Source organism: Pseudomonas sp. D8002, from assembly GCF_013385695.1.
Lineage (GTDB): Bacteria > Pseudomonadota > Gammaproteobacteria > Pseudomonadales > Pseudomonadaceae > Aquipseudomonas.
Genome location: NZ_JACAPM010000032.1, coordinates 1 through 55,411, shown reverse-complemented (window position 1 = coordinate 55,411; position 55,411 = coordinate 1). Strand labels below are relative to the sequence as shown.

At 60.6% G+C, this 55,411-nt stretch carries 54 protein-coding genes (1 of these 54 cut by a window edge); 22 read left to right on the top strand and 32 right to left on the bottom strand.

Annotated elements, in window-relative coordinates; genetic code table 11:
* The 5 genes in view from HX807_RS18305 to HX807_RS18285 are tightly spaced (at most 10 nt apart) and all read left to right on the top strand, a layout consistent with a single transcriptional unit that may run on beyond the window.
* Positions 1-405: the 3' portion of an SURF1 family protein gene (locus HX807_RS18305; protein WP_177050656.1), read on the top strand. Its footprint begins 339 nt before the window's first position; 405 of the gene's 744 nt are visible here — the last part of the coding sequence; its start codon lies off the left edge, out of view; it ends in the stop codon at positions 403-405.
* A complete protein-coding gene (locus tag HX807_RS18300) occupies positions 371-970 on the top strand; it encodes a hypothetical protein (RefSeq protein WP_023659276.1) in 600 nt (199 codons plus the stop codon). The genes HX807_RS18305 and HX807_RS18300 overlap by 35 nt, the downstream gene beginning before the upstream one ends.
* Positions 971-980: 10 nt before the next feature.
* Complete coding sequence (locus tag HX807_RS18295; RefSeq protein ID WP_087694554.1) at positions 981-2,060, top strand: heme A synthase; 1,080 nt, start codon at positions 981-983, stop codon at positions 2,058-2,060.
* On the top strand, positions 2,048-2,947 hold the full coding sequence (gene cyoE / locus HX807_RS18290) for a heme o synthase (protein WP_008439626.1): 900 nt from the start codon (positions 2,048-2,050) through the stop codon (positions 2,945-2,947). Before HX807_RS18295 ends, cyoE begins: the two co-directional genes overlap by 13 nt.
* Positions 2,944-3,579 carry an SCO family protein gene (locus HX807_RS18285; RefSeq protein ID WP_087694553.1) on the top strand — a complete coding sequence of 212 codons (636 nt, stop codon included), beginning with the start codon at positions 2,944-2,946 and terminating at the stop codon, positions 3,577-3,579. Before cyoE ends, HX807_RS18285 begins: the two co-directional genes overlap by 4 nt.
* Before the next feature lie 212 nt (positions 3,580-3,791).
* Here the strand turns inward: HX807_RS18285 and HX807_RS18280 are convergent, their stop codons facing one another.
* From HX807_RS18280 to HX807_RS18270, 3 genes are read right to left on the bottom strand one after another with little or no spacing between them, the layout of a single operon-like run.
* Positions 3,792-4,565 (bottom strand): MetQ/NlpA family ABC transporter substrate-binding protein, encoded by a 774-nt coding sequence (locus HX807_RS18280; RefSeq protein ID WP_003214835.1) that lies wholly within the window; start codon positions 4,563-4,565, stop codon positions 3,792-3,794.
* A gap of 51 nt (positions 4,566-4,616) precedes the next feature.
* Complete coding sequence (locus HX807_RS18275) at positions 4,617-5,291, bottom strand: methionine ABC transporter permease (RefSeq protein ID WP_003214831.1); 675 nt, start codon at positions 5,289-5,291, stop codon at positions 4,617-4,619.
* On the bottom strand, positions 5,291-6,298 hold the full coding sequence (locus HX807_RS18270) for a methionine ABC transporter ATP-binding protein (RefSeq protein ID WP_003214829.1): 1,008 nt from the start codon (positions 6,296-6,298) through the stop codon (positions 5,291-5,293). Before HX807_RS18270 ends, HX807_RS18275 begins: the two co-directional genes overlap by 1 nt.
* A 268-nt stretch (positions 6,299-6,566) precedes the next feature.
* On the opposite strand from HX807_RS18270, the gene katE reads away from it, so the two are divergent.
* Positions 6,567-8,708 (top strand): catalase HPII, encoded by a 2,142-nt coding sequence (katE, locus tag HX807_RS18265; RefSeq protein ID WP_177028121.1) that lies wholly within the window; start codon positions 6,567-6,569, stop codon positions 8,706-8,708.
* Positions 8,709-8,820: 112 nt separating this feature from the next.
* Here katE and HX807_RS18260 read toward each other — a convergent pair whose 3' ends face one another.
* The 4 genes from HX807_RS18260 to HX807_RS18245 are packed head-to-tail and all read right to left on the bottom strand — an operon-like array spanning position 8,821 to position 11,626.
* On the bottom strand, positions 8,821-9,540 hold the full coding sequence (locus HX807_RS18260; RefSeq protein WP_003214825.1) for a PA5502 family lipoprotein: 720 nt from the start codon (positions 9,538-9,540) through the stop codon (positions 8,821-8,823).
* A 37-nt stretch (positions 9,541-9,577) separates the two neighbouring features.
* A complete protein-coding gene (znuB, locus tag HX807_RS18255; protein ID WP_003214823.1) occupies positions 9,578-10,366 on the bottom strand; it encodes a zinc ABC transporter permease subunit ZnuB in 789 nt (262 codons plus the stop codon).
* Complete coding sequence (gene znuC / locus HX807_RS18250) at positions 10,359-11,144, bottom strand: zinc ABC transporter ATP-binding protein ZnuC (protein WP_008439630.1); 786 nt, start codon at positions 11,142-11,144, stop codon at positions 10,359-10,361. Before znuC ends, znuB begins: the two co-directional genes overlap by 8 nt.
* Positions 11,144-11,626, bottom strand: coding sequence for a Fur family transcriptional regulator (locus tag HX807_RS18245; protein WP_003214819.1), 483 nt, complete (start codon positions 11,624-11,626; stop codon positions 11,144-11,146). The genes znuC and HX807_RS18245 overlap by 1 nt, the downstream gene beginning before the upstream one ends.
* A gap of 58 nt (positions 11,627-11,684) precedes the next feature.
* On the opposite strand from HX807_RS18245, the gene HX807_RS18240 reads away from it, so the two are divergent.
* The gene (locus HX807_RS18240) at positions 11,685-12,614 is read left to right on the top strand and encodes a zinc ABC transporter substrate-binding protein (RefSeq protein ID WP_008439631.1); all 930 of its coding nucleotides are present in this window, start codon (positions 11,685-11,687) and stop codon (positions 12,612-12,614) included.
* Positions 12,615-12,741: 127 nt separating this feature from the next.
* Here HX807_RS18240 and HX807_RS18235 read toward each other — a convergent pair whose 3' ends face one another.
* Both HX807_RS18235 and HX807_RS18230 read right to left on the bottom strand, forming a co-directional pair.
* Positions 12,742-13,695: a homoserine kinase gene (locus HX807_RS18235; protein WP_102367835.1), complete on the bottom strand. Its 954-nt coding sequence runs from the start codon at positions 13,693-13,695 to the stop codon at positions 12,742-12,744.
* 56 nt (positions 13,696-13,751) lie between these two features.
* Positions 13,752-14,042, bottom strand: a complete 291-nt coding sequence (locus HX807_RS18230; RefSeq protein ID WP_003214814.1) for a DUF2782 domain-containing protein — start codon at positions 14,040-14,042, stop codon at positions 13,752-13,754.
* Positions 14,043-14,116: 74 nt separating this feature from the next.
* Between HX807_RS18230 and polA the strand changes: the two genes are divergently transcribed.
* Complete coding sequence (gene polA / locus HX807_RS18225; protein WP_177050654.1) at positions 14,117-16,909, top strand: DNA polymerase I; 2,793 nt, start codon at positions 14,117-14,119, stop codon at positions 16,907-16,909.
* Positions 16,910-17,175: 266 nt separating this feature from the next.
* Here polA and yihA read toward each other — a convergent pair whose 3' ends face one another.
* Entirely contained in the window at positions 17,176-17,817 is a 642-nt protein-coding gene (gene yihA, locus HX807_RS18220) for a ribosome biogenesis GTP-binding protein YihA/YsxC (RefSeq protein WP_003214811.1), read from the bottom strand.
* 192 nt (positions 17,818-18,009) lie between these two features.
* Here yihA and HX807_RS18215 point away from each other — a divergent pair, with 192 nt between their 5' ends.
* The 6 genes from HX807_RS18215 (at position 18,010) to HX807_RS18190 (ending at position 23,629) form a co-directional block, all read left to right on the top strand.
* Positions 18,010-18,312, top strand: coding sequence for a cytochrome c5 family protein (locus HX807_RS18215; RefSeq protein WP_003214809.1), 303 nt, complete (start codon positions 18,010-18,012; stop codon positions 18,310-18,312).
* A 33-nt stretch (positions 18,313-18,345) separates the two neighbouring features.
* Positions 18,346-18,951, top strand: a complete 606-nt coding sequence (locus HX807_RS18210) for a cytochrome c4 (protein ID WP_003214807.1) — start codon at positions 18,346-18,348, stop codon at positions 18,949-18,951.
* Between the two features lie 169 nt (positions 18,952-19,120).
* Positions 19,121-19,759, top strand: coding sequence for a thiol:disulfide interchange protein DsbA/DsbL (locus tag HX807_RS18205; RefSeq protein WP_087694548.1), 639 nt, complete (start codon positions 19,121-19,123; stop codon positions 19,757-19,759).
* Between the two features lie 10 nt (positions 19,760-19,769).
* Positions 19,770-20,648 (top strand): endonuclease/exonuclease/phosphatase family protein, encoded by an 879-nt coding sequence (locus tag HX807_RS18200; protein ID WP_003214803.1) that lies wholly within the window; start codon positions 19,770-19,772, stop codon positions 20,646-20,648.
* The gene (locus HX807_RS18195; RefSeq protein WP_177050651.1) at positions 20,645-22,750 is read left to right on the top strand and encodes a GGDEF domain-containing protein; all 2,106 of its coding nucleotides are present in this window, start codon (positions 20,645-20,647) and stop codon (positions 22,748-22,750) included. Before HX807_RS18200 ends, HX807_RS18195 begins: the two co-directional genes overlap by 4 nt.
* A 102-nt stretch (positions 22,751-22,852) precedes the next feature.
* Positions 22,853-23,629, top strand: a complete 777-nt coding sequence (locus tag HX807_RS18190; RefSeq protein WP_008439640.1) for an N-acetylmuramoyl-L-alanine amidase — start codon at positions 22,853-22,855, stop codon at positions 23,627-23,629.
* 17 nt (positions 23,630-23,646) lie between these two features.
* On the opposite strand, the gene HX807_RS18185 is transcribed toward HX807_RS18190, so the two are convergent.
* Entirely contained in the window at positions 23,647-25,434 is a 1,788-nt protein-coding gene (locus HX807_RS18185) for a KinB sensor domain-containing domain (protein WP_008439641.1), read from the bottom strand.
* A gap of 10 nt (positions 25,435-25,444) precedes the next feature.
* Positions 25,445-26,791: a sigma-54-dependent response regulator transcription factor AlgB gene (gene algB / locus HX807_RS18180; protein WP_003214793.1), complete on the bottom strand. Its 1,347-nt coding sequence runs from the start codon at positions 26,789-26,791 to the stop codon at positions 25,445-25,447.
* Positions 26,792-27,183: 392 nt separating this feature from the next.
* On the opposite strand from algB, the gene HX807_RS18175 reads away from it, so the two are divergent.
* The 5 genes from HX807_RS18175 (at position 27,184) to HX807_RS18155 (ending at position 31,570) form a co-directional block, all read left to right on the top strand.
* On the top strand, positions 27,184-27,468 hold the full coding sequence (locus HX807_RS18175) for a hypothetical protein (RefSeq protein WP_087694545.1): 285 nt from the start codon (positions 27,184-27,186) through the stop codon (positions 27,466-27,468).
* Positions 27,469-27,545: 77 nt separating this feature from the next.
* On the top strand, positions 27,546-27,710 hold the full coding sequence (locus HX807_RS18170; RefSeq protein ID WP_003170804.1) for a DUF1328 domain-containing protein: 165 nt from the start codon (positions 27,546-27,548) through the stop codon (positions 27,708-27,710).
* 2 nt (positions 27,711-27,712) lie between these two features.
* The gene (locus HX807_RS18165; RefSeq protein ID WP_177022440.1) at positions 27,713-28,180 is read left to right on the top strand and encodes an inhibitor of vertebrate lysozyme family protein; all 468 of its coding nucleotides are present in this window, start codon (positions 27,713-27,715) and stop codon (positions 28,178-28,180) included.
* A gap of 729 nt (positions 28,181-28,909) precedes the next feature.
* The gene (gltP, locus tag HX807_RS18160; protein WP_017477988.1) at positions 28,910-30,241 is read left to right on the top strand and encodes a glutamate/aspartate:proton symporter GltP; all 1,332 of its coding nucleotides are present in this window, start codon (positions 28,910-28,912) and stop codon (positions 30,239-30,241) included.
* A gap of 99 nt (positions 30,242-30,340) precedes the next feature.
* Positions 30,341-31,570 carry a nucleoside recognition domain-containing protein gene (locus HX807_RS18155; protein WP_003214785.1) on the top strand — a complete coding sequence of 410 codons (1,230 nt, stop codon included), beginning with the start codon at positions 30,341-30,343 and terminating at the stop codon, positions 31,568-31,570.
* An 86-nt stretch (positions 31,571-31,656) separates the two neighbouring features.
* Here the strand turns inward: HX807_RS18155 and HX807_RS18150 are convergent, their stop codons facing one another.
* The 9 genes from HX807_RS18150 to HX807_RS18110 all read right to left on the bottom strand — a co-directional run bounded on the left by HX807_RS18150 (position 31,657) and on the right by HX807_RS18110 (position 41,826).
* Positions 31,657-32,316 (bottom strand): ABC-type transport auxiliary lipoprotein family protein, encoded by a 660-nt coding sequence (locus HX807_RS18150; protein WP_003214782.1) that lies wholly within the window; start codon positions 32,314-32,316, stop codon positions 31,657-31,659.
* On the bottom strand, positions 32,313-33,251 hold the full coding sequence (locus HX807_RS18145; protein WP_177050643.1) for an MlaD family protein: 939 nt from the start codon (positions 33,249-33,251) through the stop codon (positions 32,313-32,315). The genes HX807_RS18150 and HX807_RS18145 overlap by 4 nt, the downstream gene beginning before the upstream one ends.
* 1 nt (position 33,252) lies before the next feature.
* Positions 33,253-34,056: an ABC transporter ATP-binding protein gene (locus tag HX807_RS18140; RefSeq protein WP_003214778.1), complete on the bottom strand. Its 804-nt coding sequence runs from the start codon at positions 34,054-34,056 to the stop codon at positions 33,253-33,255.
* Entirely contained in the window at positions 34,053-35,201 is a 1,149-nt protein-coding gene (locus tag HX807_RS18135) for an ABC transporter permease (protein WP_032899919.1), read from the bottom strand. Before HX807_RS18135 ends, HX807_RS18140 begins: the two co-directional genes overlap by 4 nt.
* A 55-nt stretch (positions 35,202-35,256) precedes the next feature.
* A complete protein-coding gene (locus HX807_RS18130; protein WP_003214774.1) occupies positions 35,257-36,300 on the bottom strand; it encodes a DUF5924 family protein in 1,044 nt (347 codons plus the stop codon).
* Between the two features lie 71 nt (positions 36,301-36,371).
* A complete protein-coding gene (locus HX807_RS18125) occupies positions 36,372-37,754 on the bottom strand; it encodes a pitrilysin family protein (protein WP_003214772.1) in 1,383 nt (460 codons plus the stop codon).
* A 58-nt stretch (positions 37,755-37,812) separates the two neighbouring features.
* The gene (locus HX807_RS18120) at positions 37,813-39,471 is read right to left on the bottom strand and encodes a Na/Pi cotransporter family protein (RefSeq protein ID WP_087694542.1); all 1,659 of its coding nucleotides are present in this window, start codon (positions 39,469-39,471) and stop codon (positions 37,813-37,815) included.
* 214 nt (positions 39,472-39,685) lie between these two features.
* A complete protein-coding gene (locus HX807_RS18115) occupies positions 39,686-40,453 on the bottom strand; it encodes a TerC family protein (RefSeq protein ID WP_003214768.1) in 768 nt (255 codons plus the stop codon).
* A gap of 65 nt (positions 40,454-40,518) precedes the next feature.
* Positions 40,519-41,826: a CitMHS family transporter gene (locus HX807_RS18110; RefSeq protein WP_003214766.1), complete on the bottom strand. Its 1,308-nt coding sequence runs from the start codon at positions 41,824-41,826 to the stop codon at positions 40,519-40,521.
* A gap of 272 nt (positions 41,827-42,098) precedes the next feature.
* Here HX807_RS18110 and HX807_RS18105 point away from each other — a divergent pair, with 272 nt between their 5' ends.
* A complete protein-coding gene (locus HX807_RS18105) occupies positions 42,099-42,500 on the top strand; it encodes a GFA family protein (protein WP_087694541.1) in 402 nt (133 codons plus the stop codon).
* Here HX807_RS18105 and HX807_RS18100 read toward each other — a convergent pair.
* The 11 genes from HX807_RS18100 to HX807_RS18050 form a co-directional block, all read right to left on the bottom strand.
* A complete protein-coding gene (locus HX807_RS18100; RefSeq protein WP_003214762.1) occupies positions 42,497-44,458 on the bottom strand; it encodes a DUF4105 domain-containing protein in 1,962 nt (653 codons plus the stop codon). The two genes, HX807_RS18105 and HX807_RS18100, sit on opposite strands and share 4 nt — an antisense overlap.
* Positions 44,455-44,775: a DUF2388 domain-containing protein gene (locus HX807_RS18095; protein ID WP_003214760.1), complete on the bottom strand. Its 321-nt coding sequence runs from the start codon at positions 44,773-44,775 to the stop codon at positions 44,455-44,457. The genes HX807_RS18100 and HX807_RS18095 overlap by 4 nt, the downstream gene beginning before the upstream one ends.
* Positions 44,776-44,801: 26 nt before the next feature.
* A complete protein-coding gene (locus HX807_RS18090; protein WP_008439654.1) occupies positions 44,802-45,110 on the bottom strand; it encodes a DUF2388 domain-containing protein in 309 nt (102 codons plus the stop codon).
* Between the two features lie 106 nt (positions 45,111-45,216).
* The gene (locus HX807_RS18085) at positions 45,217-45,537 is read right to left on the bottom strand and encodes a DUF2388 domain-containing protein (protein WP_008439660.1); all 321 of its coding nucleotides are present in this window, start codon (positions 45,535-45,537) and stop codon (positions 45,217-45,219) included.
* A gap of 151 nt (positions 45,538-45,688) precedes the next feature.
* Complete coding sequence (locus tag HX807_RS18080) at positions 45,689-45,883, bottom strand: DUF1127 domain-containing protein (protein WP_177050641.1); 195 nt, start codon at positions 45,881-45,883, stop codon at positions 45,689-45,691.
* Between the two features lie 262 nt (positions 45,884-46,145).
* Entirely contained in the window at positions 46,146-46,361 is a 216-nt protein-coding gene (locus HX807_RS18075; RefSeq protein ID WP_003214752.1) for a DUF1127 domain-containing protein, read from the bottom strand.
* A 318-nt stretch (positions 46,362-46,679) separates the two neighbouring features.
* Complete coding sequence (locus tag HX807_RS18070) at positions 46,680-48,173, bottom strand: acetyl-CoA hydrolase/transferase family protein (protein WP_177050639.1); 1,494 nt, start codon at positions 48,171-48,173, stop codon at positions 46,680-46,682.
* A 179-nt stretch (positions 48,174-48,352) separates the two neighbouring features.
* Positions 48,353-49,789, bottom strand: a complete 1,437-nt coding sequence (locus tag HX807_RS18065; protein ID WP_003214748.1) for an NAD(P)(+) transhydrogenase (Re/Si-specific) subunit beta — start codon at positions 49,787-49,789, stop codon at positions 48,353-48,355.
* A complete protein-coding gene (locus tag HX807_RS18060; protein WP_008439664.1) occupies positions 49,786-50,109 on the bottom strand; it encodes an NAD(P) transhydrogenase subunit alpha in 324 nt (107 codons plus the stop codon). The genes HX807_RS18065 and HX807_RS18060 overlap by 4 nt, the downstream gene beginning before the upstream one ends.
* Before the next feature lie 15 nt (positions 50,110-50,124).
* Positions 50,125-51,246, bottom strand: a complete 1,122-nt coding sequence (locus HX807_RS18055) for a Re/Si-specific NAD(P)(+) transhydrogenase subunit alpha (RefSeq protein ID WP_177050638.1) — start codon at positions 51,244-51,246, stop codon at positions 50,125-50,127.
* Positions 51,247-51,693: 447 nt separating this feature from the next.
* Positions 51,694-52,593 carry a LysR family transcriptional regulator gene (locus tag HX807_RS18050; RefSeq protein ID WP_003214745.1) on the bottom strand — a complete coding sequence of 300 codons (900 nt, stop codon included), beginning with the start codon at positions 52,591-52,593 and terminating at the stop codon, positions 51,694-51,696.
* Between the two features lie 157 nt (positions 52,594-52,750).
* On the opposite strand from HX807_RS18050, the gene HX807_RS18045 reads away from it, so the two are divergent.
* Entirely contained in the window at positions 52,751-53,932 is a 1,182-nt protein-coding gene (locus tag HX807_RS18045) for an acyl-CoA dehydrogenase (protein ID WP_010168706.1), read from the top strand.
* 13 nt (positions 53,933-53,945) lie between these two features.
* The gene (locus tag HX807_RS18040) at positions 53,946-55,166 is read left to right on the top strand and encodes a CaiB/BaiF CoA-transferase family protein (RefSeq protein ID WP_134325507.1); all 1,221 of its coding nucleotides are present in this window, start codon (positions 53,946-53,948) and stop codon (positions 55,164-55,166) included.
* Positions 55,167-55,411 lie beyond the last annotated feature (245 nt).

Sequence of the window (55,411 nt, the reverse complement as noted above, 5' to 3'; positions counted from 1 at the left end):
CTGCCCTGGCCGGACCGGCGCGCACCACCGGTTTTCACCACTCCCGAACAACTGCTGAATCTCGATGCCTGGGTCTATGTGGCGCCTGGCGAGACCTTCCAGTTGCATGCCGATCCTGCGGGCGCACAGTGGCCACGATTGCTGACCGCGCTGCATCCCGAGGCGTTGTGGGCTGAGTTGGGTCGCAGCGGATTCGCCCATGAAGTGCGGGCTGAAGCGGGCCCGGCCACCTACGAAACCAGCTGGCCCGTGGTCGCCATGGGCCCGGAAAAACACCTGGGCTATGCCGTGCAGTGGTTCGCCATGGCGGTGGCGCTGTTCGGCCTTTACCTCTACCTCGGATGGCACAACACAAAAAAGGAGAAGCGCCATGGGAGCGGCCATGAATCCACTCAACATGTCTGACACGCCGGCAGCGCCCAATCGGCGCAAGGGCCGCTGGCAACTGATCCTGATCCTGCTGATGGTGGTCGGCCCGATGGTGCTCGCCACCTTTATGTACAAATTGCAGTTCTGGGTGCCGGACAGCCGCAGCTACCACGGCGAGATGATCGGCAATGGCCAGACCCGTGCCGACATTGGCGTGCAGGCTGACGAAGACCGCTGGCAACTGCTGGTCACCGCGCCCACCGCCTGCGCCGCCGACTGCCAGCAACTGGTGTACCTCGCACGCCAACTCCAGATCGGCCTGGGCCGTGATGCCTCCCGCGCCAGCCACGCCCTGGCCAGTGCGCAGCCGGTCAGCACCGCGTATGACGCCAAACTCAAGGCCGAATACCCGCAACTGCAACGCTATTCCCTGGACCTGTCGACCTTCAACAAAGACGCCGCCGCCCAAGGCAGCGGCGATGCCCAGCTGTGGATCGTCGACCCCCACGGCAACCTGGTGCTGCGCTACGACGCCCGGGTCAAGGGCAAGGACCTGCTCAACGACCTGCGCCTGCTGCTGAAACTGTCGAACATCGGATAAGGACACCGTCATGGCCAAACCTGGATTTCGCCTCGCGCTGTTTGCCACCCTGCTGGCCCTGATCGTGGTGCTGCTGGGCGCCTATACCCGCCTCACCCACGCGGGTCTCGGTTGCCCGGACTGGCCGGGTTGCTATGGCTTTATCAGCGTGCCGAAAAGCGAAGCCCAGCTGGCCCATGCCGAACTGCATTACCCGGACACGCCGGTCGAGGCGGACAAGGGCTGGAACGAGATGACCCACCGTTACTTCGCCGGCACCCTCGGGCTGTTGATCGTGCTGCTGGCGGCGCGCGCGTGGACACATCGGCATCATCCGGGCCAGCCGTTGAAGCTGCCGTTGTTCCTGTTGGCGGTGGTGTTCGCCCAGGCAGCGTTTGGCATGTGGACGGTGACGCTGAAGCTCTGGCCGCAAGTGGTCACCGGGCATTTATTGGGCGGGTTTGCGACGTTGAGCCTGCTGTTCTTGCTGACGCTGCGATTGTCCGGCGTATTGCCGGCGCTGATCGTGCCCAGGCGTTTGCAGTATTGGGCCACGGCCGGGCTGGTGCTGGTGATCGGCCAGATCGCGCTGGGTGGATGGGTCAGCTCCAACTACGCAGCCGTGGCGTGTATCGACCTGCCGACCTGTCACGGGCAATGGTGGCCGGCGGCGGATTTCGCCAATGGCTTTCACCTGACCCAGCATATCGGCCCCAATTACCTCGGCGGGCAACTGGACAGTGATGCGCGCACGGCGATTCACCTCACCCACCGGATTGGCGCGCTGCTGGTCACTGTCGTGTTGCTGGGCCTGGCCTGGCAGCTCAAGGTGGTCGGCATGACCCGCCTGGCCGGCCTGTTGCTGATCGCCCTGGCGGCGCAACTCTGCCTGGGCCTGAGCAACGTGTACTTCCACCTGCCGCTGCCGGTTGCGGTCGCGCATAACGCCGGCGGCGCGGCGTTGCTGCTGACGCTGGTGCTGGTCAATTACCACGCCCGCACCAGCCTGGTTCGGGTGCGACATCAGTTGCCGTTCGGCTGGCGCTTCAGCCCGCGTAAACACGTGTCGGGCCTCATAACCATTAAAGGAGAGATGCCATGGCGACCTTGATCAGCGAGCGTCACAGCCAGGCGATCTGGCGTGACTATCTGGAGCTGACCAAGCCAAAAGTGGTGGTGCTGATGCTCATCACCTCGCTGGTGGGCATGTTCCTCGCCACCCGCGCCGGGGTACCGTGGCCGGTGCTGATTTTCGGCAACCTGGGGATCGCGCTGTGTGCCGGCGGCGCGGCGGCGGTCAACCATGTGGTGGACCGGCGCATCGATGCGCTGATGGCGCGTACCCATAAGCGCCCGCTGGCGGAAGGGCGCGTATCGCCTGTGGCGGCGCTTGTTTTTGCGATGGTGCTGGCGGTGGCCGGGCTGGCGCTGTTGCTGGCGTTTACCAATCCGCTGGCCGCCTGGCTGACCCTGGCTTCCCTGTTGGGCTACGCCGTGATCTACACCGGTTTTCTCAAGCGTGCGACGCCGCAGAACATCGTCATCGGTGGGCTGGCCGGCGCCGCGCCGCCGTTGCTGGGTTGGGTTGCCGTCACTGGCCACGTCAGCGCCGAGCCGTTGCTGCTGGTGCTGATCATCTTCGCCTGGACCCCGCCGCACTTCTGGGCCCTGGCGATTCACCGCAAGGAGGAATACGCCAAGGCCGACATCCCGATGCTGCCCGTGACCCACGGCGAGCACTACACCAAGGTGCATATCCTGCTCTACACCTTCGCCTTGCTGGCGGTCAGCCTGATGCCCTATGTCATCCACATGAGCGGCATGCTGTACCTGGTGTGCGCACTGGTTCTGGGCGGGCGCTTTCTGCAATGGGCCTGGGTGCTGTACCGTGGCAGTCGGCCGCACGCGGCGATCAACACCTTCAAGTACTCTATCTGGTACTTGTTCGCGCTGTTTATCGCCCTGCTCGTAGACCATTACCTATTGTTGAACCTATGACTCGAACTCAAAAAACTGTCTTCATTCTGGTGGCCATTGTCGCGTTGATCATGGGCCTGACCGTCAACAAAGTCCTGAGTGGCAAAGGCCAGGGCGACCCGACGGCCTTGATCGATGCCGGCATCATCCTGCTGCCGCAAAGCCGCCAGTTGCCACCGGTGACCATGACCAACCAGGACGGCCAGCCGGTGGTGGTCAACGAGCTGAAAGGCAAGTGGAGCGTGCTGTTCTTCGGCTACACCTTCTGCCCGGACATCTGTCCGACCACTCTCGCCCAACTGCGGCAGATCAAGAGCGAGCTGCCCAAAGACGTTGTGGATAAGTTGCAGGTGATTTTGGTCAGCGTTGACCCGAACCGCGATACACCGGCGCAGCTCAAGCAGTACCTGGGCTACTTCGATCCACAGTTCGAGGGCTTGACCGGTGCGAATGTGGACGATGTGCAGAAGGTTTCGAATGCGGTGAGCATTCCGTTTATTCCGGCAGACACCAGCAAGCCCAACTACACCGTCGACCACAGCGGCAACCTTGCGCTGATCGGGCCGGATGGAACGCAACGCGGGTTTATCCGGGCGCCGTTGAACAACCAGAAGCTGGCAGCGCAGTTCCCGGGGTTGTTGCAGCGTAAATAAGCCTGCCGACCATTTTCTGAGCGACACAAATCAAATGTGGGAGCGGGCTTGCTCGCGAAGGCGGTGTGTCAGTCAACAGATGTATCGACTGAACCACCGCCTTCGCGAGCAAGCCCGCTCCCACATTGGTTTGGATCGTTCCCACGCTCTGCGTGGGAATGCCGCACTGGACGCTCTGCGTCCGCTTTTTCGATCGGGGTTTCGGCCTTGGATCAGAACGCCGGCAGGATCGCGCCTTTGTACTTCTCAAGAATGAACGCTTTCACTTCCGGGGTGTGCAGGGCTGCTACCAGCTTCTTCACCGCGTCCGAATCCTTGTTGTCTTCGCGGGTCACCAGGATGTTCACGTAAGGCGAGTCGTTGCCTTCGATCACCAGTGCGTCCTTGGAGGGGTCCAGCTTGGCTTCCAGGGCGTAGTTGGTGTTGATCAGCGCCAGGTCGACCTGGGTCAGCACGCGCGGCAGGGTGGCGGCTTCCAGTTCGCGGAATTTCAGGCCTTTCGGGTTTTCAGTGATGTCCTTGATGGTCGACAGGATGTTGGTCGGGTCCTTCAGGGTGATCAGGTTGTGCTTGGCCAGCAGCAACAGCGCACGGCCGCCGTTGGTGGCGTCGTTCGGGATCACGACGTTGGCGCCGCTTGGCAGGTCTTCCAGCTTCTTGTACTTGCTGGAGTAGGCGCCCAGAGGCTCCAGGTGCACAGCGCCAACGCTCACCAGGTGAGTGCCCTTGGCTTTGTTGAACTCATCCAGGTACGGCTGGTGCTGGAAGAAGTTGGCGTCCAGGCGCTTTTCGGCTACCTGTACGTTTGGCTGAACGTAGTCGGTGAAGACTTTGACCTGCAGGTCCACGCCTTCCTTGGCCAGAGCCGGCTTCACGAATTCGAGGATTTCAGCGTGCGGCACCGGGGACGCGGCCACGGTGAGGGTTTCGGCGGCGTGGGCGGAGAACGCGGCAACGGCGGCGAAAGCAACCAGTAGTTTTTTCATTCAACAAGCTCCTTGTTCGGGAATTGGCCGGCTTAACGCCGGCAATAGCCGTTATTTTCGAGAAAAGTGCACCACCAGCTTGTCGCCGACGGTTTGCAGAATTTGTACCAGGATCAGCAGCAGCACCACGGTGACCACCATCACGTCGGTCTGGAAGCGCTGATAACCGAAGCGGATCGCCAAGTCACCCAGGCCACCGGCACCCACTACACCGGCCATGGCCGTGTAGGAAACCAGTGTAATCGCCGTCACCGTAATCGCCGCGAAGATGCCGGGGCGGGCTTCGGGCAGCAACGCGTTGGTAATGATCTGGCGAGTGGTCGCGCCCATGGCCTGGGTCGCTTCGATAATCCCGCGGTCCACTTCACGCAGCGCGGTTTCCACCAGGCGCGCAAAGAACGGCGTGGCACCCACCACCAGTGGCGGAATTGCACCGGCAACACCCAGCGAGGTGCCGGTGATCAGCACCGTGAACGGGATCATTACGATCAACAGGATAATGAACGGCAGCGAACGCAGGATGTTCACCACCAGCGACAACAGCGCATAAACATTCTTTTGTTCGAACAGCTGACGCGGGCTGCACAGGAACAGCAGCACGCCCAACGGCAAGCCCAGCAATACGGTGAACAGCAGCGAGCCGAACAGCATGGTCATGGTGTCGCCGGTGGCGAGCAGGATTTCCGACCAGTCGATGTTCGAGAAAAAGCTCAAGAGGATTTCCATTAGCGCAGCACCTCCATATGGACGTCTGCCGCGGTGAAGGCGGCGAAGGCGGCCTCCATGTCACCGCCGGTGACGGCGAGGGTCAGTTGCCCGTAGGGAATGTCTTTGATGCGGTCGATACGACCGGCGAGGATGCTGTAGTCCACACCCGTGTCGCGGGCGACGGTACCCAGCAGCGGCGCGTAGGTCGCTTCGCCCTGGAACGTCAGGCGCACGATGCGCCCCGGTACATGGGCGAAGTCATCACGCTGTTCGCCTTCGTCGACTTGCTCGGATTCCTGCACGAAGCGCTTGGTGGTCGGGTGCTTGGGGTGCAGGAATACGTCGGCGACGGTGCCTTGCTCGACGATCACGCCGGCGTCCATCACGGCCACGTGGTCGCACACGCGGCGGATCACGTCCATTTCATGGGTGATCAGCACGATGGTCAGCTTCAGCTCGCGGTTGATCTCGGCCAGCAGTTGCAGGACCGAGGCCGTGGTCTGCGGGTCGAGGGCGCTGGTGGCTTCGTCGCATAGCAGGATTTTCGGCTTGGTGGCCAGGGCGCGGGCGATGCCGACGCGCTGCTTCTGGCCGCCAGACAACTGCGCCGGGTACTTCTTGGCATGGTCGGACAGGCCGACCCGCGCCAGCAATTCGGCCACGCGCAGGTCGATTTCCTTGCGGGAAAGTTCGCCCGCGAGGGTCAGCGGCAGCGCCACGTTGTCGGCAACGGTCTTGGATGCCAGCAGGTTGAAGTGCTGGAAGATCATCCCGACCTGCTGCCGGAAACGGCGCAGGCCGTTGGCGTCGAGGGCGGTGACTTCTTCGTCATCGACCTTGATCTGGCCGCCGCTGGGTTGCTCCAGGCGGTTGATCAGACGCAGCAAAGTACTTTTTCCCGCACCGGAATGGCCGATCAGACCAAACACCTGGCCATTTTCGACGCGCAGGTTGGTGGGATGCAGTGCGGGGATATCCTTACCGGCGACCCGGTAGGTTTTATGGACGTTATGAAACTCGATCACGTAGCGAACCTTGTGGGGCGCATTAAAAAGGGATCAGCGGTTAGCCGGGCGCGCATTTTAGCCTGTCCGTATAGCGTTTCTTAGCATTTATTTCTCATCCGACCAGCGATTTGGCAATAACGCGATCAAAGGTCATAAAAAAGGAACGGTACAAAACCGTGTCAGTCACTACATAAGCAACTCGAAACTCCCAGGTGCCGTGCCTGGGGTTTTGCTCAAGAAGAGCCGGGGATCGCTCTGGCCTACGCAAACGAGGAGTTTTTGTCTGATGAGTACTAAAAAGCCAGTTACCCCGCCCAAGAGCGAACTTGCGGGCACCGACACTCTGGACCGTGGCAACACCAACGCCAAGCTGCAAAGCCTGGAGACATTCCGCTCCGACGCGACGGGCCAGGCACTGCGCACCAACCAGGGCGTGAAGGTTTCCGATAACCAGAACAGCTTGAAGGTCGGCTCCCGTGGCCCATCGCTGCTGGAAGACTTCATCATGCGTGAAAAAATCACGCACTTTGACCATGAGCGGATCCCGGAACGTATCGTTCATGCTCGGGGTACCGGTGCCCATGGTTATTTCCAGACCTACGAAAACCACTCGGCGCTGACCAAGGCCGGATTCCTGCGTAACCCCGAACACAAAACCCCGGTATTTGCGCGTTTCTCTACGGTGCAGGGCCCTCGCGGCTCGGGTGATACCGTGCGTGACGTGCGTGGCTTTGCCGTGAAGTTCTTCACCGATGAGGGCAACTTCGACCTGGTGGGTAACAACATGCCGGTGTTTTTCATTCAGGACGCGATCAAGTTTCCTGACTTCGTGCATGCGGTAAAACCTGAGCCCCACAACGAGATTCCTACCGGCGGCTCGGCCCACGATACGTTCTGGGATTTTGTCTCGCTGCAGCCGGAGTCGGCGCACATGGTGATCTGGGCCATGTCTGACCGGGCGATCCCGAAAAGCCTGCGAACCATGCAGGGGTTTGGCGTGCACACCTTCCGCCTGGTGAATGCCGAGGGCAAATCCAACTTCGTCAAATTCCACTGGCGGCCTACCGTCGGCACCTGCTCCCTGGTGTGGGACGAGGCGCAGAAGCTGGCGGGCAAAGACACGGACTTCCACCGTCGTGACCTGTGGGAATCCATTGAAAGTGGCGATTACCCGGAATGGGAATTGGGCGTGCAGATCATCGCCGAAGAAGACGAGCATAAGTTCGACTTCGATATTCTCGACCCGACCAAGTTGATCCCCGAAGAGCTGGTGCCCATCACGCCGCTGGGCAAGATGGTGCTCAACCGCAACCCGGACAACTACTTCGCCGAGACCGAGCAAGTGGCGTTCTGCCCGGGGCATATCGTGCCGGGTATCGACTTCTCCAATGACCCGCTGCTGCAAGGCCGTCTGTTTTCCTACACCGATACGCAGATCAGCCGACTCGGCGGGCCGAACTTTCACGAGTTGCCGATCAACCGTCCGGTAGCGCCGTTCCATAACGGCCAGCGCGATGCCATGCACCGCACCACCATCGACAAGGGTCGCGCGTCCTACGAGCCGAACTCGATTGATGGCGGCTGGCCGAAAGAAACTCCGCCCGCGGCGCAGGACGGTGGTTTTGAGACGTATCCGGAGCGCATTGATGCCCACAAGATCCGTGAGCGCAGCGAGTCGTTCGGCGATCACTTCTCCCAGGCGCGCTTGTTTTTCCGCAGCATGAGCAAGCACGAGCAGGAGCACATCATCGCCGCCTACAGCTTTGAGCTGGGCAAGGTGGAGCGTGAATTTATTCGCGCTCGCCAGGTGAATGAGATCCTCGCCAACATCGACCTCGAACTGGCCAAGCGTGTGGCGCAGAACCTGGGCTTGCCAGCACCGACTAAAGGCACGGTGCCAGAGCGCAAGACATCTCCGGAACGCTCGCCAGCGTTGAGCCAGGCCAATTTGCTGTCGGGTGATATCAAGACCCGCAAGGTGGCGATTCTGGCGGCGAACGGTGTTGATGGTGCGGAGATTGATGCCTTGAAGAAGGCGCTTGAGGCCGCAGGTGCGCATGCGAAGTTGCTGGGGCCTACCTCGGCGCCGGTAACGACGGCGGATGGCAAGAGCCTGCCGGTGGATGCTTCCATGGAAGGCTTGCCTTCGGTGGCGTTCGATGCGGTGTTTGTGCCGGGTGGCGCCAAGTCGGTTCAGGCGTTGAGCGCTGATGGTGTGGCGTTGCATTACCTGCTGGAGGCCTACAAGCACTTGAAAGCAATTGCCCTGGCCGGTGAGGCGAAGCAGTTGCTGGATGTGCTGAAGCTTGAGGCGGATGCGGGCTTGATTGTGGGCGGCGACGCGAAGGCGTTTAAGGCGTTCTTTGCGGCGATTGCCCAGCATCGGGTCTGGGATCGGGAGCCGAAGGCTAAAGCTGTTCCGGCTTAAGGTATCGGTTGTTTGTTAGATCGCTTTCGCGAGCAAGCCCGCTCCCACATTTGACCGCATTCCAAAGTTGGAACTCGGTTAAATGTGGGAGCGGGCTTGCTCGCGAATGGCGTTATTCAGTCTTACGCGGAATCAGCACGACCTGCGCCGGAACCTTCTTCAGGATCTGCCGGTGAATCTTCAGGTCATACCCCGAATCGATGCGCTTCACCCGTTTGGTCAGCAACGTGGCCAGCCATGGGTAATCTTCGGTGCGCGGTGCCTGGATGCTCACATCGCACTGGTAATTCACCACATCGGTGGCGATCTCATCCAGTTGATGGCGCAGCGCCTCGATATCGGTGAGGTTCAGCGCAACCGTAGTGCTTGGCGCTGCCGGGTCGATGACCTTGGCCGGCGGCTTGGCTTCGGCGGCTTTCAGGGCGGCCTCGGCTTTGTCCAGCTCGACTTTACGGGCATGGGCGATCGCACTGTTGACGCCACCGGTCAGCGCCGGAGCCTTGGGCATCAATGCCCGTGCGCGGCTCAGGGCCGTCGCGGCAGCGTTGACATCACCCTTTTGCAGGACGATCTGGCTGCGCTGCAAATAGGCTTCGGCCAGTTGGCGCTGATAAGGCTCCAGCGCCGGGTCGTTGGGCGACTGGGCCTGCAAGGCGGCCAGCTCGTCTTCGGCGGTGGCCAGTTCACTGCTGGCGAGGTTTTGCTCCAGCTGTGCGATGGCCGCAGCACGTGCGTCCGGCGCCTGGGGGGCGGCGGGCGGGGTGCTTTGGCAGGCGCCCAGCAGCAAGGAAAATGCGGCAAGGAGCAGATAACGGGCGTTGAACAGCTTCATTCCTGCGACTCTCTAATTGCGCAAAAAGCGAGCAAGTCTACACCCCACGACGGGGCAGGACAAAACTCAGCAGAAACAGGGCGGCCGCCGTGACCACAATCGACGGCCCGGCCGGGGTGTCCTTGAACCAGGACAGCGCCAGGCCACCACACACCGCGAGCATCCCCAGAAGGCTGGCGCCGAGCGCCATTTGCTCCGGCGAGCGGGCGTGACGCTGGGCCGCAGCAGCCGGGATGATCAGCAGCGATGTGATCAACAATACGCCGACAATCTTCATCGCGACAGCGATCACCACGGCGATCAGCAGCATCAGGGTCATGCGCAGCGCCGCCACGGGCAAGCCTTCGACGGTGGCCAGTTCTTCGTGAACGGTGATCGCCAGCAGCGGGCGCCACAGCGTCACCAGCAGCACCAGCACTGCCGCGCTGCCGCCTAGAATCCACGCCAGGTCGGTGGGGCTGATCGCCAGCAGGTCGCCGAACAGGTAGGCCATCAGGTCGATGCGCACTTCATGCATGAAGCTCAGCACCACCAGGCCCAGGGACAAGGTGCTTGGGGCCAGGATGCCCAGCAGGGTATCGGAGGCCAGAGGCTGACGCTGTTGCAGGGTCACCAGCAGCACAGCCAGCAGCAGGCAGCCGACGGTGACGGCAATGGTCGGGCTCACATCCAGCAGAAATCCCATGGCCACGCCCAGCAGCGCAGCGTGGGACAGGGTGTCGCCAAAATAGGCCATGCGCCGCCAGACCACGAACGAGCCCAGTGGGCCCGCCACCAGCGCCAGAGCCAAGCCTGCCAGCAGGGCGTAGAGCAGAAAATCAGCCATGCTTGCAGCTATCTCCATGAACGTGGGTGTGGGATGCGGTGGAGTCATCGACTACAGCGCCATGCAGGTCATGGGCGTGGTCGTGATGGTGGTGGTAGATCGCCAGGCTCTGGGCGTTCTTGCCGAACAGCTCGACAAAAGCCGGATCGCCGCTGACTTGTTCCGGGTGGCCGGAACAGCACACGTGACGATTGAGGCACACCACCTGGTCGGTGGTGCTCATCACCAGGTGCAGGTCGTGGGAGACCATCAGCACGCCGCAACCATGGCGGTCCCGCAGGCGGGTGATCAGGCTGTACAGCTCGGCCTGGCCGGCGACGTCGACGCCCTGCACGGGTTCATCCAGTACCAGCAATTCCGGCTCGCGCAGCAGGGCGCGGGCCAGCAGCACTCGCTGCATTTCGCCGCCGGAGATGCTTTGCACCGGGCTGTCGATCACCTGTTCGGCGCCCACTTCCTTGAGGGCGGACTGTGCGCGGGCACGGTCGACACCGGGCACCAGGCGCAGGAAGCGCAGCACCGAGAGGGGCAAGGTCGGGTCCACATGCAGCTTCTGCGGCATGTAGCCGACCCGCAGCCTCGGCTTGCGCCACACGCTGCCGCTGTCGGGCTTGAGCAGGCCGAGTACGGCGCGCACCAGGGTGGTCTTGCCGGCACCGTTGGGGCCGATCAGCGTGACGATCTGACCTGGCTCGACGCTCAGGGCGATGTTGTCCAGCACGTTTTGCCCGGCGAACGTGACCCCGACCTGCTCCAGGCGGATTAACGCAGTGCTCATCAAGCCCCCTGGCAGCCCGAGCACACACCGACGACTTCGACGGTTTGCCCTTCGACCTTGAAGCCGACGTCGCCGGCGCTCTTGATGATGCTGTCGCTGATGCTTTTTTGCTCAAGTTCGATGGCGGCGTGGCATTCGCGGCAAATCAGGAACTGGCCCTGGTGCGCGTGTTCCGGGTGGTTGCAGCCGACAAAGGCGTTGAGCGACGAGATGCGGTGCACCAGGCCGTTGTCCAGCAGGAAATCCAGCGCGCGGTACACCGTGGGCGGCGCGGCGCGGCGGCCGTCCTGCTCGCTGAGCACGCCGAGGATGTCGTAGGCACCCAGCGGCTTGTGGCTTTGCCACACCAGCTCCAGCACCCGGCGACGCAGGGCGGTCAGGCGCAGGCCTTGGCGCGCGCACAAGGCGTCGGCCTCTGACAGTGCGCTGTGCACGCAGTGAGAGTGGTCATGGGGACGGCTGGCAAGCGGTGTTTTAGGCATGAGCGGCGACAGATATTTGTGAGAGACGTTATTATGTTACCTGTTCCTGCCTCCTTGAGTGGTCATCGTGTCCAGACTTTTTCCCGTTTTTGTCGTATTTGTCACCAGTTTGCTGCTTGCCGGTGCCGCTCAGGCGGAGGTTCGGGTGCTGACCAGTATCAAACCGTTACAACTGATTGCTGCTGCTGTGCAGGATGGCGTGGCGATTCCCGAGGTATTGCTGCCGCCGGGCGCTTCGCCGCATAACTATGCGTTGCGCCCTTCCGACGTACGGCGCGTGCAGTCGGTGGACCTGCTGTATTGGATCGGCCCGGACATGGAAAGCTTTCTGCCGCGTGTCTTGAAAGGCCGCAGCTTGCCGACGGTGGCGGTGCAGGACCTTCCGGGAATGAAACTGCGTCGGTTCGCCGAAGATAGCCACTCCCATGCTGAAGATGCCGACGAACATGATCATGACCATCGCCCGGGCAGCCTGGATGCGCATTTGTGGCTGTCGACGGTCAACGCCCGGGTGATTGCGAACCGCATGGCGGCGGACCTCAGCGCTGCCGACCCGGCGAACGCCGAGCGTTACCAGAGCAACGTGAAGGCCTTTGATGGCCGTATGGATGCACTGGACGCGCGCTTGAAGGCACGTATGGCGGACGTCGCCGGCAAGCCGTACTTCGTGTTCCATGAAGCCTTCGATTACTTCGAAGATGCCTACGGCCTCAAGCACACCGGGGTGTTCAGTGTGGCCGCAGAAGTGCAGCCGGGTGCCCAGCATGTGGCAGCGATGCGTACGCGTTTGCAGGAAGTGGGCAAGACTTGTGTGTTCAGCGAGCCGCCGTTGCGCCCGCGCCTTGCGGAAACGCTGGTGGCGGGTTTGCCGGTGAAGCTGGCGGAGCTGGATGCGTTGGGCGGCTACACGCCGGCCTCCGCCCAGGGGTATGAGCAGGTGCTGGAGAAGCTGGGGAATGACCTGGCTGGGTGCCTGGAGTCGCTCTGACAGACGCCGCATAACCACTGTGGGAGCGGGCTTGCTCGCGAATGCGGTGGATCAGTCAGCGCATCTGGTGACTGAAACTCCACATTCGCGAGCAAGCCCGCTCCCACATTTTGATCGCGTACGATCTTTACAGCGCGAACGGCAGCGGGGTCTTGACCTGCTGGCGTTGCGCCAGGCGCACCTGAAACTCGCGCGGGTCGTGGATCAGCACGTCCTGCCCGGCGAACGATTCCGCCGCAATCAGGCGTGACAGCCAGAACCGCACACAGGCCACACGCAGCATGGTCGGCCACAGCTCCGCTTCCTTGGCGGTAAACGGTCGCAAGCCCGCATAAGCCCCCAGCAACGCCCGCGCCCGTTGGCCGTCGATCACGCCGTCGGCGTCCGAGCACCAGTCGTTCAGGGCGATCGCCACGTCGTACAGCATCGGCCCCGAGCAGGCGTTGTAGAAGTCGATCAGCCCGGTCAGGTGCGTGCCTTCGAACATCGCGTTGTCGCGAAACAGGTCGGCGTGGATGTTTGCCCGGGGCAGCGCGAGGATCTGCGCCTTGTGCGCCTCGATCTCATCCAGCGCCGCTTGCAACAGGCCGCGTTGTTCCGCGTCGAGGTGCGAGATCAGTTGCGCGCCTTCGCTGAGCATCCAGTCCAGCCCGCGATCGGTCTTGCGTTCCAGCACCTTCTCGCCTTGGGTGGCGAGGTGCAGGTGGCCGAGCAATTCGCCCACTTGCACGCAATGCTGGGCGTTGGCGTCCTTGATGTGCTTGCCCGCCAGGCGCGGTTGCAGCAGCGCCGGTTTGCCCGCCAACTCGCGCAAGGCCACGCCGTCGGTGGTACGCAGGGCGTAAGGCACTGGCAAATCAGCGTCGTGGAGCACGTCCAGCAGTTCGATGAAGAACGGCATTTCCTGCACGGGGCCGCGTTCGACCAGGGTCAGGACAAATTCGCCCTGTTCCAGGCTGATGAAGAAATTGGTGTTTTCACTACCAGCGGCAATCCCCTGGAAATCAAGCAGGCGGCCGAGCCCGTAAGGGGCAAGAAAGGTTTCCAGCTCGGGCCGAGCCAGGGGGGTGAACACAGACATGGTTAAAACTGCCGTTACGGGCGCTGCGGGGAGCAGCGCCGATTAAAGTTAAGAAATCATTTCCATTCGAAGATCTTCCATGACGGGATCAGCATATCCGGCTGGTCAGAGCGGATGAAGTTCGCATCGGTTCCGTCCGCGCGCACCAGGAAGTAAGGCGGAAAGCCTTTCTGGGTCACCTTGATCGCGTACAGGAAACCATTCTGGCGGTATTCCTGAATGGTCTTGTCGCCTTCCGTGCGAATGGTGACTTCCGGGTCGCCCGAAGGGGCAGTATCTGCCGCCATGGCCACCATCGGAGTGAGTGCAATCAAGCCGGTCAACAACAGGCGATTTACTGTACGCATGATAACCTTGTCCCTTTGTCGTCATTGGTCCGGCTATTCTAGCGCCTGACCCGCCGAAAAGGTTGATCCTGCTCATGAGCCAAGCCCCCCTCGTCCTGGTGGACGGTTCTTCTTACCTGTACCGCGCCTTTCACGCGCTGCCGCCGCTCACCACTTCCAAAGGCCTGCCTACCGGCGCGGTCAAGGGCGTGTTGAACATGCTCAAAAGCCTGCGCAGGCAATACCCGAACAGCCCGTTCGCGGTAGTGTTCGACGCCAAGGGCGGGACATTTCGCGATGAGCTGTACGCCGAATACAAGGCCAACCGCGCGAGCATGCCCGATGACATGCGCGTGCAGATCGAGCCGCTGCACCAGAGCGTGATCGCCCTGGGCTTCCCGCTGCTGTGCGTCGAAGGCGTCGAAGCGGACGACGTGATCGGCACCCTGGCCCGCAGCAGCGCGGCCGCCGACCGTCCGGTGGTGATTTCCACCGGCGACAAGGACATGGCGCAGCTGGTCGACGGGCACATTACCTTGGTCAACACCATGACCGGTAGCGCCATGGACGTTGAGGGCGTGAAGGAGAAATTCGGTGTCGCTCCCGAGCAGATCATCGATTACCTGGCGTTGATGGGCGATTCGTCCGACAACATCCCGGGCGTTCCGGGCATTGGTCCGAAGACGGCTTCCGGCCTGTTGGTTGGTGTAAATGGCGGTTTGAAAGAGCTCTACGAGCAGCTCGATATCGTGCCGACCTTGCCGATTCGTGGTGCCAAGACCCTGGTCGCCAAACTGGAAGAGCATAAGGCGAGTGCGTTCCTGTCCTACGAGCTGGCAACGATCAAGATCGACGTGCCGCTGGACGTGGGCCTGGATGATTTGCACCTGATCGAGCCGGATCGCGAGAAGCTGCTGGAGCTGTACACGCTGCTGGAGTTCAAGAGCTGGATTGACGAGATTCAACGCGATGCCAAGCGCGTCGAGTTGAGCGCTGCTCCTTCGGCCGCGGTCGCCGAGGCAGCGGTTGAGGTGGTCGCGCCGGTTTCTGTGGAGCCGGTGTACGAAACCATCCTCACCCAGGCCCAGTTCGATGTCTGGCTGAAGAAGCTCAACGACGCCAAGCTGTTCGCCTTTGATACCGAGACCACCGGGATCGACGCCCAGAAAGCGCAACTGGTGGGTGTGTCGTTTGCCGTGCAGGCCCATGAAGCAGCCTACATTCCGCTGACCCACTCCTACATCGGCGCGCCGGAACAGCTGGATCGGGACACCGTGCTGCTGGCCCTGAAGCCGTTGCTCGAAGACCCGGAAAAACTCAAGGTCGGCCAGCACGCCAAGTTCGACATGAATATCCTGGCCAACTGCGCCATCGGTGGTGACCCGGCACACGGCATCACCGTACGCGGCATTGCCTTCGACACCATGCTTGAATCCTATGTGCTGAACTCCGTGGCGACGCGCCATGACATGGACAGCCTGGCGAAGAAGTACCTGGACCACGACACCGTCAGCTTCCAGGATATCGCCGGCAAAGGCGCCAAGCAGCTGACCTTTGACCAGATTGCCCTGGAGCAAGCCGGCCCTTACGCGGCGGAAGACGCGGATGTGACCCTGCGTTTGCACCAGGAACTGCACAAGCAGCTTGCCGCTATTCCTACCCTGGCCAGCGTATTGTCCGACATCGAGATGCCGCTGGTGCCCGTGCTGGCGCGCATTGAGCGCCAGGGCGCCCTGGTGGATGCCGCCTTGCTGGGCATCCAGAGCATCGAGCTGGGCAACAAGATGGTCGACCTCGAGCGCCAGGCGTATGAAATCGCCGGCGAGGAATTCAACCTGGGCTCGCCCAAGCAGTTGGGTGCGATTCTCTACGAGAAACTCGGGTTGCCGGTGTTGAAGAAGACCGGCAAGGGCCAGGCCTCGACGGCCGAGGAAGTCTTGGCCAAATTGGCTGAAGATGACTACCCACTGCCGAAAGTGCTGATGCAGTACCGCAGCATGAGCAAGTTGAAAAGCACCTACACCGACCGTTTGCCGGAGCAGATCAACCCGCGCACCGGTCGCGTACACACGTCCTATCACCAGGCCGTAGCAGCAACCGGGCGCCTGTCATCCAGCGATCCAAACCTGCAGAACATTCCGGTGCGTACCGCTGAAGGCCGGCGTATCCGCCAGGCATTTGTCGCGCCCAAGGGCTACAAGCTGCTGGCGGCGGACTACTCGCAGATCGAGCTGCGCATCATGGCGCATTTGTCCAAGGACGAAGGCTTGCTGAATGCGTTCCGCGACGACCTGGACGTGCACACCGCCACGGCGGCCGAAGTGTTCAAGGTTGAGTTGACCGAGGTCACGTCCAATCAGCGTCGCAGTGCCAAGGCGATCAACTTTGGCCTGATCTACGGCATGGGCGCCCAAAAGCTGGGCAAGGACATCGGCGTCGACACCAAGACTGCCAAGGCTTACATCGATGTGTACTTCGCCCGTTACCCGGGGGTGCGCGAGTACATGGAGCGCACCCGTGCCCAGGCGGCTGATCAGGGTTATGTGGAAACCCTGTTCGGGCGCCGCCTGTACCTGCCGGAGATCAATTCCAACAAGCCTCAGGAGCGTGCTGGCGCCGAGCGTACGGCAATCAACGCGCCGATGCAGGGCACTGCGGCCGATATCATCAAGAAGGCCATGGTCAAGGTCGACAACTGGCTGACGGACTCGGGCCTGGACGCCAAGGTCATCCTTCAAGTGCACGATGAATTGGTGCTGGAGGTACGTGAGGACCTGGTGGCTGAAGTCAGCGCGAGGATTCGTGAACACATGAGCGAGGCGGCAAAGCTGGATGTGCCGCTGGTGGTAGACGTCGGCGTGGGCGACAACTGGGACGAAGCGCACTAAGCCTGGTGCCTGGGCCGCGGCATCATGCCGCGGCAGCGCTTTAGATCGGAAAACGCGGCGGGTTATTTCCAATAGTTTTTTGAACGTGCCGGAACTTAACCCGTGAATTGCTACTCAGAGTTACTGAATGGGTGGTGAAGCCCTTCAATGCTCCTATGTTGTGTTAAGTGTTGGCAGATATCTGGACCCCGCCCTAGCGGTCCGGAACTTGGACCCCGAACTTCCCCTCCCCATACGAAGTCCGGGGTTTTTTTTGCCCCGAGTTTTTACTCGGCGGCTTCCGAACCCTTGTCAGCCAGTTCCATCCAACCTGCCAATACAGTGTAGGCATCTTCCAGGCCCATGCGTTTTGGCGCCGAGAACAACTGGATAGTCACCGCATCACCCCAACCCTTACGGATTTCCGCCTGCACTTTGAGCAGGGTGTTTTTCGCTGCGCCGTAGGTCAATTTGTCGGCCTTGGTCAGCAGGACGTGCATCGGCATGCCGCTGGCGACGGCCCAATCGAGCATCAACAGGTCGAAGTCGGTCATTGGATGACGGATGTCCATCATCAGAATCAAACCCTTCAAACTCTCCCGGCCACCCAGATACGCTTCGAGGTGACGCTGCCAGTGCAGCTTCAGCGGGATAGGTACTTTTGCATAACCGTAGCCCGGCAGGTCGACCAGACGCCGATCATCGTCTAGCTTGAAGAAGTTGAGGAGCTGTGTGCGCCCCGGGGTTTTCGAGGTACGGGCCAGGCTGGCGTGGGTCAGGGTGTTCAGCGCGCTGGACTTGCCGGCGTTGGAGCGGCCGGCGAATGCGACTTCGAAGCCTTCGTCATCGGGGCATTGGTCGACTTTGGCGGCGCTGAGCATGAAGGTGGACTGTTGGCACAGGCCGAGGATGGGATTCTTGAGTTGCATGAGTTTTCCGATGTGGGCGGTGCCGGGAATAGGTGCGGCAAGCGGTGTCGTTTCCGTTTCAGTAGCGCCAGTATATAATGCCGCAGATTTTGTGTGTGCTTTGTCCCAGCGAAGGATGAAGTTCACGGGAGCGATAGACCTTTATTGCGCATTAGAACGCAAAACGCTCTCAAACCCTGAAAAGGTCGATGTATGACCAAGTGGCTGCTGGCCTTCGGTTTCTTGATGCCACTTTACAGTGCGCAGGCTACACAGGAACCGGAGGCTGTGTACAACCGCTTTTGCGGGGCCTGCCATGCCGGACAGCTGCCCAACGCCCCTGGACGGGGTGACCAGGCAGCCTGGAAGCCAAGATTGGCTCAAGGTATGGACACGCTGGTGCAACACGTGACCCAGGGTTTCAAGGCGATGCCGCCGCGTGGTTTGTGCATGGACTGCAGTACCGAGGATTACCATGCCGTCATTCAGTTGATGGTGAGTGAACCCGGTCCATAACTCTTTAACCCTTAGCCGTAGTTGGATTAGCTGATGAACAAACTGATCGTGAGTCTGCTGTTGACCCTGGGCATCACCGGTGTTGCCCATGCCGCAGGCGACGCCACTGCTGGCCAGGCGAAAGCCGCCGTATGTGGTGCTTGCCATGGACCGGACGGTAACAGCCCGGCGCCTAACTTTCCAAAACTGGCCGGCCAGGGTGAGCGTTACCTGACCAAGCAGATGCACGACATCAAGGATGGCAAGCGTACGGTCCTGGAAATGACCGGCTTGTTGACCAACCTCAGCGATCAGGACCTGGCGGATATCGCGGCGTATTTTGCCAGCCAGAAAGGCAGTGTGGGAGCTGCTGATCCGAAACTGGTGGCCCGCGGTGAAGAATTGTTCCGCGGCGGCAACCTGGAAAAAGGCATGCCTTCCTGCCTCGGCTGCCACTCGCCTAACGGCGCAGGCCTTGCTGCCGCTGGCTTCCCGCACTTGAGCGGCCAGCATGCCCAGTACATCGGCAAACAGCTGACAGACTTCCGCGAAGGCAATCGCACCAATGACGGCGATACCAAGATCATGCAGAGCATCGCCGCGAAACTCAGCAACAAGGACATCGAAGCCGTGTCCCAATACATCCAGGGCCTGCACTAAGTGCCCCGGCTACGTTAACGCTCGATTAATCCGTCGATGCAAGCATAAAAAGGGTGGCCCAGGCTGCCCTTTTTTGTGGCCGGTGCCGTTACACTAACGAACTCATGCCCGCGTAGACCTGTCACAACAAAGGTCGCGTGAGGCGACTTTATTTGTCCAGGAGTAAAGCATGCGTAATCTGATCCTCAGCGCCGCTCTCGTCACTGCCAGCCTTTTCGGCATGACCGCACAAGCTGCCGATAATGTGCCGCTTGAAGCCGGTAAAACCTACGTTGAGCTGGCCAATCCTGTGCCGGTTTCCGTACCGGGCAAGATCGAAGTGGTGGAGCTGTTCTGGTATGGCTGCCCGCATTGCTACGCTTTTGAGCCAGTCATCAATCCGTGGGTCGAGAAGCTGCCTGAGGACGTGAACTTCAAACGTATTCCTGCCCTGTTCGGCGGCCCATGGGACGCCCACGGCCAGCTGTTCATTACCCTGGACACCATGGGTGTAGAACACAAGGTTCACGCGGCTGTCTTCAATGCCATCCAGAAAGAAGGCAAGCGCCTTGTGAAGCCTGAAGACATGGCCGATTTCGTCGCCACCCAAGGCGTCGACAAAACCAAGTTCCTGGAGACATTCAACTCGTTCGCTGTGAAGGGCAAGATGGCCCAATACAAGGAACTGGCCCAGAAATACGGCGTGCAAGGCGTACCGACGCTGATCGTCAACGGCAAATACCGCTTTGACATCGGCAGTGCCGGCGGCGAAGAGCAGGCGCTGAACGTGGCCGACCAATTGATCGCCAAAGAGCGCGCAGCCAAGTAAGGGGCCCGTCATGCGTCGCTGGGGTACTGAACGTGTCGTTGGCCTGCATGACCCGAAGGTCAACGAACATCACCTGGAATCCACGGGCCTGCCGGCTGACAGTCGGTTGCGCCTGCTCAGTTTCAATATCCAGGTGGGCATCAGCACCGAGAAATACCGGCACTACCTGACCCGTGGCTGGCAGCACCTGCTGCCCCACAATGGGCGTGCCGGTAATCTGCAGAAGATCGGCGACCTGCTGGGCGATTTTGACCTGGTAGCCCTGCAGGAGGCCGATGGTGGCAGCCTGCGCTCCGGCTACATCAACCAGGTCGAACACCTTGCGCAACTCGGTGCCTTTCCCTACTGGTATCAGCAACTCAATCGCAACCTCGGCAAACTCGGCCAGCACAGCAATGGTGTGCTCAGCCGCCTGAAGCCGTGGGCGATCGAGGATCACCCGTTACCCGGTCCAAAAGGCCGCGGGGCGATTCTCGTGAGGTTCGGCGAAGGGCCGGAAGCGTTGGTCGTGGTGATGATGCACCTCGCGTTGGGGGCACGAACCCGCACCCTGCAGTTGGCCTACATCCGCGAGTTGATTGGCAACTACAAACACCAGGTGCTGATGGGGGACATGAACACCCACGCCAGCGACCTGCTACAGAATTCCCCGTTGCGCGACCTTGGGTTGCTGGCGCCGCAAGTCGAAGCCACCTTTCCCAGCTGGCGACCGCAACGTTGTCTTGATCACATCCTGCTCAGCCCGACCCTGACACTCGAAAGTGTGCAGGTACTGGCGCAGCCCATCTCCGATCACCTGCCCGTCGCGGTAGAGATTCGTCTGCCGGGTTCGCTCACGGCTGATGCATTGCCCGCGTTGAGCCCCGGCCCTCGCGGACCCCTTGCATGAGCGACGACGCCCAGCGTTGGAAAGAGAAATACCTTAAAAGCGTCGAGCAACAAGAAAAGCTCGAGCGTCGCTGGGCCGCCCGCCTCGACCTGCTGCGCCGAGGGCTGGTGCGCAGCACCCTGGCGGCAGAAGGGACCGACCGAGCGGTTGACCAATGCATGAAGGAAATGCGCGATGTGGTGCGCACCGACGACATGGACGCCGCCCTCGCTGCATTGCTGCCGCGCCTGGAAAAGGCCGTGCTGGATTCGGAGCAGCGCCGCGAAACCCGGGTTGACCAGATCGGCAGCGCGTTGACGGCTCTGGTCACTCAGTTGCAGAAACTGCCCTTGCCACGGGACGTGAGTCGCCCGCTGAAGGCTTTCGCCAAGCAGCTGGACGGTCGGGTTGGCCAGGCGCGGGAGATCCCGCTGTTGCTGAGCGAGCTGAGCGGCCTCCAGGGGCAGGCGCTGAGTAACCTGGAGCCGGAGGGCGAAACCAGCCGTTCGAGCCCGGGGCTGTTGCAGCGTCTGTTTGGCACCAAGGACGCAATCGACACGCCGGAGGTTGAAGCGCTCACGCCATCCCGCTCGGCTTCTCCGGCGCCTGCTGCGCCAAAGCCCAGCCCGGTGGATGAAGTTGAAGCGCCGGCGCAATCGGCGGAACTGGCCCAGGCGCTGCGGGCTTTTGCACCGCAGCCGAAGGTCCCGGCCCCCATCGAGTCGCCCCCTGAGCCGGTATCGCCAGTAGAGGCTACCGACGCTGTCAGCGAAGCGGTGCCTGTTGTTCCGGCCGTCGCGGTCACAGCGCCTGTCGTCGAGGCACCCGCTACGCTTATCGAAACGCCAGAACCCGAGCAACCGATCGAAGCGGAGGTTGAGCTTGAGAGCGCTCTCGCCGCCATGGTCGAGGTGCCAGAGGTGCAGGCCCGTGAGCCGGAGCGGACAGAGATCGGCAGTCTTTCCCTGCCCCCGGTCCTGGCCGATGAACCGCAAGAATCGCCCGAGCAGGCAGAGCTGAACCCAGACGAGCTGCAAGCGGATCAAGCCTACGCCCTGCCCGACACCCCCGAGCCGTCTTACAGTTCGGTGGCCAAGCACATCGAAGATACCCTGCTCGGCTTACTGGAAGACCTCTCGCTGCCCGAGCGCCATCGGCCCCAGGCCGAAGCCATGCGTGAACGCCTGGCCCACGGATTGAACTGGTACGAATTGCTGCCGATCCTCGATGACCTGGCGGTGTTGATGCTGGCGATCACCGACAGCGGCCAGCACGAGTTTGAAGCCTACCTCAAGCAGCTCAACGATCGTCTCGAGGCGTTCCAGGGGCACCTGCAGGTCGCCAGTGACGGCCACGCCGACAGCCGCTCGGCGGCCAGGGAACTGGATACCCAGATCCGCGAACAAGTGGATGGTTTGCAAACCAGCATGCAGGACGCCGCAGACCTCGACAGCCTCAAGCACGTGCTGGAGAGCCATCTCGAAGGGTTGCTGGGCACCATGGATGAACATCGCCACCAGCGTGACCAGCGCGAACAGGAAGTGGCTGCACGGCTCAAGGGCCTGGCCGAACGGGTCGCCAATATGGAGCAAGAGGCTCAGGGCTACCGTGAACACCTTGAGGTTCAGCGCCAGAAAGCCCTGATCGATCCGCTCACCGGACTACCCAACCGCGCGGCCTGGAGCGAGCGCCTGGAGCAGGAGGTCAACGCCTGGCACCAGCGTGGAAATAACCTGTCACTGGCCATGCTGGACCTCGATCACTTCAAGCGCATCAACGACGGCTATGGTCATCTGGCGGGCGACAAGGTGCTGAAAATCATCGCCACGGTGCTTCGCAAACGCCTGCGGCCGAACGACTTCATCGCGCGTTTTGGCGGTGAAGAGTTTGTACTGCTGATGCCCAACTCGTCGCTGTCCGATGCGTTGGCGGTGGGTGAAACCCTGCGTGCAGCCATCCAAGCCTGCCCGTTTCACTTCAAGGGCGAACCGGTGACGATTACGGTGTCCATGGGCATGGCGCAGTTTCAGCCGGGAGAACGCAGTGACCTGGCGCTCAAGCGCGCTGACGAGGCGTTATATCGTGCCAAGGCGGCGGGGCGTAATCAGGTGCAGGCGGCCTGACCGGAAATGTTCCATTTTGTTTAAAACATCGCATTTGGCCGCCTGGCAGCAAACGGTACGTTACACTGTTGCATTATCGTCTTAAGCGTACTATTTGCTGCCATGAAACTTCTGTGTTCTGCCTTTCTGTTTCTCCTGCTCGCCGGTTGCGCGAGCGGCCCTCGCCTGGACACCAGTCATCCTTCGGTGAACCACGACAATCGTGTGCAGTTTGTCGTCGTGCACTACACCTCGGCGTCCCTTGAGCGCTCCCTGGCGCTGTTGACCCATGGCCAGGTCAGCAGTCATTACCTGATCGGTGATAACGCCTCGGCCACCATCTATAAGCTCGTGGATGAAAGCCAGCGCGCCTGGCATGCCGGAGAAAGTGAATGGATGGGCCGCACCTGGCTCAACTCCAGCTCCATCGGGATCGAGATCGTGAACCCGGGTTATCGGGATTTGCCGACGGGCCGCGTCTGGTATCCCTATTCCGAAGCGCAGGTGCAGTCGCTGGTGGTGCTGCTCAAGGACATCACCAAACGCAACGGCATCGACCCGCGAAACATCATCGGCCATAGCGACATTGCCCCGCTGCGCAAGCTGGACCCGGGGCCGTTGTTCCCCTGGAAGCGCCTGGCGGATGAAGGGCTGGGCATGTGGCCGGACGCCAAGGCGGTGGCCCGTTACCAGGTGCAGTACGCAGCCGATCTGCCGAGCATTACCTGGTTCCAGGAAGAGTTGGCGAAGCTGGGCTATCCGACGCCGCAGACGGGCGAGCTGGATGTGGCGACGCGGCATGTGGTGGCCGCGTTCCAGATGCATTTCCGGGCGTCGCTGTTTGATGGGACGCCGGATGCCGAAAGTGCTGCGATCCTGCGGGCGTTGAATCACCAATAACGGTTGGCGCGTTGGTCCTACAGGGGCAACGCCATGTAGAACTGCGTCCCCTGCCCCGGCCGCGAATACACCCCCATGCGGCCACCGTGCAATTGCACGATCTCCTTGCACAGCGCCAGGCCCAGCCCGGCGCCGCCTTTCTTGCGGCCTACCTGCACAAACGGTTCGAAGATTCGTCCCTGCTGGCCGTAGGCAATGCCTTCACCGTTGTCTTCAACGCTGACAATCACCCGTTCGCCATGACGACGCGCCTGCAAGCGGATCTGCCCACCGTCGGCTGTGTGCCGCAGGGCATTGCCCAGCAAATTGTCGAGCACCCTTTCCAGCTGCGCTCGATCGGCATGCAACCTCGGTAGCGGGGATTGTTCCTCAACCAGCAGCTCGATGTTCTGTGCATTCGCCTGCTCCGCGAAGCGGGCGCGGGCATGTTCGAGCAGGTCGCTGATGTCACACGGGCCCAGGGTGAGTTTCTGCAAGCCATTCTGGTAGCGCGAGAAGTTGAGCAAGTCGTTGATCAACTGCATCAGGCGCTGCATTTCCTCGTTGACCGTATCCAGCAGGTCCGCTTCGCGCGACTCCGCAGGAAACTTCGCCCGTTCCCGGAACAAGCCGAAGGCCATGTGCATGCCCGTCACCGGCGTGCGTAATTCATGGGACGCGCGCAATACAAACTCACTGCGCACTCGTTCAAAGGCACGCTGTTCGGTAACGTCATGCAGCACCATCACCGCGCCCAGAATGTGCCCCTGGGTATGGCTGACCGGCGTCAGGCTGTACGTCAGCAGGCGCAGCTCACCCTCAACCTCTACTTCCAGGTCTTCAGGTGCGCGCTCCAGGTTGCCGCCGCGCAGTACCAGCTGCAGCTGTTCATCCAGTTCCGGGCGGCCCAGGGCGTCGCCAAGGCCTTGGCCCAGGCGATTCTCGTCCCAGCCGAGTTGACGTTGTGCCACCGGGTTAAGGTGTTCCAGGCGACCCTGGCGGTCGATCATCAGCAGGCCGTCGTCGATGCTGTCGAGCACCGCCTGCAGGCGTTGTTGCCCGGCCAGCAGCTCATCGACATTGGTTGCCTGATGCTGGCGCAACGCCTCGGCCATGATGCCGAAGCGTCGGGTCAGCAGGTTCATTTCCGCTGCGGATGAAATGGGCAGCGTGACTTCGAAGTTGCCCTGGCCGATCTTGTCGGCGGCCTTGGCCAGCGCTTCGATCGGCCCGCCAAAGCGTCGGGCGATACCGTGGGCGGTAACGAAACCGATGATCAGCACCGCCAGGCCGACCAGGCCCAGCAGGCCGGCAATCAGCAGCGCACGTTCACGGGACTTGTGTTCGGTATCGTTGATGTTATCCAGGGCTTTCTTGTGCTCGGCGATCAGGCCGTTGCGCAGGATGTTGAAGCGTTTGGTCAGCTCGTCGTTGTTGCGCAGTTGCGGCGGAGCATTCTCCTTTTCATCGAACGCCTCGAGAAAGCTCAGGTAATTGGTCTTGGCCTGGGTAAAACCGCTGGTTACCGCGTCCTTTTGTTCGTGGTCGATACCTTGCTGCAACAGGGCGAAATAGCGTTGCTTGGAGTCCTCCAGCGCAGCGGTATTCGGCTGTTCATTGAGCATGATCATCAACTGGTCGCCGAGGGTCTGCCGAAGCTTGAGCCCCAGGTCCAATGTGATGAAGTTGCTGCGAATCAACGATTCCTGGGTCTTGGCCATTTGCATGACGCTCACCAACCCCAGCAGCAACCCCAACAGGGCGACGGTGATCAGCGCGGAAATACTCAGGAACAACCGAGTGCGCAGGGTCATCGCAAGCTTCATAGGTTACAGCTCACAGGTTGTATTGTTTGCGTTTGCGGTACAGCGTCGACGCATCAATGCCAAGGGTTCGGGCCGCCTGGTCCAGGGTGTCGCTGGTGGCCAGCACGGCGCCGATATGCGCCTTTTCCAGTTCATCCAGGCTCAACGCCGCACCGATACGCGGGGCATTGTTAGTCGGCTGCTCGGCCATGCCGAGGTGGCTGATCTCAACTTTTTCCTGCGGGCAGATGATGCTGGCCCGCTCAACCACGTTGCGCAGCTCGCGGATGTTCCCCGGCCAGCGGTAGTTGAGCAGTGCCTCACGGGCTTCATCGCTGAAGCCGCGCGCCGGCCGCGCATATTCCTTCACGAAACGCGCCAGGAAGCGGTCGGCCAGGGTCAGGATGTCTTCGCTGCGTTCGCGCAGGGGCGGCAGGTGCAAGGTGATGACATTCAGGCGATACAGCAGGTCTTCGCGGAAACGGCCGTCGCGAACCATGTCTTCCAGGTTCAGGTTGGTAGCGGCGAGGATTCGCACATCGGCACGGCGCGTCACCGGGTCGCCGACGCGCTCGTATTCCTTGTCCTGGATAAAGCGCAGCAACTTGGGTTGTAAAGTAAGCGGAAAGTCGCCGATCTCGTCGAGAAACAATGTGCCGCCATCGGCCTGGTTGACGCGGCCGAGGGTGCTTTCGCTGGCGCCGGTAAACGCACCACGGCTATGACCGAACAACTCGCTTTCCATCAGTTCCGCCGTCAGCGATGGGCAGTTGATGGTGACGCAGGATTTTTTCGCGCGTTTGCTCCAACCGTGGATCGCCCGGGCCAGTTCACCTTTACCGGTGCCGGACTCGCCGAGAATCAGGATGTTGGCATCAGTGCCCGCCACCTGGCGTGCGGTTTCCAGCACCACCATCATCGCCGGGCTATGGGAGTCGAGGCCGTCCTTGGGCTGGCGCACTGCGCCTTCCAGGGCTTCCAGGCGTGCCGAGAGCTGGCGCACTTCCAGCTGCTTGGCCGTGGCCAGGCGCAATTGGTCGGGGCTGCAAGGCTTTACCAGGTAGTCGGCCGCGCCGGCCTGGATCGCATCCACGGCGGTGTCGACGGCCGAGTGGGCCGTGACGATCACCACGCGCATCCACGGCGCCTGGATACGCATTTGCGCCAGTACATCCAGGCCGTTGTCTTCGCCCAGGCGCAGGTCCAGGAAGCACAGGTCAAACACCTGGCGTTGCAACAAGGCATCGGCCTGGGCGGCGCTGTTGGCGGTGGCTACGGTGTAGCCTTCATCTTCCAGGCAGTAACGGAAGGTGCGAAGGATCGCGGATTCGTCATCCACTAAAAGAATGCGGCCTTGAAGTTCCTTGGCTGATTCCATCTGTCCCGCGCTCCCTTAAGAATGAATGATGTTGTTTAGTCCCGGAATAATCGGGCAAGTTGCATGGTTTATTCTGATTGATTAAAGCCGTCACCGCGCAGCTATCTGCGCTTCTTCTTACAAAGACGCCCACAAGAGGCGTTTTTGTCTCCCTCTTGCCACTTCGGCAGTCGAACGTTGCCTTCCTATCCCTTGATCCGACCAGTGACCATCGTGCATTTCGCACGGCAAGGATAGGGGCATCGTGCAGGATGCTCGTGGTGTCAAAGCGCTTTTGTTTTTAACTGGTTGATTTTATTGGTTTTTATTTTGTTAAAAAACTGGCACGCAGGCTGCAATACACCTCATACGAGTTTCATCTACGAATAATCAGAATGCGGGAGAGATACAGCATGACTCGCCAAAGCCTGACCCAACTGCGTGTATCGCCACTGCGCCTGCAACAGGGGCTGTTTGCCAGCCTGGCCCTGATGGTGACCTTGATTGGCGGTCAGCAATTGGCGCATTGGCAGCAGAGTCAGCAGCAAGTCGTGCAGTTTGAACGTCCGATGATGACCCAGACCCATTTCCGCTCCGTCGGCAGCACTGCCGCCGATGTGACAACCCCGCAATTGGCGGCGGTTGAACAGGACTCCACCCTCGGCGACCTGCCATCGCAGGAACGCTGGGTGTTCTAGGCAATACACGGTCCTCGAATCGAGCGACCGCAGGCACTACCGCTGTTACCCCTAAAAGAAGCGTAAGGAGAATCACCATGTTGAGTTGGGCAATCACATTTCTGATCATCGCCATTGTGGCTGCAGTCCTGGGCTTCGGTGGTATCGCGGGCACCGCCACGGGTATCGCCAAGATTCTGTTTGTGGTCTTCCTGGTGATGTTCATCGCTTCCTTCTTCTTTGGCCGTCGTGGCCGAGGCTAAGCATGTTCAACTCGTCCCTTAAAGCCCTGGCTGCCGCCCTGTTGTTGGGCGGCAGCGGCTTGGTGCTGGCTGCCAATGATGGCCAGTCCCGAGCCAACGAACTGTTGAGCGCGAACCCGCAGTATCGCGAGACCTGGCAGAGCGTGGTCAAGAAGGAAGAGCGTCTGCCTGAATGGGTGTTGAACCTTTCGGGCAGTGCTGAACAAATGAATGCCGTTGAAGAGGATGGCGACAAGTACTTGGTTGGGCCGCTCTGCGAGACCGCAGACACATGCCTGAACAAGCGCCTGATCGTCGCCTTCAGCTTCGACAAGGAAGATGCCTACGCGATGTTGGTAGAAGTCCCGGCGGGCCTGCCCGCGGACAAATCGCCAACGCGGCATGCCGACTACCGTTTTCTTGGCAAGCCGGACGAAGGCATGCAAAAGCTGCTGATGGAACAGCTCAAGAAAGATCCGAATTGGTACTAGGTTCGGTCTGACGACGCTGTCGTCTACCGGCTTAACGTCCATAGAAAGAAGCGCCGTGCTTCTTTCTGTTTGCATCGCCCGACAAGGGTGGTGCATGACCAAGGGGCCGGGTTGCTCTGATCGTTTGGATCGGCGTGACCTACGGGGACAGGGAGTGCCTGCGCAAGGGCCGGGTCAGGTGAAAAGCTGCGACGCAAGTTCCCAAGCCGATGGTTTGTGGAACTTGCGACGGGCTTGCGGCTCCTATGCCCGCTTCTGTCATGCCGCCCATAGCGGCAATTCTCCTTTTTGCGTCCGCCCAACCATTTCTTGGTGTTTCCGCGTGACCATCTATCGAGAAAGTTTGTCTCCTGCCAGACGAGTTTTTCGATGGTATGCGTAGGAATTTTCAGGGGTTTTCAACTGCGACCGTAGATTTTCAAAAAACCCTGCGCGAGCCTGAAATGGCCGGTTCGCGGCATTTATGCCTGCCGAAATGTCGTATTCGAACTGACCGTTCAGACAGAAAAACTCAAAAAAACTCATGCCGATTCGGCATAGGGTAGGCGTTTACGGCATTAGACGTCGCCTCCTTGCATCGGAATAGTTGCGCCTTTTTTCGCCTGCCAGTGAGCCATATCGGCCAACTGCGGTGACCTTCTACGGGGGCAGATGCACACACTTTTTCGCTCTCGAGCGTTCCAGCTGCTGGCGCATCTGCCTGAGTCCACTTGAAGTAAGGGTAATGACATGAAGAAGGCAAAGCTAAGCCTCGCCTGGCAGATCCTCATCGGTCTGGTGCTGGGGATTGCAATCGGTGCGGTGCTTAACCATTTCAGTGCTGAAAAGGCCTGGTGGATCAGCAACGTGTTGCAGCCCGCTGGCGATATCTTTATCCGCCTGATCAAGATGATCGTTATCCCGATCGTGATTTCGTCGCTGATTGTCGGAATCGCCGGTGTTGGCGATGCGAAAAAGCTCGGCCGGATCGGCGTTAAAACCATCCTTTACTTCGAAGTGGTCACCACCATTGCCATTGTGGTCGGCCTGTTGCTGGCCAACCTGTTCCATCCGGGTACCGGCATCGACATGAGTACCCTGGGTACCGTCGACATTTCCAAATACACGGCCACCGCCGCCGAGGTCCAGCACGAGCACGCGTTCATCGAGACGATCCTCAACCTGATCCCGTCGAACATCTTCGCCGCCGTGGCCCGTGGCGACATGCTGCCGATCATCTTCTTCTCGGTGTTGTTCGGCCTCGGCTTGTCGAGCCTCAAGCCTGAATTGCGCGAGCCCCTGGTGACCATGTTCCAGGGCGTGTCCGAGAGCATGTTCAAAGTCACCCACATGATCATGAAATACGCCCCGATCGGTGTATTTGCCCTGATCGCGGTGACCGTCGCCAACTTCGGCTTCGCCTCGCTGCTGCCGCTGGCCAAGCTGGTGATCCTGGTTTACGTCGCCATCCTGTTCTTTGCTTTTGTGGTGCTGGGCCTGATCGCCCGCCTGTTCGGTTTCTCGGTGATCAAGCTGATGCGCATCTTCAAGGATGAGCTGGTGCTGGCCTACTCCACTGCCAGTTCTGAAACCGTGCTGCCGCGTGTGATCGAGAAGATGGAAGCCTACGGCGCGCCAAAGGCGATCTGCAGCTTCGTGGTGCCGACCGGCTACTCGTTCAACCTCGACGGTTCGACCCTGTATCAGAGCATCGCGGCGATCTTCATCGCCCAGCTGTATGGCATCGACCTGTCGATTGGCCAGCAACTGATGCTGGTGCTGACCCTGATGGTCACCTCCAAAGGCATCGCCGGCGTGCCGGGTGTGTCGTTCGTGGTACTGCTGGCGACCCTGGGCAGCGTGGGCATTCCGCTGGAAGGCCTGGCGTTCATCGCCGGTGTCGACCGCATCATGGACATGGCCCGTACCGCACTGAACGTGATCGGTAACGCCCTGGCCGTACTGGTCATCTCCCGTTGGGAAGGCATGTACGACGATGCCAAGGGCGAGCGCTACTGGAACTCCCTGCCGCACTGGCGCACCAAGCAAGTGCTGCCGGCCGGCGAGACCACTCGCGGCTGACCGCCAGGACTGGCTCCTACACAAACCCCGGAAAATCCGGGGTTTGTCGTTTCTGCCAGCCCCGCTATCATTCGCCCCATCTTTCGGGGGATTCAACTGATGCTCAATGGCCTGTGGCTTGGCTTCTTTATCGTGGCGATGGTGTCTGCGCTGGCGCAATGGCTGATCGGCGGGAATGCCGGGATCTTTGCGGCCATGGTGGAAAGCATTTTCGCCATGGCCAAGCTGTCGGTCGAGGTGATGGTGTTGCTGTTCGGCACCCTGACCTTGTGGCTGGGCTTCCTGCGTATCGCCGAGAAAGCCGGGATCGTCGACTGGCTGGCCAAGGCCCTGGGGCCGCTGTTCCGGCGCCTGATGCCGGAAGTGCCTGCCGGTCATCCGGCCATCGGCTTGATCACGCTCAACTTCGCCGCCAACGGCCTGGGCCTCGATAACGCCGCTACGCCCATCGGCCTCAAGGCCATGAAGGCGCTGCAAGAGCTCAACCCTATCCCCAATACCGCCAGCAACGCGCAGATCCTGTTCCTGGTACTCAACGCGTCTTCCCTGACCCTGCTGCCGGTCACCATCTTCATGTACCGCGCCCAGCAAGGTGCGGCGGACCCGACGCTGGTGTTCCTGCCGATCCTGCTGGCCACCAGCGCCTCGACCCTGGTGGGCCTGTTGTCGGTGGCGGTGATGCAACGCCTGCGGCTGTGGGACCCGGTGGTGCTGGCGTATCTGATTCCGGGTGCGCTGGTACTGGGTGGCTTCATGGCCTTGCTGGCGACGCTCTCAGCCACTGCGCTGGCGGGCCTGTCGTCGATCCTCGGCAACCTCACGCTGTTCGGGCTGATCATGTTGTTCCTGGTGATCGGCGCGCTGCGCAAGGTGAAGGTCTACGAGGCGTTTGTCGAAGGTGCCAAAGAGGGCTTCGACGTTGCCAAGAACCTGCTGCCGTACCTGGTGGCGATGCTGTGTGCAGTGGGCGTGTTGCGGGCGTCCGGCGCGCTGGATTTCGGCCTGGAAGGCATTCGCCACGTGGTGGCCTGGACCGGTATGGACACGCGCTTTGTCGATGCGCTGCCGACCGCGATGGTCAAGCCGTTCTCCGGCAGTGCGGCGCGGGCGATGTTGATTGAGACCATGCAGACCCAGGGCGTGGACAGCTTCCCGGCGCTGGTGGCGGCGACGATTCAGGGCAGCACCGAGACCACGTTTTATGTGTTGGCGGTGTACTTTGGCTCGGTGGGAATCCAGCGGGCACGGCATGCGGTGGGGTGTGCGTTGTTGGCGGAGTTTGCTGGTGTGGTGGCGGCGATTGCGGTGTGCTACTGGTTCTTCGGCTAAGACCTGAATCCCTGTGGCGAGGGAGCTTGCTCCCGTTGGGCCGCGAAGCGGCCCCAGTCAGTTATCGCAGGTGTGTCAGTCAAAGCTCATTGACTGGTTTTGGGGCTGCTGCGCAGCCCAACGGGAGCAAGCTCCCTCGCCACAAAAGCGCGGTTTCCCAGGCCGACGGCCCAATCCACCACCTGCCTGTTCAGCGCATCCCCAGCCTGACCAAACCCGGCCACCACCGCCGGCACCTTGGTATCCCCCACCGGCTGCCTCACCTCGAACCGCTTGCTGGCAATAATCCGTTGATCACTCCCGCGCACCAACCGTGCGTCCAGCCGTATCACCACTTCAACTGCGCTGCCGCGATACTCACTCTGAAACGCCTGCAACTGCCCGCCCAACTCAAAGTCCGCCTGCAGATTGGTCTCATCGGTACTGAGCAACGTCACCCGCCCATCCCGCTGGAACCCGTCCAGCAACCGATTACGCAACAGCACGGGGGCTGGATCGCTCCAGCGGGAATTCGCATAGCTGCTGATCAAGTCACCGTTAGGCACCACGGCAATCCGCGGGCTGTCGAGGAATTCGCTGGTCTGCGGCTTCGCCACCCGCAGCGACCAGGCCACCGGGCTGGCCTGCGTGGCGGCCTGCGCCGATGGCAACCGGTACACGTCCGAGGGATCCGCCTTCGGCAGGATGGAACACGCACTGACCAATACCAGCGCAACGGGGGCGATCATTTGGTACGCACGCTTCATGGCGTGAACTCCTTGTTCTTGTCGCTGCCCAGCAGGTAACCGCTGGGGTTGGCTTCCAGGCGGCGGGAAATGGCGCGCAACGAACCCAGGGTTTCGCGCAGCTCGCGCACCGCTGGCGCCAGTTCGTTGAGACCCTGCATGCCGCTGTTCAGGGAATCCTTGTTGTTGGTCAGCAAGGTGTCGATCGTGGCCGTGCTCTGTTGAAGGGATTGCATGGCTTTTTCAGCACTGCCGAAAACCTGCTTGCCCTGGTCGTTGAGCAAACCGTTGGCGTTGCGCATCAACGCGGTGGTTTGCTCCAGGGTGGAGCTGGCCTGTTTGCTCACCTGCATCAATTGCTGCATCACCACCTTGATGTCGCCGCGCTGATCGGCAATCGCGCCGGTGGTCTGTTGCAGGTTGTCCAGGGTATTGCTGAGGCGGTCGACGTTCTCCCGGGAGAACATGTGATTGGCGTTGTGCAGCAGCAAGTTGATGCTGGTCATCAGGTCGTTGCTGTTGTTCAGCAGTCGCGCGATCGGTGATGGCGACGCAATGATTTCCGGCAGGTTGCCGTCCTTGCCCTTGAGCTCAGGGCTTTGGGGTGTACCGCCGCTGAGCTGGATGATCGAGGTGCCGGTGATGCCGGTCAGGGCCAGTTTGGCCTGGGTGTCTTCCTTGATCGGCGTCTGCCCGGCCAGGCGGATGCGCGCCAGCACCCGGCGCGGGTCTTTCGGGTCGAGGCGCAGGCTGGTGACGTCGCCCACCTTGATCCCGCTGTACTGCACGGCACTGCCTTGGGACAGCCCACTGACCGCCTCGTTGAACACCACTTCGTAATCCTGGAATGCGCTGTCGACGCTGGACTTGGCCAGCCACAGGCCAAACAGCATGGCGCCGACCACGACGATCACGCTGAACAGACCGATCATCACATGATGGGCTCGGGTTTCCATGTCATACCTCGTTGAGCAGTTGAGCGGCATCCAATGCCGCGCGGCCCCGTGGGCCATGGAAGTATTCGTGAATCCAGGCGTCGTCGGTTTCCGAGACGACATCGATGGCATCCGCCACCAGTACCTTTTTCTGCGCCAGCACCGCTACGCGGTCGGTGATGGTGTACAGCGTGTCGAGGTCGTGGGTGACCAGGAACACGCTCAGGCCCAGCGCATCGCGCAGGGTCAGGATCAGTTGATCGAAGGCGGCGGCGCCGATCGGGTCGAGGCCGGCGGTGGGTTCGTCGAGAAACAGGATGTCCGGGTCCAGCGCCAGGGCACGAGCCAGGGCCGCGCGCTTGATCATGCCGCCGGAGAGTGACGAGGGGTATTTGTCGGCGGCCGACAGCGGCAGCCCGGCCAACGCCAGTTTCACTGCCGCCAGGTGCTCTGCATCGGGACGGCTGAGGCCGGCATGCTCTATCAGTGGCAACGCAACGTTCTCGGTGACCGTCAGCGAGGAAAACAGCGCGCCCTTCTGGAACAGCACGCCGAAGCGCCGCTCCACCAGCGACCGCTCGTGTTCCGACAGGCTCGGCAAGTTCTGCCCGAACACCCGCACCTGGCCTTCGCTGGGCTGGCGCAACCCAATGATGCTGCGCAGCAGCACCGACTTGCCGCTGCCGGAGCCACCGACGACGGCGAGGATTTCACCCTTGTACAAGTCCAGGTCGAGGTTCTCGTGCACGCTTTGCGAACCAAACCGGTTGCACAGCCCGCGGACTTCGATCACCGCCTCAGTGGGCGCACGGCGTAAACGACTCACCAGCCCATCTCCATGAAGAACAGTGCGGCGACCGCATCCAGCACGATCACCACGAAAATCGATTGCACCACACTGGAGGTGGTGTGGGCGCCGACGGACTCGGCGCTGCCGCTGACCTTGAAACCTTCGAGGCAGCCGATGGCCGCGATAAGGAACGCGAAGATCGGCGCCTTGACCATGCCGACTAGGAAGTGCTGCACGCCAATGTCCGATTGCAGCAGCGACAGGAACATTGCCGGCGAAATATCCAGGGCCACGGCACACACCACACCGCCGCCGATAATGCCCGAGAGCATTGCCAGGAACGTCAGCATCGGCAGCGCCACCAGCAAGGCCAGTACGCGGGGCAGCACCAGCAACTCCATCGGGTCGAGGCCCAGGGTGCGGATCGCATCGATCTCTTCGTTGGCCTTCATCGAGCCGATTTGTGCGGTGAAGGCACTGGCAGTGCGGCCCGCCATCAGGATCGCGGTGAGCAACACGCCGAACTCCCGCAGGAAGGAGAACGCCACCAGGTCCACGGTGAAGATACTCGCGCCAAAACTGGCCAGCACCGTGGCACCGAGAAACGCCACCACTGCGCCCACCAGGAAGGTCAGCAAGGCCACGATGGGGGCCGCATCGAGGCCGGTTTGTTCGATATGCGCAACCATTGGCGTCACGCGCCAGCGCTTGGGCCGGAATACGCCACGGGCGAAGGTTTCGAGGATCAGGCCGATAAAGCCCAGCAGTTTCATGCCGTCTTGCCAGACGGTGTAGACCGCGCCGCCGATGCGCGCCAGCAACATGATGCCGGCGGCTTCTTCGGGTTCCTTGACCGGCACACAGAAGTCGTTCAGAGAGCGGTAGACGGTTTTCAGTAACGCGCGGTCGGCGGTCGAGAGGCTGCAGTCGGTCTGTTCGGCGGACTGTTCGATGCGCTCTGGGCCGAGCAATTCCACCAGCAGCGAGGCGCCGGCCGTGTCCAGGGCGCCGAGGCCGTTAAGGTCGATACGTGCGCCAGCGTCGTACTGGCCGTCGAGCTTTTCCGACAGCTTCTTCAGGTTGGCATAGTGGGCAAGCGTCCAATCCCCTGTAATCCTCAGCAATGGAGGCTGGGTGGACGTGTCCAGATGGGCTGCACCGGCCGTTGTACTACTGGTCATAAGCTCCGAGCTTGTTTGGCTATTCCAGAATTCCTACGTAATAGCACGATCCTGCCTACTTTGGCGCGTCTGGCGTAGTAGCGCCCTGACCGGGGTCAGTCACCTTGAAGCGCAACACGCCGATCACTTGGCCATCTTCGGTCAGCACCCGTACCTGCCAGCGTCCTACCGAGTCGGGGGGGAAGTTCTGCTTGTGGGTCCAGGCCCGATAGCCTTCCTTGCGCCCACCATGGATGTCCAGGGCGATGCGGTCGACTTCCTTGCCGTTGAATTTCCACACATGGTAGATCCGCTCATCCAGGCCGCGCGGCGCGTTGATCGCGGTGTAGGCATACAGCCCGCTGCTGCGCAGTTGGGCGGCGCTGACTTCTTTCAGGTCATCGCCGGGCGTGCGGTCCTGCAATTGGGTGCTGATGGCCACTTCGGTCATCCACAGCGTAGCGGGCGGCACCCAAGTGCGCAGGAACCAGCCGGCGCAACCAATCGCCGCGGTAACCCCCAACAGCATCGCCCAGCCCTTGATGCTACGCAGCGGCAGGCTCACGGCCAGGCTCGGGATAGAGAGCGCCATCGCCACGCCGAGGGCCAGTTTGTAACTCTCGGCGGTGGTCAGGTGCAGGATGATCGGCAGCGCGGTCAGCAGGGCCGCAAACAGGGTCAGGGTGTGCAGTGCGAGAAACAGCGAGCGCTTGGGTGCCAGCCACTTGTAGTACAGCGGGTCGGTGATCGATACCAGTGCCGCCGCGCCCAGCAGGCCGGTAAAGATCGACTGGCCGCTGTTCCAGGTGGTGGTGACAAAAAAGAACGGCAGGACAAAAAACAGGCTTTCCTGATGGATCATCTGCGTGGCGTAGCGCAGCAGCGGTTCGGGGATTTCCCGTTTGAAGACTTTGCTGAACAGCTGGGTGAGGCTGTTTTCGAGCATCAGCCATAACCAGCTCACCAGCATGATGATCGCGATCCAGCTGGCCATGCCTTGCTGGCGATCCACCAGGATGAAGCTGCCCACACCCGAGATGAAACCGCCGAGTGCAATCACCCCTGGGTAGCGCTTCATCAGCTCGAGGATGCGCTGGATGGTGTGGGTCAGGATAGGCATTCGGCAGTTCACAGTCTTTGTAGGAAAAATCCCAGACAGAATAACGTTTTAGCCGTTTTCTCGGGGCCCGATTACGCAATCCCTTTGCGATAACGCCACACGCCTAGTAACACAATCGCAATCAGCCCCAGTGCGCCTGCGGCGATCCAGTTGAGGCTATCGTAGCTGAACAACGGTTTCTCGATGCGCCAGTAGCCGTTCTGCTTGAACAACTCGCGCATGGCCTGGTTGGCTTGCTCCAGGCTTACAGCCTTGATGCGCTTGGCCGGGTCGCTGAAATGCCCTTTGGCGTAGTCGCCCGAGGCACTCCAGTAATAGTCGGCCAACGCGCTGTTGCCTTGAACGGCCCACGCCTGGCGGGCAATGGCGGCTTGTTGCAGGCGGGCGAAGGTGGCCGGGTCGAGGCCGTCCTTGAGCAACTGGGCCCTGAGGGTTTCCAGCACGTGCTCGGCTTCCGGCAGGTTGTCGCGTTCAAGGTCGGCGTTGAGGCTCATGAAGCCGACGCCGCCCAGCACTTCGCGCTCGCTCCATGGGCCATAGGACAAGCCGTGCTGCAAGCGCAATTGACGATACAGCGCCCAATCCAGGTAGTCCTTGAGCAGGTCGAAGGTTTCATCGTATTGGTCGTCCAGTACCGGCTCGGGGAATAACCAGTGCAGCTTGGCGTTGTCACCGACCCAGCCGTGGATAAGGTCGCGGCGGACGGCGGCGGCGTGTTGAATCTCCGGCAACGGGCGATGTTCGCTGGGGTCAACCGGATCCAGTGCGCCGTAAGTGCGTTCGAGATAGGCCGGCAGCAGCTTGTCGAGGTCGCCGACGATGATCAGGGTCATGTTGTTGGGGGCGTACCAGGCCTTGCGCAGCTTTTCCAATTGGTCGCGGGTCAGGTGCTCGACTTCGGCCCGCTCGGCGCATTTGAGCCCCAGTTCGACGGCAAGCTGACTGCTGGCCTTGTGGCCGAGGTCCTGGCGGTCCAGCAGCCGTTGCAGGTGTGAGTAATGGCCGCCGTCTTCGCGCTCCACCACCTGTTTGGCGGCATTGATGTTGGCGTCGGTCAGTTGGGTGCGGGTGATGATGGCCAGCAGCAGGTCGAGCACCTTGCGCTGGTTCTGCGCCGGAGCCTCGATGACGAAAGTGGTGTCGGCATTGCTGGTGTAGGCGTTCCAGTCGCCGCCGAGGGCTTGCATGCGTTCTTCCAGTTCACCTTCGCCGCCACCGTCGATCCCGCTGAACAGCAAATGCTCCAGCAGGTGCGGCAGTTCCTTGTCTTCACAACTGAAGTCATCCAGGCCCACACCCACCACCAGGCGAATTGCCACGTGGCCGCGTTCGGTGCCCGGTTTGAGCAGCAATTGCAGGCCGTTGGGCAGGGTGTAGCCCTCGACTTGCAGGCGGTCAAAGGCAAAGGTGTGTGCCGAACCCATGAGCAGGCAGGCGAATAGCAGGCGACGCATAACAGGCTTCCTGGCGAGTGAGGTCCGTTGTTAACTGACTTCACTCGCCGTCGTACGTTCAGGGCGAATGGGTGATGTCGGCAATATCGTCCGCCGAGAGGGCGCCGGTGTCGGTGGTTTCCAGCACCACATAAGCGCTGCTGCAGAACAGCGAGTTGAGACGCTTCATGTCGGCAATCAGCTCCAGGTGCAAGGAACTGGTCTCCAGGCTCTGTACGATTTTACGTTGCAAGCGGCTGACGTGGGCGTGGGCCAGGCGACGCTCCTGGGCGCGGAAGCGGCGCTTTTCCCGCAGCAGTTGCCGGGCGCTTTCCGGGTCGGCACTGAGGAACACCGAGAGCCCCAGGCGCAGGTTGGCGATCAGTTGGGTTTGCAGGCCCGCGAGTTCCTCCAGGCCGACTTCGGAGAATGAGCGGCGCTGGGAGGTCTTTTGCTGCTGGACCTTGCGCAGCATGCGTTCGATCAGGTCGCCGGCCAGTTTCAGGTTGATCGACAGTTCGATGATCTCGGCCCAGCGTCGGCTGTCCTGTTCGCTGAGGTCTTCCCGGGGCATTTGCGCGAGGTAGAGCTTGATCGCGCTGTAGAGCGCCTCGACATCGTCGCTCAGGCTGCGCATTTCCTGGGTGATGGCGGTTTGCTTGCCGCGCAGCACCTCCAGCATCGAGGTCAGCATGTTGTCGATCAGGTCGCCCAGACGCAGGGTTTCGCGGGCGGCGTTGGCCAGTGCCAGGCTTGGGGTGGCGAGTGCTGCCAGGTCCAGGTGGCGCGGCTTGGCCAGGCCGTTGACCTCTTCGCGTTCCGGGAGCAACCAGGCGCACAAGCGGGACATCGGGCCGATGGTGGGCAGCAGGATCAGGCAGCGAGTAACGTTATAGAGCAGGTGGAAGGTGATCACCATGCCTTGGGCGCTGTAGTCCAGGTTATCCATCCAGCCGACCAGCGGGTCGAGTACCGGGATGATCAGCAGCAAGCCGATCAGCTTGTACAGCAGGCTGCCCAGGGCCACCTGGCGCCCGGCGGCGTTCTGCATGCTGGTGCTGAGGAAGGCCAGCACGCCGCTGCCGATGTTGGCGCCGATCACCAGGCCGATGGCCACGTGCAGGCCGATCACGCCGGCACCGGCGAGGGTCGCGGTCAGCAGGACGGCGGCCAGGCTGGAGTAGGAAATCATCGCGAACAGTGCGCCGACCAGGGCATCGAGCAAGATGTCGCCGGTCAGCGAGGCGAACAGGACCTTGACGCCCTGCGCGTGGGTGATCGGGCCCGCGGCTTCGACGATCAGTTGCAGCGCAAGGATGATCAGCCCGAGGCCGATCCCGACACGGCCCATCTGCCCGGCGCGTGTCTGTTTGCGCGACAGGAAGAAAATCACCCCGAGGAAAATCAACAGCGGCGACAGCCACGACAGGTCAAAGGTCAGCACCCGGGCCATCAGCGCGGTACCGACATCGGCACCGAGCATGGTCGCCAGGGCGGGCATCAGGCCCATCAGGCCCTGGCCGACAAACGAAGTCACCAGCATCGCCGTGGCGTTGCTGCTTTGCACCATGGCCGTCACCAGGATGCCGGCGATAAACGCCAGCCAGCGCTTGGACATGTTCTGCCCGATGACCTGGCGCAAGTTGGAGCCGTAGACCCGCAGGATGCCGGTACGGACGATGTGCGTGCCCCAGATCAGCAGGGTTACCGCGGAAAGCAGATTGAGCAGGGTCAGCATGCTGGGCCCCCTGTGTTGAGTCGTGCTCCAATCGGAGCAAGTGAATAGTGCCGCGTGCCGTTCTACGTCTTGTACTTAAGCTGTAGTTGGCGAATGGGCTCGGCGCCAGCATCGCATAGCTAAAGTCGGGATTGAAACAAAACTGTCATGAAATCAGCTTTTTGCAGATGAAAAAAAGGGGCTCTAAAGCCCCTTTTTCAGCAGCGGGTCCAGGTTATTGACCCGGAATGTCCTTGCGCAGTTTCACAGGGTCCTGCTGTTTCTTCTTTTTCGCGATGGCGGTACGCATCTTGATGTTCACCGCTTCAACCGCCAGGGAGAACGCCATGGCGAAGTAAACGTAGCCTTTTGGCACGTGAACGTCGAAGGCTTCGGCGATCAGCACGGTACCCACCACCAGCAGGAACGACAGCGCCAGCATCTTCAGCGACGGGTGTTTGTCGATGAAATCGCTGATGGTGCCGGCGGCCAGCATCATCACCAGTACGGCGACGATGATCGCGGCCACCATCACCGGTACGTGGGAAACCATACCAACGGCGGTAATCACCGAGTCGAGGGAGAACACGATGTCGATGATCGCGATCTGGATGATGGTGTAGATGAACTTGCCACCGGCGCCCTTCGGCTCGTCGTGGGTTTCGTCTTCACCTTCCAGGGCGTGGTACATCTCCTGGGAGCTTTTCCACAGCAGGAACAGGCCACCGAAGAACAGGATCAGGTCGCGGCCGGAAATGCCTTGGCCGAACACCACGAACAGATCGTCGGTGAGGCGCATGACCCAAGTGATCGACAGCAGCAACAGGATCCGCGTGACCATCGCCAGCGCCAGGCCGAAGATCCGGGTACGCGCCTGCATGTGCTTGGGCATGCGGCTGACCAGGATCGAAATCATGATGATGTTATCGATGCCCAGGACGATCTCGAGGGCCGTCAGGGTGAAGAAGGCAATCCAGATTTCCGGATTGGTCAGCCATTCCATGTGTATTCCTTTGAGCGAGTGTTAGACCGCGCCAGCCTTAAGAGCCGGCGCAGTGAGTTGTACGATTATAGAGTGCTGAACAGCGGAAAAATCCCCATCAGCAAAGCGGCGACCATTATGCACAGGCACACCAGCACCGCCCACTTGAGGGTGAAGCGCTGGTGATCGCCAAATTCGATACCCGCCAGGGCTACCAGCAAGTAGGTCGATGGAACCAGTGGGCTCAACAAGTGCACAGGCTGGCCAACGATCGAGGCGCGGGCCATTTCCACGGCAGTGATGCCGTAGTGGCTGGCGGCTTCGGCCAGTACCGGCAGAACGCCGTAGTAGAAGGCATCGTTGGACATGAAGAAGGTAAACGGCATGCTCACCAGCGCGGTGATCACGGCCAGATAAGGCCCCAGCGCGTCAGGGATGACGGCCAGCAGGCTCTTGGACATGGCATCGACCATGCCGGTACCGGACAGGATGCCGGTGAAGATACCGGCGGCGAAGATCAGGCCGGTGACCGCCAGGACGCTGCCGGCATGGGCGGCGATCCGGTCTTTCTGCATCTGCAGGCACGGGTAGTTGACGATCATCGCGATACTGAAGGCCACCATGAACAGTACTGGCAGTGGCAACAGGCCGGCGATCAAGGTGCACATCAGGGCGAAGGTCAGTGCGCCGTTGAACCAGATCAGTTTCGGACGGCGGGCGTCCGGGTATTGCGAGACGCTGATTTCGCTGTGGTCGATTTCATCGCCTTGCAGGTGCAACTCGCCCAGGCGTGCCCGTTCGCGCTTGCCGTACATATAGGCAATCACCAGGATGGCGACGACGCCGGCGGCCATGGCTGGAATCATCGGTACGAAAATATCCGATGGGTCCACGTGCAATGCACTGGCGGCGCGGGCGGTCGGGCCACCCCATGGGGTCATGTTCATCACCCCACCGGCGAGGATGATCAGGCCGGCCATGATCCGCGGGCTCATGCCAATGCGCTGGTACAGCGGCAGCATGGCGGCCACGCAGATCATGTAGGTGGTGGCGCCGTCTCCGTCCAGTGATACCACCAGGGCCAGCACGGCGGTGCCGACCGAGACCTTCAGCGGGTCGCCCTTGACCAGCTTGAGGATCTTGCGCACGGCCGGGTCGAACAGGCCGGAGTCGATCATCAAGGCGAAATAGAGGATGGCAAACATCAGCATTACGCCGGTCGGCGCAAGCTTGGTGATGCCCGCGAGCATCATCGGGCCGATCTGCGGGGCAAAGCCGCCGAACAGCGCGAACAGGATCGGTACGATGATCAGGGCGATCAGCGCAGACAGGCGCTTGGTCATGATCAGGAACATGAACGTGATGACCATGGCAAAGCCAAGGAAAGTCAGCATAGGAATACTCCAGGCGTAGCGCGGCTAGGGAATGGCGAACCGGTTGGGTCAGCGCAGAACGAAAGGCACGAGGCGTACGGGTGGAGTCGGGGCAAACAGGCGGGTACGGGCGGACATCGGGAATCACCATTGTTGTTGTTAACAACCGGTCTGTTGCCGGTAGTGGTGGGCGATCCTAGTCCCGGAAGCTTTCAGCCAGCTTTCGCTTGAGAAACGGGCTACGTTGAATGGACGACTGGTCCTGTATGAAATAAGGATGTGGGAGACAGAGCATGCATGAGCAACACCAAGGCGGCTGCCATTGCGGGCGGGTGCGTTATCAGTTCAGCGGGGCGTTGGTGGATATTGCCCACTGCCACTGTTCGATTTGCCGGCGGGTCAGCGGCGGCTTGGTGACAACCTGGATCACCCTGCCCCGTTCCGCGTTCGCCTGGGTGGCGGGAACGCCGGCGCAGTACGAATCTTCGCCGACATGCGTGCGGTATTTCTGTTCTAACTGTGGGGCGCATTTGGCGCTGGTAACGCAACTGAGTACCGAGAGTATCGATGTGACCATCGCAACCCTGGATCACCCGGAGCTGGCCCCGGCAGATCGGCACATCTGGGTAGAGAGCCGATTGCCGTGGTTACACCTGGATGAGCAACTACCGGAAGAAGCCGGAGAAGCGCTCTAGGGCAGTTCGAACCCGCCGGAGGCCTTGTGCAGTGCGCGCAAGTGCTCGCCTAGCTGCTTGAGGTTGGCTTCACATGCGGCAATCTCCGCCGCGCGTGCCGGTTCCAGCAGCGCCCTCACCTCTTTGTCCAGATCGCCGGTCAGCGACTGCAACTGCTTCTGGCGCGCGGCGCTCTCTGATTCCAGGCGTTTGGATTCTGTTGGTTGTGGCAAGCCGTAACCGCTGGTGCCCAGAAGCTCTGCCGGGCGACTGAGGAAGCCACTGTTGGCAAGGATCTGCTGCAACGTCGCGTTGGCCTTTTCCATGCCGCCGTTCTTCAGCTCGCGGGCGCCAAGGTAGCGTTGCTTGACTTCATCCTGGGCCAGCATGAGCTGCTTGCGGAAGCTCGCCTGTTCCAGCAGCAACAAGGCGGCGCTGGCGCGCAGGTCGGCTTCGGCGAACCATGGGCGGCGCTCTTCGGCACTCAGTGACAACCAATCCTCCACTTCAGCCTGTTTGATCGGCAGGCGCTTTTTCAACACCTCGAACATCGCCTGGTAGCGCTCGCGGAAGGAGTCGAAGTGATAGCCGAGGCGCAGCGCGCGTTTTTTGTCGTCCAGTACACTGGTATCGGCCAGGCCTCGGCCCTTGAGGACTTCCAGCAGGCCATTGGGCGTGATGTTGTCCAGGCCGGTCAGCTGCGGGTTGGCGCTGCCGCTGCGTAACAGTTTCAGGCTCTCGACTGCGCAGTTGTTGGAGATGAAGAAGTAGTTGCCGTCGTAGCTCCAGTGCATTTCGGCGGCGTGTTCGACGGTATCGTTGATCTCCTGGCGCGTGAGCTTCAACGGCACCGACGCCAGGCCGCGCAGCTCGGTCTTGGTGTACTCGTCAATGACCTGAGACAGCGGCAGCACGAACAGCCGCGACGGGTATTTGCCGATCAGGCCGTCCCAGCTCGACAGTTGCACGTCACCGACAAACGCGCGGTAGGACAACACCAGGTGCTGGTCCAGGTCCAGGCGGCAGTCCGGGCCCCGTGGCCGGCCGGGGGCGCAGATCACCAGGCGCAGCATGCTGTGGCCCCAGCGACTCACGAGGTTCTGGTTGGCTTCGGCCAGCAGGTAGTCGATTTCGTAGACCCGCTCGGGGTCGACCTGGCCCAGTGGAGTCTTGGCGAAGTCGTTGCCGGCGTTGAGGAAGGCGTAGGTTTTGGCACAGGTGTCCTTGGCGGGCGGCGCCCAGCCAAAGTGTTCCTTGTAATAGCGGTACAGCGAAGGCCGGCGGCAGGCATAGCTCGGGTCGAGGAGGAAGTACTCCATGTTGACGGCGACGAATTCCAGCGGGCTGGTGGTTTCGTAGATGTCCGGGCTGCGGGCGACCTGATGGTTGTTCTGTTCACGTTCGCCGCGACGGCCGACGTATTGCGGCCACCCGGCGAGGTCCAGCAGGCGTGGGTCATCGCTGAGGGTAAAGCGGCGGTCGTTCTGGCCCCGGCATTGATCGGGCAGGCCGATCAGGCCGGTGATGTTGTTCTGGCGGCTGCAACGCTGGATCAGCTTGCGGTCGGCGCTGGACCACAGGCGGGCACGGTCATAGATGTGGGTCAGTTCATGCAGCACGGTGGCGAGCATTTCCCGGCGCACGGTGCCGTGGGGGCGATTGGTTTTTTGCGTCGCGGCACTGCCGTCGGTAAGGCTTTCCAGCAAGTTGCTGTTGAGGTCCAGTTCGGACACCAGCGAAGCCTGGCCGTAGGCGTTCTCGGGCATCTTGTCGGTCCAGCCGACGTCGATGGTCCGGTCCAGTTGCTCGATGAAGCGCGGCGGCAACGCCTGCATCGCTTCATCCAGCAATGCCTGGCTCGCCTGCTGCTGGGCCGGGCTCAAGCCATCGGTCTTGAGCCGCAGTTGCAGGGCGGCCTGAGCCGCGCTGGCGCCCAGCAGCAAGGTGCCGGCCAGTAGCCAGGCGGCAATGCGCCTCACAGAGAGAGGATAGCTTCGGCGAGGACCTGGTCGCTGGCGTCGCGGGCTTCCGGCACGCGGGTTCGCAGGGTGTCGAAGGCGGCTTCCAGTTGAGCGCCACGAATCTCGCCATTGCTGGCGACGAAACTGGCGGCATCGTCGTGGGCTTCGCGTACGACTTTGGAGTCGCGGATGGACGTGGTGGTGTCCGAGGTGAAATCGATGGTACGGGCCGAGGCTCGGACGATGATGTTACTGGTGGCCTTCAGGGTTTGTGCCTGGGCAACACCGGCCAACAACAGCAGGCCGAGAGCGGCGGCGATCAGCGGGCTACGCATGGAATGACTCCGAAATACAAAGATGATTATTGGACGAGAATTGCTTGCGCCAGTTCAAGGTCACTGGCGTTAAGTTTTGGCTGGGTATGGCGCAGATAATCCAGCGCTGATTCCAGTCGGGCTCCCCGCCATTGGCCGTCAGTGGCAATGAAAGCGGCAGCGTCATCCTGGGCGGCCAGTATCAGTTTATGGTCGAACGGTGCGGAGGTCACTTTGCTGGTGGCATACGCACTGACAACGAGGCTCTGGGTGGACAGGTCAAAGGCCGGAGCTTGCGTGGACCAGCAGGTGCAAAACACTACGGGAGCGATCAACAGGCGGTATGAAAAAGCCATGGGACTCGACAACTGAAAACGAGCGCCAAGGCTAGCGCAATGCCCGGGCGAGAGCCAGCGCGGAGGGTTCGGGGAGCGCCTGGCGCCCCCTTTATCCCACCTGCGGTCAGATGGCCAGGATCGCCTGGGCCAGCTGCGCGTCAGTCGCGGTATTCAGTTGTGGAGCCTGTTGGCGGATCTGGGCCAGGGCGCTTTCCAGTTTTACGCCACGGATGGCGCCTTCGCTGGCAACGAAGCTGGCGGCGTCGTCACGGGCGGCACGTACGACCTTGTTGTCACGCAGGGAGGAAGTGGCATCGGAGGTGGCGTCTGAGGTGGCTTTCAGTGCGCCGACGATCGAATCCGTGGTCACGATCAGGCTGGAGGCGTTGGCATTGGCAGCCAGGGCCAACAGGGCTGCAGCGCTCAGCAGGTGAAGACGGGACATGGGGTGACTCCTGTAAATGAACGAAAGGGTGGCACAAAGCTACTGCTTGAGCAGCGAGACCATGGGCATCAGACGCCCGTTCTACAGGGTTCGCCACGTGGTAGCCGGATATTAGCCGCCGCTTATCTGTTCGGATAGCTTCCTGCGGTGATTACTCGCGCCAGAACGATTTGGCCAGCTCAGATGCCCGGTCGCCGTGACTGATACCCGCATCGGACAATTCCCGCGGATCCGGTTGAGCCAGCAGCCTGCGTGTGCGGGCCCATTGCCCCCAGCAGACGAGTGCTGCAGCGGTGCGCTTGAGTAGCTGTATCAACCGAGGGTGTTGCTGGTTTTTGGTATTCATGACGCGCGCCTTTCATGAGGTCCTGGAACACCATCTTGGGCTGGAGGGTGCTACCGGTACAGATACACGCGGGTTAAATTGTACTGCTTAATTGTTATATTTTTTAAACTGTATCGGTCTGTAGAAAGCCGACTGTTTCCGCCATTGAAAATCCAAATCCCAGAAACAGCAGAACCCGCCGCCGGTTACCCGGGGCGGGTTCTGCTTTAACAATTCGGAGTGCTGGCGGTGGACCCGGTGGGTCAGGGCCAGCGGACGCTAATTAGCGCCAGAACGGCTTGCTCAGCTCTTCGTAGCGTTGTGCTTCGCTGATACCGGCGTCAGCCAGCAGACGCGAATCCAGACGAGCCAGTTGATGGCGGCTGGAGATGCGGCGCTGCCACAACATCAGGTTGGCGAGAACGCGCAGAGGCAGGGAAGCCTGGGTGTTTACAGCTTTTTCTTCGAAGAACAGATCGGAACTGAGTGTACGTTCCATGATGACATCCTTCCGCTTGTGGCGGGATTAGGTAGTGGTTTAACTGGTGCCAATGATCCTCCTCCCAGGCAAGACTCTCTAGATACAGTTCACCTGTATTGTGAGGGGCCAGTTAACTGTTTATAGGGGCTGTACTGTACGAAATTGGGGCAACTGTACCTGTCGGCACTTTTATGGTGCGTTTTAGGCGTTTATGGAGTTCGAGGTAGGATATTTCAGTAGGAAATGACCGGTACAGCAGTACAGTTTTTTATAAAAGTTGGGCTCGGAAGCTCGGGCTGATGAAACTGTGTTTGCATCAGCCCGAATCTGTATCAATCACGCCTTCAGCATATGCCCGGTTTCTTCCAGGTTGATGTGCCAACTCAGTGCTTCTCGCAGGATATGCGGGGTGTGCCCGCCCAGCACACAGGCTTGGGTGAAGTAGGTGTTCAGGGCATCGCGGTACGCCGGGTGCACACAGTTGTCGATGATGACCCGAGCCCGCTCCCGCGGCGCCAGGCCCCGCAGGTCCGCCAGGCCGACCTCGGTCACGAGGATGTCGACGTCATGCTCGGTATGGTCCACATGGCTGACCATTGGCACCACGCTGGAAATCGCGCCGGCCTTGGCAATCGACTTGGTGACAAAGATCGCCAGGTGCGCGTTGCGCGCGAAGTCGCCCGAGCCGCCAATTCCGTTCATCATCCGGGTGCCGCAGACGTGGGTGGAGTTGACGTTGCCATAGATGTCGAACTCCAGCGCGGTGTTAATGCCGATGATGCCCAGGCGCCGCACCACTTCCGGGTGATTGGAGATTTCCTGGGGCCGCAGCACCAATTTGTCTTTGTAGCGCTCCAGGTTGCCGAACACGTCGGCGTTGCGCCGTTCCGACAATGTGATCGAACTGCCTGAGGCAAAGCTCAGCTTGCCTGCGTCGATCAGGTCGAATGTGGAATCCTGGAGGACTTCCGAATACATCGTCAGGTCTTCGAAGGGCGACTCGATCAAACCGCACATCACCGCATTGGCAATGTTGCCGATGCCTGCCTGCAGCGGGCCGAGCTTGTTGGTCATGCGTCCGGCGTCGACTTCTTCTTTAAGGAAGTTGATCAGGTGATTGGCGATCGACTGGGTGTCGCTGTCGGGCGGCGTCACGGTGGAGGCCGAATCCGCCTGATTGGTGATGACGATCGCGACGATCTTTTCCGGCGGAATCGGAATCGCGGTGCTGCCGATACGGTCGTCCACGGCCACCAGCGGAATTGGCGTGCGGGTCGGGCGATAGCTCGGGATATAGATGTCGTGCAGGCCTTCCAGGTTCGGGTTATGCGCCATGTTGATCTCGACGATCACCTGCTTGGCGAAAATCGCGAAACTGGCGGAGTTACCCACGGAAGTGGTTGGCACAATGTGGCCTTGCTCGGTGATCGATACGGCTTCGATCACCGCGATGTCCGGTAGCTTGAGCTGATTGTTGCGCAGCTGCTCGACGGTTTCCGACAAATGCTGGTCGATAAACATCACCTCGCCGGCGTTGATCGCCTTGCGCAGGGTGCTATCTACCTGGAATGGCATGCGTCGCGACAGTACACCGGCTTCGGTCAGTTGCTTGTCCAGGTCGTTGCCCAGGCTGGCGCCGGTCATCAGGGTAATTTTCAGCGGTGATGTCTTGGCGCGTTCGGCCAAGGCGTGGGGCACGGCCTTGGCTTCACCGGCGCGGGTGAAGCCGCTCATGCCGACGGTCATGCCGTCCTGGATCAGTGCGGCAGCGTCAGCCGCGCTCATGACCTTGTTCAACAACGAAGGCAAGCGGATACGATCACGGTACATGGATTGTTATCTCGGGCTACGGAAGCAAGATGCGCAGTCTAGTGATTTCAAAAAATTTCGTCCCGCTACCATGGTCGAATGCCAGGCAGCGATTTAGAGCCTTTTGTCGGTTTTTACCGGTAATAAAAAACCCCAGCCTACTAAAGGCCAGGGTTTTGGGTATTGCGCTGGCGCAGTGTTTATTCGACGGCCTTGACCATGTCTTCGATGACCTTCTTGGCGTCGCCGAAGACCATCATGGTCTTGTCCAGGTAGAACAGTTCGTTGTCCAGGCCGGCATAGCCGCTGGCCATCGAGCGCTTGTTGACGATGATGGTCTTGGCCTTGAACGCTTCGAGGATCGGCATGCCCGCGATGGGCGACTTGGGATCGTTCTTGGCGGCCGGGTTGACCACGTCGTTGGCGCCTAGCACCAGCACCACGTCGGCCTGGCCGAACTCGGAGTTGATGTCTTCCATCTCGAACACCTGGTCGTAAGGCACTTCTGCCTCGGCCAGCAATACGTTCATGTGACCAGGCATACGGCCTGCAACCGGGTGGATCGCGTACTTCACGGTCACGCCGCGGTGGGTCAGCTTCTCGGTCAGCTCTTTCAGCGCATGTTGTGCCCGTGCCACCGCCAGGCCGTAGCCCGGTACGATGATTACGGTATCGGCGTTGGTCAGCAGGAAGGTTGCATCGTCAGCCGAGCCGGATTTCACCGGGCGCGCTTCTTTCGAGCCGGCCGGGCCGGCGGCGTCTGCCGTGTTGCCGAAACCGCCGAGCAGTACATTAAAGAAGGAGCGGTTCATCGCCTTGCACATGATGTACGACAGGATCGCACCGCTTGAACCCACCAGCGAACCGGCGATGATCAGCATCGAGTTGTTCAGCGAGAAGCCGATCCCCGCCGCAGCCCAGCCGGAGTAGCTGTTGAGCATCGAGACGACCACCGGCATGTCGGCGCCGCCAATCGGGATAATGATCAGCACGCCCAGCACGAACGCCAGGGCCAGCATCAATGCGAAGGCGCTGAGGTTGCCGGTGAACATGAAGGCCAGGCCCAGGCCCAGCGTCAACAGCCCCAGCACCAGGTTCAGCTTGTGCTGACCGCCGAACTGTACTGGTGCGCCCTGAAACAGGCGGAACTTGTACTTACCCGACAGCTTGCCGAAGGCGATGACCGAGCCGGAGAACGTAATTGCACCGATGGCTGCACCGAGGAACAACTCCAGGCGGTTACCGGCGGGGATCGAATCCCCCAGGTGTTTCACGATACCCAGCGACTGTGGTTCCACGACTGCGGCGATGGCGATAAACACTGCAGCCAGGCCGATCATGCTGTGCATGAACGCCACCAGCTCCGGCATCTTGGTCATTTCCACGCGCTTGGCCATGATCGAGCCGGCGGTGCCGCCGACCAGCAGGCCAACGATGACGTAGCCAATTCCGGCAGTGGCCAGCTCGGCGCCGAGCTTATAGATGAGGCCCACGGTGGTGAGCACTGCCAGCGCCATGCCGAGCATGCCGAACAGGTTGCCGCGCCGGGACGTCGTCGGGTGTGACAGGCCTTTAAGGGCCTGGATAAAGCAGATCGACGCGATCAGGTAGAGCGTCGTGACCAGATTCATGCTCATGACGATGGCGCCTCTTCTTTTGCTTTCGGGGCTTTCTTCTTGAACATCTCAAGCATCCTGCGGGTAACCAGGAAGCCACCGAACACGTTGACCGCCGCGAGGGCTACGGCCAGGGTGCCCATGGTCTTGCCCAGTGGTGTCACGGTGAGTGCGGCTGCCAGCATGGCGCCGACGATCACGATCGCCGAAATTGCGTTGGTCACGGCCATCAGCGGGGTGTGCAGGGCCGGGGTGACGTTCCAGACCACGTGATAACCGACATAAATCGCCAGCACGAAGATGATCAGGTTGTAGATACCGGGGGAAATAAGCTCTTCCATCGTCTGAATCCCTGCTTAGGCGTTTTTGCGGATGACTTGGCCGTCGCGGCACATCAGGCACGCGGCGACGATGTCGTCTTCGAGGTTGATTTCAAACTGCCCTTCCTTGGTGAAGACCAGCTTCAGGAAGTCCAGCAGGTTGCGTGCGTACAGCGCCGAGGCATCGGCGGCGACGGCGCCGGCCAGGTTGGTCGGGCCGCAGATGGTCACACCGTTTTCCACGACCACCTGGTCTGCCACGGTCAGCGGGCAGTTGCCGCCCTGGGCTGCGGCGAGGTCGATGACCACCGAGCCTGGCTTCATCTGAGCGACGGTCTCGGCGCTGAGCAGGGTCGGTGCCTTGCGGCCCGGAATCAGTGCGGTGGTGATGACGATGTCGGCTTGCTTGGCACGTTCATGCACGGCCAGGGCCTGGCGCTGCATCCAGCTTGTTGGCATTGGGCGCGCGTAACCGCCCACGCCAACCGCGCATTCACGTTCTTCATCAGTTTCGTATGGCACGTCGACGAACTTGGCGCCCAGGGATTCGATCTGTTCCTTTACCGCCGGACGCACGTCGGACGCTTCGATGACCGCACCCAGGCGTTTCGCGGTAGCGATCGCCTGCAGCCCTGCTACACCAGCTCCAAGAATCAGCACGCGAGCGGCTTTCACCGTACCGGCGGCGGTCATCAGCATTGGCATGAAGCGTGGGTAGTGATGGGCGGCGAGCAGTACAGCCTTGTAGCCGGCAATGTTTGCCTGGGAAGAAAGCACATCCAGGCTCTGCGCGCGGGAGGTGCGCGGCGCGGCCTCAAGGGCAAAGGCCGTGATGCCATGCTCGGCCAGTCGAGTGATGGTTTCGTTGCTGAACGGATTGAGCATGCCCACCAGCACTGCGCCGCTTTTGATCAGCGTCAGTTCGCTGTCAGTGGGGGCGACCACCTTGAGGATCAGCTCGGCGCCGAATGCATCACTGGCGCTGCCAATGGTTGCGCCCGCTGCTTCATAGGCACTGTCGACGACACTGGCATTGATGCCTGCCCCGCTTTGCACAGTGACCTTGTGGCCCTGGCCGATCAGCTTCTTGATGGTTTCCGGGGTGGCAGCCACCCGCGTTTCACCGGTCTGGGTTTCGAGAGGAACACCAATGTGCACGTCAAATCTCCTGCATGATCTTTTTGCTTTGATTTTTGTAAAAGGCCAGTGCGCCACGACAGGCGAATCTGGGCGGCCGATCAGCACGATCCCGCTGAAATACAGCGGGGCGCGGCATTTTGCAGGCGAACTTTACGGCCTTCAAGAGATTATGACGGGTGACGAAAAATTAACTACAAGTCACCCCGTGACCGATTGTCGCAATGGATAGATTAAATTCGTTTAAATACAGGAGATTAAAGAGTTTTTACCGAAATATCAGCGCTTCTCCATCGCCGACGTGAATGCTTGGGCATCGCTGCAATTTTATGGCTACAGGCCAATACCTACATGGCTTAAAGGCCATTTCAGGGTCAAAAGATGCGGTCTTCTAAATTGCGACATATATATACATATGTAGGTATTTTATTTTGTTGACTACAAAGTTAATAAATTGACGAAGACCCTTTAGATATTGGGGTTGTAACGATGCGACTGATCAATCAGCCAGTCTCTGAACGCATGCAGAGAAGCTGATTCGACCTTTCTCTCGGGAATCATCAGGTAGTAAGCCTTTGAGCTCGCCAGTACCTGAGGGCTGGCAATCACCAAGTGCCCATCGCTCAGTTCCCTTTGAATAAGGAACGGCGGTATCAGTGCAATGCCCATATCGTGCATGGCTGCCTGGGACAACATGGAGAATAGCTCGTAACGCGGGCCTGTCATGTCGCGGGGTATGTCCAGCTGTTGCGCGTTGAACCACTGGCGCCAGGCATAGGGTCGAGTGGTTTGTTGCAGCAGGGGCAGTTCGGCGATTTCGTGTGCAGTGAAGTGCGTGCGATCGCCCAGCAAGCGCGGGCTGCATACCGGGAGCGGGTTTTCTCCCATCAGTTTGTGGGATTCGGTACCGGACCAGTCGGCATCGCCAAAGTAGATTGCCGCGTCGAATTCGGTATCGGCGAACAGGAAAGGCCGTGTGCGGTTGGTCAGGTTGACGGTGACTTCGGGATGCTGGTGCTGAAAGTCCTTGAGGCGCGGGATCAGCCATTGGGTGCCGAAGGTCGGGACCACCGCCAGTTCAATAACGTTGGTGCCCTGCTGTCCCATGATCGAAAGGGTGTCGCGTTCCACGGCGTCAAGTTGCGTAGCCACCCGGCGACTGTAGGAAAGCCCTGCTTCTGTCAGTTTCACGCCCCGGCGCGAGCGTCGAAACAGCTCGACACTTAAAAACTCCTCAAGACTGGCGATTTGTCGGCAGATTGCGCCCTGGGTGATCGAAAGCTCCTGTGCCGCCTTGGTAAAGCTCTCGTGGCGGGCTGCAGCCTCGAAACTGACCAGCGCCGTGGTGCTGGGAATTTTTCTGCGCATGTACCGTGACCTCACAAGTAAAGAGCATCTATGCCGCTTTTGAATGTTACGGAGTGAGAAATTAGCACAAGGCTATGCAAAATCCTCGTTTGCCCTCCTCGCCTGCCCGGCCTAGGCTCCATGCACGACTTTTGATTTACTTCGCGAGGACTCACTCATGGGCGGTAAGGCAAGCTTCAACTGGATCGATCCACTGCTGCTGGATTCACAGCTCACCGAAGAAGAACGCATGGTGCGCGACAGTGCCGAACAGTTCGCCCAGGACAAGCTGGCGCCCCGTGTTCTCGAAGCCTTCCGCCATGAAAAGACTGACCCTGCGATCTTCCGCGAAATGGGTGAGACCGGCCTGCTGGGGGCGATGATTCCAGAGCAGTACGGTGGCAGTGGATTGAACTACGTCAGCTATGGCCTGATCGCTCGTGAAGTAGAGCGTGTGGACTCTGGCTACCGTTCGATGATGAGTGTGCAGTCCTCACTGGTGATGGTGCCTATCAATGAATTCGGTACCGAAGCGCAAAAGCAGAAATACCTGCCGAAGCTGGCCTCTGGTGAATGGATTGGCTGCTTTGGCCTGACCGAGCCTAACCATGGTTCCGACCCGGGCGCGATGATTACCCGCGCGCGCAAAGTGGATGGCGGCTACAGCCTCACTGGCAGCAAGATGTGGATTACCAACAGCCCGATTGCGGATGTGTTCGTGGTGTGGGGCAAGGACGATGCGGGCGACATTCGCGGCTTCGTGCTGGAAAAGGGTTGGAAAGGCCTGAGTGCTCCGGCGATCCACGGCAAGGTCGGATTGCGCGCCTCGATCACCGGTGAAATCGTCATGGATAACGTGTTTGTTCCTGAAGAGAACATCTTCCCGGATGTGCGTGGCCTGAAAGGACCGTTCACTTGCCTTAACTCGGCACGCTACGGGATCTCGTGGGGTGCCTTGGGGGCCGCGGAGTTCTGCTGGCATACCGCGCGTCAGTACACCCTTGATCGCCAGCAGTTCGGGCGGCCTTTGGCGGCTACTCAACTGATCCAGAAGAAGCTCGCAGACATGCAGACTGAAATCACCCTGGCGCTGCAAGGATGCCTGCGGTTGGGTCGTATGAAGGATGAGGGCACTGCGGCTGTGGAAATCACCTCGATCATGAAGCGTAACTCGTGTGGCAAGTCGCTCGACATTGCCCGGATGGCGCGTGACATGCTCGGTGGTAACGGCATCTCGGATGAGTTCGGCATTGCCCGCCACCTGGTCAACCTTGAAGTGGTGAATACCTATGAGGGTACTCACGACGTGCATGCATTGATCCTGGGGCGAGCGCAAACCGGTATTCAAGCGTTCTATTAATAGGAGAACGACCATGGGCGCGCTTTCGCACCTGCGGGTACTGGATTTGTCGCGAGTGCTGGCGGGCCCTTGGGCCGGGCAGATACTTGCAGACCTTGGCGCTGAAGTGATCAAGGTCGAGCGGCCCGGGAATGGCGACGACACTCGTGCCTGGGGGCCACCCTTCCTCAAGGATGCGTATGGGGAAAACACCACTGAGGCGGCGTATTACCTGTCTGCCAATCGCAACAAGGAATCGGTGACGATCGACTTCACGCGGCCGGAGGGCCAGAAGCTGGTGCGTGACCTGGCGGCGAAGTCCGACATTCTGATCGAGAACTTCAAGGTAGGCGGCTTGGCGGCCTATGGGTTGGACTATGAGTCGCTCAAGGAGATCAATCCGGAGTTGATCTACTGCTCGATTACCGGGTTTGGTCAGACCGGGCCCTATGCGACGCGGGCGGGCTACGACTTCATGATCCAGGGGCTTGGCGGGCTGATGAGCCTGACTGGCCGCCCGGAGGGTGAAGACGGCGCCGGGCCGGTTAAGGTTGGAGTGGCGCTGACGGATATTCTTACGGGGCTTTACTCGACAGTTGCGATCCTGGCGGCCATGGCTCACCGGGATCATGATGGTGGCGGCCAGCATATCGATATGGCGTTGCTGGATGTGCAGGTGGCTTGTCTGGCTAATCAGGCGATGAACTACCTGACGACGGGCGTCTCTCCAAAGCGCCTGGGTAACGCTCATCCGAATATCGTTCCCTATCAGGATTTTCCTACGGCGGATGGCGACTTCATTCTTACTGTGGGTAATGATGGGCAGTTCCGCAAATTTGCCGAAGTGGCTGGGCAGCCCCAGTGGGCGGATGATCCTAGGTTTGCTACTAATAAGCTGCGAGTGGCTAACAGGGCGGTGCTGATTCCGTTGATCCGTCAGGCTACCGTGTTCAAGAGCACGGCTGAATGGGTAGTTCAGCTGGAGCGAGTAGGTGTGCCTTGCGGCCCGATCAATGACCTGGCGCAGGTGTTTGCCGATCCTCAGGTAAAAGCGCGCGGGTTGGCGATGCAGTTGCCTCATGCGTTGGCTGGTACTGTGCCCCAGGTGGCAAGTCCTATGCGCCTGTCCAAGACGCCTGTTGAATACCGCAGCGCACCTCCGCTGTTGGGTGAGCATACCCATCAGGTGCTGCAGCAAGTGCTGGGTTTGACGCCAGCGAATGTGTCGGCTTTGAGGGAGGCCGGGGTCATCTGAAGCTTCTCTTCTATATAGAGGGTTGTTGAGGCTCTCTATATGGAGGGAAGTTGGTCGGTTTTTAGCCAGAAATGCCTATTTGATAGAAAAGCTGAATTAAGGGTTGACGGCAGATTCTGGAAGTCTATAATTCGCCCCACTTCCGGCGCAGTCGAAACGGAAAACTCCTTGGTAAACAATGAGTTATGTAGGTTTCGACAACGAGTTGCTTCAGATCATCGAGGCCCAGAAGGAGTTAGTAAGGC

What these genes read in the sequence shown, in the direction of transcription:
- HX807_RS18175 (WP_087694545.1), top strand. Translation starts at nt 27,184, where the DNA reads ATGACTCGCCAAAGCCTGACCCAACTGCGTGTATCGCCACTGCGCCTG.
- HX807_RS18155 (WP_003214785.1), top strand. Translation starts at nt 30,341, where the DNA reads ATGCTCAATGGCCTGTGGCTTGGCTTCTTTATCGTGGCGATGGTGTCT.
- HX807_RS18235 (WP_102367835.1), bottom strand. Translation starts at nt 13,695, where the DNA reads ATGTCTGTGTTCACCCCCCTGGCTCGGCCCGAGCTGGAAACCTTTCTT.
- HX807_RS18105 (WP_087694541.1), top strand. Translation starts at nt 42,099, where the DNA reads ATGCATGAGCAACACCAAGGCGGCTGCCATTGCGGGCGGGTGCGTTAT.
- HX807_RS18075 (WP_003214752.1), bottom strand. Translation starts at nt 46,361, where the DNA reads ATGGAACGTACACTCAGTTCCGATCTGTTCTTCGAAGAAAAAGCTGTA.
- HX807_RS18300 (WP_023659276.1), top strand. Translation starts at nt 371, where the DNA reads ATGGGAGCGGCCATGAATCCACTCAACATGTCTGACACGCCGGCAGCG.
- HX807_RS18045 (WP_010168706.1), top strand. Translation starts at nt 52,751, where the DNA reads ATGGGCGGTAAGGCAAGCTTCAACTGGATCGATCCACTGCTGCTGGAT.
- HX807_RS18090 (WP_008439654.1), bottom strand. Translation starts at nt 45,110, where the DNA reads ATGGCTTTTTCATACCGCCTGTTGATCGCTCCCGTAGTGTTTTGCACC.
- HX807_RS18040 (WP_134325507.1), top strand. Translation starts at nt 53,946, where the DNA reads ATGGGCGCGCTTTCGCACCTGCGGGTACTGGATTTGTCGCGAGTGCTG.
- HX807_RS18085 (WP_008439660.1), bottom strand. Translation starts at nt 45,537, where the DNA reads ATGTCCCGTCTTCACCTGCTGAGCGCTGCAGCCCTGTTGGCCCTGGCT.
- gltP (WP_017477988.1), top strand. Translation starts at nt 28,910, where the DNA reads ATGAAGAAGGCAAAGCTAAGCCTCGCCTGGCAGATCCTCATCGGTCTG.
- HX807_RS18185 (WP_008439641.1), bottom strand. Translation starts at nt 25,434, where the DNA reads ATGAAGCTTGCGATGACCCTGCGCACTCGGTTGTTCCTGAGTATTTCC.
- HX807_RS18200 (WP_003214803.1), top strand. Translation starts at nt 19,770, where the DNA reads ATGCGTCGCTGGGGTACTGAACGTGTCGTTGGCCTGCATGACCCGAAG.
- HX807_RS18050 (WP_003214745.1), bottom strand. Translation starts at nt 52,593, where the DNA reads ATGCGCAGAAAAATTCCCAGCACCACGGCGCTGGTCAGTTTCGAGGCT.
- katE (WP_177028121.1), top strand. Translation starts at nt 6,567, where the DNA reads ATGAGTACTAAAAAGCCAGTTACCCCGCCCAAGAGCGAACTTGCGGGC.
- cyoE (WP_008439626.1), top strand. Translation starts at nt 2,048, where the DNA reads ATGGCGACCTTGATCAGCGAGCGTCACAGCCAGGCGATCTGGCGTGAC.
- HX807_RS18125 (WP_003214772.1), bottom strand. Translation starts at nt 37,754, where the DNA reads ATGCGTCGCCTGCTATTCGCCTGCCTGCTCATGGGTTCGGCACACACC.
- HX807_RS18165 (WP_177022440.1), top strand. Translation starts at nt 27,713, where the DNA reads ATGTTCAACTCGTCCCTTAAAGCCCTGGCTGCCGCCCTGTTGTTGGGC.
- HX807_RS18150 (WP_003214782.1), bottom strand. Translation starts at nt 32,316, where the DNA reads ATGAAGCGTGCGTACCAAATGATCGCCCCCGTTGCGCTGGTATTGGTC.
- HX807_RS18130 (WP_003214774.1), bottom strand. Translation starts at nt 36,300, where the DNA reads ATGCCTATCCTGACCCACACCATCCAGCGCATCCTCGAGCTGATGAAG.
- HX807_RS18190 (WP_008439640.1), top strand. Translation starts at nt 22,853, where the DNA reads ATGAAACTTCTGTGTTCTGCCTTTCTGTTTCTCCTGCTCGCCGGTTGC.
- HX807_RS18210 (WP_003214807.1), top strand. Translation starts at nt 18,346, where the DNA reads ATGAACAAACTGATCGTGAGTCTGCTGTTGACCCTGGGCATCACCGGT.
- HX807_RS18245 (WP_003214819.1), bottom strand. Translation starts at nt 11,626, where the DNA reads ATGCCTAAAACACCGCTTGCCAGCCGTCCCCATGACCACTCTCACTGC.
- HX807_RS18095 (WP_003214760.1), bottom strand. Translation starts at nt 44,775, where the DNA reads ATGCGTAGCCCGCTGATCGCCGCCGCTCTCGGCCTGCTGTTGTTGGCC.
- HX807_RS18070 (WP_177050639.1), bottom strand. Translation starts at nt 48,173, where the DNA reads ATGTACCGTGATCGTATCCGCTTGCCTTCGTTGTTGAACAAGGTCATG.
- HX807_RS18230 (WP_003214814.1), bottom strand. Translation starts at nt 14,042, where the DNA reads ATGCGTACAGTAAATCGCCTGTTGTTGACCGGCTTGATTGCACTCACT.
- HX807_RS18275 (WP_003214831.1), bottom strand. Translation starts at nt 5,291, where the DNA reads ATGGAAATCCTCTTGAGCTTTTTCTCGAACATCGACTGGTCGGAAATC.
- HX807_RS18285 (WP_087694553.1), top strand. Translation starts at nt 2,944, where the DNA reads ATGACTCGAACTCAAAAAACTGTCTTCATTCTGGTGGCCATTGTCGCG.
- HX807_RS18215 (WP_003214809.1), top strand. Translation starts at nt 18,010, where the DNA reads ATGACCAAGTGGCTGCTGGCCTTCGGTTTCTTGATGCCACTTTACAGT.
- HX807_RS18135 (WP_032899919.1), bottom strand. Translation starts at nt 35,201, where the DNA reads ATGACCAGTAGTACAACGGCCGGTGCAGCCCATCTGGACACGTCCACC.
- HX807_RS18065 (WP_003214748.1), bottom strand. Translation starts at nt 49,789, where the DNA reads ATGAGCATGAATCTGGTCACGACGCTCTACCTGATCGCGTCGATCTGC.
- HX807_RS18170 (WP_003170804.1), top strand. Translation starts at nt 27,546, where the DNA reads ATGTTGAGTTGGGCAATCACATTTCTGATCATCGCCATTGTGGCTGCA.
- algB (WP_003214793.1), bottom strand. Translation starts at nt 26,791, where the DNA reads ATGGAATCAGCCAAGGAACTTCAAGGCCGCATTCTTTTAGTGGATGAC.
- polA (WP_177050654.1), top strand. Translation starts at nt 14,117, where the DNA reads ATGAGCCAAGCCCCCCTCGTCCTGGTGGACGGTTCTTCTTACCTGTAC.
- HX807_RS18120 (WP_087694542.1), bottom strand. Translation starts at nt 39,471, where the DNA reads ATGCTGACCCTGCTCAATCTGCTTTCCGCGGTAACCCTGCTGATCTGG.
- HX807_RS18080 (WP_177050641.1), bottom strand. Translation starts at nt 45,883, where the DNA reads ATGAATACCAAAAACCAGCAACACCCTCGGTTGATACAGCTACTCAAG.
- HX807_RS18195 (WP_177050651.1), top strand. Translation starts at nt 20,645, where the DNA reads ATGAGCGACGACGCCCAGCGTTGGAAAGAGAAATACCTTAAAAGCGTC.
- znuC (WP_008439630.1), bottom strand. Translation starts at nt 11,144, where the DNA reads ATGAGCACTGCGTTAATCCGCCTGGAGCAGGTCGGGGTCACGTTCGCC.
- HX807_RS18205 (WP_087694548.1), top strand. Translation starts at nt 19,121, where the DNA reads ATGCGTAATCTGATCCTCAGCGCCGCTCTCGTCACTGCCAGCCTTTTC.
- HX807_RS18280 (WP_003214835.1), bottom strand. Translation starts at nt 4,565, where the DNA reads ATGAAAAAACTACTGGTTGCTTTCGCCGCCGTTGCCGCGTTCTCCGCC.
- yihA (WP_003214811.1), bottom strand. Translation starts at nt 17,817, where the DNA reads ATGCAACTCAAGAATCCCATCCTCGGCCTGTGCCAACAGTCCACCTTC.
- HX807_RS18145 (WP_177050643.1), bottom strand. Translation starts at nt 33,251, where the DNA reads ATGGAAACCCGAGCCCATCATGTGATGATCGGTCTGTTCAGCGTGATC.
- HX807_RS18115 (WP_003214768.1), bottom strand. Translation starts at nt 40,453, where the DNA reads ATGGAATGGCTGACCAATCCGGAAATCTGGATTGCCTTCTTCACCCTG.
- znuB (WP_003214823.1), bottom strand. Translation starts at nt 10,366, where the DNA reads ATGGCTGATTTTCTGCTCTACGCCCTGCTGGCAGGCTTGGCTCTGGCG.
- HX807_RS18060 (WP_008439664.1), bottom strand. Translation starts at nt 50,109, where the DNA reads ATGGAAGAGCTTATTTCCCCCGGTATCTACAACCTGATCATCTTCGTG.
- HX807_RS18295 (WP_087694554.1), top strand. Translation starts at nt 981, where the DNA reads ATGGCCAAACCTGGATTTCGCCTCGCGCTGTTTGCCACCCTGCTGGCC.
- HX807_RS18260 (WP_003214825.1), bottom strand. Translation starts at nt 9,540, where the DNA reads ATGAAGCTGTTCAACGCCCGTTATCTGCTCCTTGCCGCATTTTCCTTG.
- HX807_RS18110 (WP_003214766.1), bottom strand. Translation starts at nt 41,826, where the DNA reads ATGCTGACTTTCCTTGGCTTTGCCATGGTCATCACGTTCATGTTCCTG.